The sequence below is a fragment of the Paenibacillus sp. Mc5Re-14 genome, from assembly GCF_001049835.1.
Lineage (GTDB): Bacteria > Bacillota > Bacilli > Paenibacillales > Paenibacillaceae > Paenibacillus > Paenibacillus polymyxa_C.
Map to the genome: position 1 here is coordinate 4,264,236 of NZ_CVPD01000001.1, position 57,374 is coordinate 4,321,609.

Consider the following 57,374-nt stretch of genomic DNA (forward strand, 5'->3'; position numbering starts at 1 on the left):
ACTAGTCCTGACGGTAAGTACGTAGCCATATCCAATCGTTTTGGTCGGCATGCGGCAGTGTATGATTTAGTCCATGCACTAGAAAAAATGCAATTATCTCGGGACGAATATCACTCCGATAAAAGTATGTTCCCCCTGGCTTTTGTATATCAAGACGGTGCGTGTATTCTTGTTCATGGAACGGAATGGAACCGCCTGGATTTGACAGATGTAGAAACCGGGAGGCTTTTGACAGCAAGACCTACCCCGGTATATAACAGCGAAAGCAAAGATGAGCATTATCTAGATTATTTTCATGGGAAGCTGCTGGCTTCTCCAGAGGGAAAGTGGATTGCGGATACGGGATGGGCATGGGCTCCCTTAGGAGTGGTCCGAATCTGGTCCTTATCTAATTGGCTGCTGAACCCATGGGAATCGGAGAATGGTCCGTCAGTTCGCCATCTTTGGCAAATCATAGATTGGGATGGGCCAGTATGCTGGACAGGACCCGATACATTGGCGGTATGGGGACAGATGGATGCCGATTTACTGGAGGAGGAAGATTGGGGAGAGGAGGGCGTGGAACCGGCGGTTGTCCTATTCGATATGACTCAGCCTGGGTACCGACGCGTGCTTCCTGCGATCCCGCCTCTAAATTGTAAGCCTGATGAATATGGGATTTACCCATATCCCCAAGCGGATATGGCCGTTTCCGGCGACCGATTATTCTTGTGGGGAAAAGGAGTCCCGCTTCAGGTATGGCGGCTTTCAAGCGGTGTGCGTGAATATGTAGATACGGAGCGATTTCCACTCATTTACCATCATGAGGCAGGAATTTTCGTTGAATTAAATCCAGATAGCGGTTGTACAGCCTTAAGCTACGAATAAATGGCGTTACCAGATTTTCTTCCTTCCAGTGATATGGAAATATATGCATTAGCTATAACAATAATTAAAGGAGTGTGCATCAAAATGGCACTGATCAAGGATCGTTTTTTGGGATGCCTGGTTGGGCTGGCTGTGGGTGATGCTTTGGGAACCACAGTAGAATTTAGCAGTCCAGGTACATTTGAACCTGTAACGGATATCGTGGGCGGCGGTGTCTTTGGGTTAAAGCCGGGGCAGTGGACCGACGATACGTCTATGGCGCTCTGTTTAGCCGAGAGTATGGTGCAAAAAGATAGCTTTGATCCAGCAGACCAAATGCGCCGTTACACGAATTGGTACCACCTGGGATATATGAGCAGCACGGGAACGTGCTTTGATATCGGTGGTGCGACGAGAGCAGCACTGCATCGCTTCGAGGCCACTGGAGAGCCGTATAGTGGGTCCGTTGACCCCATGACTGCCGGTAATGGCTCGATTATGAGGCTTGCACCTGTTGCCATGGCCTATGCGAACCGTCCGGAAGAGGCAGTGATGTACGCCGAGCTGAGCTCGCGAACCACCCATGGAGCAGTCGAAAGTGTGGAGGCCTGTGCTGTGCTTGCTTCAATCCTTGTGGCAGGTCTGCGGGGAGCGGACAAAGAATCCATGTTATCAGCCGACATCTGCTATAAGTGGCGGCGGCAGGAACAGCCAGCTTATTTGGCAGCCATTGAAGAAATCATTCAGGGATCTTACAAGGATAAGGAACCGCCCGAAATACAGGGAACCGGCTATGTCATTCGTTCCCTTGAGGCTGCGCTGTGGGCATTTCACCATTCGACTTCGTTTGAAGAGGGGGCACTGCTGGCCGTAAATCTGGGGGATGACGCCGATACGACCGGGGCGGTGTATGGGCAAATTGCAGGAGCTTATTACGGGCAAAGCGGTATCCCGAGTCATTGGCGCGAGAAGCTGGCGATGAAGGAGACGATCGATGAGCTGACGGAGGCTTTATGGCAGAAGGCCGACAAGGGCCAGACACTTTAAGAGGGACATCTATAAAGATCAAGCTGGGTTGCTTTTATTATGAGCAGAACCCGGCTTTTTTTGTTCCCAATATTTTTGCCGATGACTCATTCTTGGGATAACTATCCATATCGCCATACTTCCGCCCTCCTCAGTTACATGTCGTTATGACAAAATGAAATCCAGTACAAATCATACTTCACTTTACTAATCTTTTAGAGGAGGAACTACGTTGTCACATCAATATAGACAGATTCATTCATTTGCTGATATTTCCAACTATACTAAAGGGTTTGAGATCGTTTCGACCCAATTTGGCCCTGATGGACGCGTGTATATTTTGCTAATTGATAAAATCCCGGAACGAGTACGAGGGATGTTCCCGCCTGCCTCTCTTAAAGAGAGACGTACTTACAAGATACTCATTATAGACGATTACATTGAAGAAGTGTATGTGGAGGGGCAGCAGTTCAACTATCATTATGTACAGCCTCTACATCATCATCTACTGCTCGTCGGAGCGCGATGTCATTATTATGGATCCGGCCAATATGATTTAAATGGTAAAATTATTGATTATGAAGGCCGTACTGTGAATGAACTGCTGCTTGGAGACGGTATCCAGAGTGTTCAGGTTACAGGGGAAGGTACGATCTGGACCAGCTATTTTGATGAAGGTATATTTGGGAATTATGGTTGGAATGAGCCTGTGGGGTCCTCCGGCCTTGTCGCCTGGAATAAAGAGGGACACAAAATATATGAAAACCAAGCGGCAGATATTCATGATTGCTATGCTTTAAACGTAGTCAGCGAACAGGAAATCTGGTTTTATTACTATTCAGATTTTTCATTAGGGTGCATTTCCGGTAGCGATCGTACGAAGATTACGTTTATGAATCCGAGCATTTCCGGCTGCTCTGGGGTGGCTACAGATGGGTATCACTTTTTGTTCGACGGCGGGTATGGAAAGAACGGACAATATGTCTTGAAAAAGAATGTGAAGCCAGGCAGCTTGAGCAAAGGACAACACATTCGTTTTTTAAATGACGAGCAAGAGTTCCTTCAGCCGCACGAACAGGATTTCCGAAAAGACCGCCTGCTGCTCCGAGAAGGTTCTCTGCTGTATCAGGTGACTATAGGAGAGTTAGCGTAAAAACCCACGTCAGACGTGGGTTTTTCTTTAACACCAAAGGATGAAATGCTTATTCATACGTTTTGACAAGATCATTCAGGGAGGTAATGGTGCTTCCTTCTCCAATAGTACCGAATTTCCACTCCCCTCCATAGCGGTATACTTCACCTACACGGATACTACACATCCCTTTAGAGTCCTCTGTCAAGTTGTATCGGAGAATCTCTTCATCTTGGGACGCATCCAATACTCGAATATAAGCATTGTTCACCATACTGAAATCCTTACGTCTACCAAAGCTGAAAAAGCGGAATATATTCACAATAAATACGACTCTATGCACTTCAGGTGGTAGTTGTTGAAGGGATACAGTAATGACTTCATCATCACCGTCACCATGTCCTGTCAAGTTGTCACCACTATGTACGACGGCCCTGCAAGGGCTATTTTTGTTTCCGAAATATACTAGATTTTTCGTCTGAGTTAGCTTGCCGTTCTCATTAAGAAGTAGCGCTGACGCATCAATATCCATGTTTCTACCCTTCATAGGGTCCCATCCAAGCCCTACTTTCAGCACGGATAAGTGTGGATTATTTTTGGTTAGGTCTACCTTCTGCCCTTTAACTAGACTAATACTCAACGTTATGCCTCCTTATCATTATTTTCGTTCTACTCTGAAATTGTAGCATATATATAGAAGGATATAATCTATTCGTAACTTCACAGACTTTATTCCGTATAAAGATAAAAACATGATCCAAATTCGTTCCCTCAGGGAGAAATGCAACCATGTTTAACAAAATGAGAAGTTGAGGTAATGCATCATATGAATGAAAAATTTCAAGCCGATACAGGATATCAGCTGGCTGAGCAGAAGGCGCTTCAGTATTTTGCATCACTCTATAATCAGGTCAAGGATAAAACTTATGCAACCTCTCTTACAAAGGATATCCATATATGGAAAAGTAATCATATCCATTCTTCTTCATGGTTATCCTTCTTTTCGCGGAATAAGAGAAAGCCGGATACCCGGGATTACTACAGATATATTCAATGGCTGAGTTACACGGGGAAGTTAGATGAATATCTGAAGCGGAGTGTCTCTTATATTTACATGAGGGATCTAGGCAAGGCTCTAGATTCTGCCGACACACAGACCCGGATTCAGCGCGTCATTGCTGACGTAAAAAGATATTTGCTTCAACCCACCCATGCTAACAGGAGAGATCAACCGGAGTTTATGAATTTAGCGGGGGTGTATCGGTGGTCTCAAAAGGAAGGGATCGAAACCACTGTAATCTGGCTAATCAACAAGCTTAACGCTGTATCTTCTCATATTCCTGAGGAAATGGATGCAGAGCATGCCCAGCGGAAACTGATTAAAATCATCATTGGGGTTATTCTGCATGTGATGGAAGAAATGGACGAAGCCGTGTCACCTGTTGAACGTTCGCGCAGGCTGGATGAAGCCATCAGGCTTGGGTATTCCTATGGGCTGACCTATCCTTTTATTGATGATCTGCTCGATTCTCAGCTGTTGACCGTTCAAGAGAAAGAACAATATTCCCATATGATACGTACCGCGCTTCTTACCGGATCTGTGCTAGAACTAGGCGACTGGTCCGGCGATCATATGAAGTTCATTCGCTATATCCATTCGGAGCTCTCGGATGCTTTTGAGTATATTAAGGCACATCAGCGGCCAGACACACAGCAAACCTTTTTCGAGCAGTCCTATGTTTTCATTCATTCTCAAGATATCGACCGGGATAAGGATCTAACACGAGCTAATTACACCAATGAAGAGCTTTATATACCCGTTATTTTAAAATCTGCTTCTTCCCGTTTGATTGTCCGTTCCGTGATTAGTGCTCCTGAGGATGAAGGGTTTGAGCAACGAACATTCTATTATGGTATCTATAACCAGCTTGCTGATGATTTTGCAGATATGGCCGACGATATGAGGGATGGTGCGGTTACACCCTATACCTATTATTTAAAATATCATCGTCAGAGATCGGATTTGATCAATCCCTTCGAACTATACTGGGCGGTCATTTCCAATTTGATCCATAACGTGTATGACACGGATGCTATGGCTCGCGAGGTGATACTGGATCGTGCAATAAATGGACTCAAACGTTATAAAGAACGGGTAGGTGCAGAAAAGTACAATGAAATTATGGGGATTTTTGCATTCGGAAATCCTGAATTCAATCGTCTCATCCAGAAGATGGTGGGCAAAGCGGAGGATGTAGATTTCTTGGATAAGCTGCTTCGGGATCAGATGATTACTCAACTGAAAAATGATTCGAGGGAAAAAGAAGACTTTATGAATACGGTCAAAACAGTCCGTGACCAGATTAACAACCAATTGAAAATTACCAAGCCTTCTGGGATCGAGGCCATGAAAGAACAGCTTATTGATGCCGCCAATTATAGTCTTGAGGGGGATGGGAAAAGGATACGTCCTATATTGACCTGGGTCATGGGTGTGAATGAATATGGTTTAGACGCTTCGGCAATCGTGCCTCTTCTAAGATCATTGGAATATATGCATACAGCCTCCCTGATTTTTGATGATTTGCCTTCCCAAGATAACGCGTCTACCCGTAGAGGACGTCAGACATTACATCAGGTGCACAATAGCGCTACTGCGGAATTAACTGGTCTGTATCTGATCCAGAAGGCCATCGGGGAGCAATCGTCACTGAAGCAGTTCAATGCTGAGACTGTGCTTGCCTTGATCCAATACTCGGCCCATAAGGCAGAGGATATGTGTATGGGGCAGGCGATGGATCTGGATTCCAAAGGAAAGGCTTTGACATTGGAACAGCTGAATATGATGTGCTTTTACAAAACAGGAGTGGCGTTCGAGGCTTGTCTCGTTATGCCAGCCATGCTCGCACAGGCCGAGGAGTCGGAGATTGCTGCTTTGCAGAAATTCGCCTATCATATGGGGATTGCGTTTCAGATTAAAGATGATTTGCTTGATGTGGAAGGAGATACGCTGTTACTTGGAAAACCTGTGGGCCAGGATTCGGATAACAATAATTCGAATTTTGTGTCTATCCTTGGTTACGAAGGTGCCAGTCAAGAGATGTGGGAGCACTACTGTCTTGCCATGGAAGCATTAAAAGAGGTGCCCCGCAATATCGCTTTTCTGAAGCACTTAATGAATTATATTGTGAACCGGGATCGTTAAAAAGAATCGTGCCCCATAGCTCCATAGGAGTGGTGGGGTGTTTGTTCGTTGAGACAGTAGAGTTGCTCATATTCCCTTGCCCCTCTTTGGTGATCACCTAATGTAACGCAGATACGTCTGAATAAACAAGCAAAGATATGAATATCTGGTGACTTCAGTGCCGTATTTTGTCCGTTACGGTGCATTCTCCCTTATAATGATTTAAAACGGACAAGGAGATGAACTCCAGATGAAAAAAGGAATCTTGGTCGCTTCAGGGTTGGTTGTTGCGGCATTGGGCACGTACCTGATTGCAGGAAATATGCAGAAAGAAGGATCGGACAAGCTTGGGACAACAGATATCAAGCAATTGGTGCATGATTTCAGTGCAGGCAAGGCAACAGGTCAATCCGCTTCCATTAATTCCAGTCAGTTAATTGTTAATGGAGACAACACCCAACCCATAACTTATGATTTGCCTGACAACGAGTTTTTTGTTTCGATTGCGCCATATGTAGAAGAGACCCACCCTTGTGCAACTCATAGTCTAACCGGCTGCCAAGGCGAAATAAAAAGTGGAGAGTTTAATGTGACCGTTCACGACACCGAAGGGAATGTCATTATGGAGAATGCTGCCATGAAATCACAACCCAATGGTTTTATTGATCTATGGCTACCAAGGGATAAAACATACCGCATTAGCGTCAATCATGAAGGTAAAACGGCTGAAACGGAATTCTCTACATATGAGAAAGACGATACATGTATTACAACGATGCAGCTAGGCTAACGACAGAGAATAAAGGGTTTGAGCTTACTTGATCGCTCGTACACTTTAACTCTACAAAACCCTGTGTGTTCATAGTTTTTTAGAAAAGAGCCTGCGTCTGACGGAGGCTCTTTATGCTGCCCTAATCTTTTGCTGGAGTTACTGAACAGGTTGGGAGGAAATCTATGAGGAATCAGATAGCAAAACTTTAAATTGTGTATACTAAAAACCTATTAAAACAGCTGCAAACTTCCGACATATTATCTAAGAGCTTTTCGCTCAATATTCCTCGGGGAGATGGCAGCATGTCACAAAATATGAAGAAGCGCGTATTCAGATCATCCAGCATAGCCAACACATTGGCCATGGTCTTGTTAGTTATTATCGTTGTCGTCTTTGCAACCTTGGGGACGTTCATGTATGCTAGCACGCAAAGCATGCTTGTCAAGCAGCAAGAGGCCATGCTCCAGACCAAGACGCAGGCTACCGTCAGTCAATTTGATGCGTTATTTAAGGAAAAGGGCTCACTTGTCAAACAAATGGCAACAAATAATCTTTTTCGGCAGTATATAGAGACCACCGAATCAGTTGAAACGGTAAAAACTTCCCTACACGCTGCGGAAACCGAAGCGACTCTGGCAGCAATTGTAAAAGCAGAGCCATCATTTGCTGATGCTTGGATTGCGGGAATAGCTGGTAAAGGCTTCTTTCTACAAAATGATGGTGCTGTTTCCAAGCCGGATTTCGATATCAATACACGCCCATACTTCAAGCCAGCTGTTGAAGCAGACGGTTTATACTACTCAGAACCCTATAAGGACGTCAATACGGGGAATGTGGTCATGGGCATTTTCTATCCGATCAAGGATAGCGGTAACCAATTAATCGGATTTGCTGCTGTCGATATTGCTTTCAAAGACATCCCTGCTGTTATGCAAAGCTATTCGCTTGGAAGCACAGGCTATTCAATTCTTGCGTCCAAAACAGGTGATATTTTGTATCACCCTGATCAAAATAAAGTGCTGAAAGAAAAGATTAACGAAAGCACAGGTGATCTTGGCGAGATCGGTAAGAAAATGATTGCTGGTGAGTCTGGAGTGCAGCTAATTAATGATAACGGCGAACGTCGTTACATCGGGTATGCAACCAGTAAAGATACGGGGTGGTCCGTAGGCTTAACCATTTCTGAACAAGAGGCGCTCTCAGAATTAAGAAGCTTTACCTGGATTACGATTGGCGGTTTTGCTGCAGCCACCATCCTGCTGGTTGTGATTTGTTATATAACGCTCCGTTACTTGTTGAGATCCATTCCGAAATTGCTCGCCAAAATCAAGCTGATTGAAAATGGAGATTTGACCGTTCAGTTTGATACGAATTCCCATAACGAAATCGGGCAAATTTCTCAAGGAGTTTACAATATGGTTCAAAAAATTCAAAGCATGCTCCAAATGGTGGGCGGCTCAGCCCAAGTGTTAAATCAGTCTTCTCATGATTTGCAATCCATTTCTTCCAGAACCGCAATTACGATGAACGATACTGCGACGGCAATTAATGAAATTGCCAATGCAACGAATTATCAATCCATCGAAACGGATAACATTTTACAAAAAACCGGAGCCTTATCCGGCCAAATTGACGAAATTGCCAATGATACGAAAGCCATTGAATCGATGGTGCAAACCTCTGCCGAACAAAGCGGACAAGGGCTTGCAGTAGTAGATCAGCTTTCCAAATGGGCGGAAGAAAATCATAACTCCACACAAGCGATGTCGGCTATTATTCAGGATATCGATCTGAGCCGTCATGAGATTTCGGGGATCGTGGATACAGTCAACCAAATTGCAACACAGACGAATCTGCTGGCGCTTAATGCTTCTATAGAAGCTGCGCGTGCAGGAGAACAGGGCAAAGGGTTTGCTGTGGTTGCTGGAGAGGTTCGCAAGCTGGCTGAGCAGACAGCGCTGGCAACACAGGAAATCTACAAGAAGGTCCGTGTCATCGAAGAAAAAACCAGCGTATCGGTTGAGCATACCGTTCATGGTCTGAAAATCGCAGAAGAAAATGCGAGATCGGTGGAGGACACGAAGCAAGTGTTCTTTAGTATTAACAAGGATTTGGAAGATTTAAAATTGCGAATGATCCAGATCAGTACGAACACCTCCAAAGTCCACAAGCACAAAGATGAGATTTTGCAGGCGCTGGAGATCATCTCTTCCACCACCGAGGAAAATTCCGCTTCAACCGAAGAGGTCAGCGCCAGCACGCAGGAACAATTGGAGAGCTTCGAACAGGTTGCTGAACTATCCAAACAATTAAACCAATTGTCCACTAAGCTTCAAGACGAATTAAAACAGTTTAAGGTTGAGTAGCAAATCGAGGCATGATTTTGACTAAATATACAGCAAAGCCCGCGTCCAGCGCGGGCTTTTTAGCGGCTTATCCTTGTTTTCTTAATAAAATAATCAGGCTATTCTTTTGTTTCTGCGGTGAGGTGACGGAAGAACTGGACAAGTAAAGGCAAGACACTTTATGATGATGAAAATTAGACTTAATGGATCAATAATTCAATCTGAAAGAATCAGGGACTTAAGATGAATATCCATCTTAAGTCCCTTTTTTTGTGTAAAATTAGATTTCCAATTTTTTGAACGGCTGATATACTAAGGAGGCAAGTGAGATGAAGATAAACCTACTTTATCGGGATGAAAAAACGATTGGCGTACGGTTGGAGCGATACGGAGTCAAGGAAAGAGAAGGGATTCGATCCATACCGGGCAGGAAATGGGTTCCAGACGAATAAATCTGGGCGATTCCGTACAGTATCTCGGCTGTAGAAAGCCTGTTGGAAGCGTATCGGAGTTGTAAGTTCGAGTGCGACGAGCGATTGAATAAAGAGCTGCCGTACATCCTGGAGTGGCTGGATCGTCGGGACGCGCAGGCTAATGTGGTTCCCTCATCTTCGGAACGAGGTGAATGGAATTCGGATCAGCGGCAAGAAATGCGCGATGCATTGGTAGCAAGGAGCTACAGCAGCAAGACGATAAAAGCATACATATCGCAAACGGAACGCTTTTTTGTCGGATTGCAAGGGACCGAAGCAAGCATAAATGATGCGGTGGTGCAAAAATGTGCGCTGGTGCTGCTCGAAAAAGGTCTTTCGCACGCTTATGTTAACCAAGCGATCAGTGCGTTGGAATTTTATTTTCGCCATGTGCTAAAGCAGCCCAAATCCTCCGCCTATGTTCGTCCGAAAAAGGAGAGTAAACTACCTGATGTGCTGTCCCTGAATGAGGTCATGCGTCTGTTGAAAGTAGTGAAAAATCCAAAGCATAAGGCTATTCTGTACCTGACGTATACATCCGGGCTGCGGGTAAGCGAAGTGGTGAGGTTGCGTCTTGAAGACTCGACCGTGAACGGAAAGTACTGAAAGTTTGTCAGGGAAAGGGCAGGAAGGATCGACAAACGCTGCTATCCGAAGCGGCTTTTGCGGTGGTCGAGCAGTATATAGGGGGGAGCAGCCAGCAGACTGGCTGTTTCCAGGGCAGAGGGAAGGCCGCCACCTGACGGAACGTTCAGCGCAGAAAGTGTTTGAAAAAGCGCTGGCTGAAGCGGGCATTCGCAAACAGGTGAGTATCCCATTCGCTAAGGCATTCCTTTGCGACCCACTTGCTGGAGAATGGGATTGATCTTCGCTATATTCAGGAACTGCTAGGGCATCAGAGTGTGCGAACGACGGAGCGGTATACACATGTGAGCAGACGGGACATTGGGCGGATTCAAAGTCCGTTGGATCGGATGAGCGGGCTGGAGGATTGAAACGCAGAAAGTGCCGGAATAAGGAGAAAAGTGCAGGATTCACGAAGTTCGTGAATATGACAAAGAGAGAATTCTTTCGGAAGTTCGTAAATAAGACGTTATACGACAGAATCTCATAGAAAAGCATTTTACAAAAGGGAGATCAAAAATGAATTCTGAAAATTTTTCATGGACAGAAGTCTACTCGTCTTGGAAATATTTTGTTGAAAATTATAGCTATAAATCTATTAAAGATCCGATCTTCAAACAAGTTCAAATACAATCACAATCGAATCCTAATCTTAACATTGGAACTGGAATAATAGATTGGTGGCCGACTAATGAAATTGAATATAGAACAAAAAAGTTAAATGATAGAGGTATCCTAGGGGCTGATTGGGATACGGTAGTAGGTTTTAACCGAACTGCTGAAATGTTATGGGAAAACAAAGAAAATAATGAAAAACAAGCTCTGATTTGGATTGCTGCTGGATTGAATGAAATATTAACTCATCTCCCAGAAGAATGGAGAGGAAACTCGTATAGATTTATCTTCGAAACTAAATTGAATATTATGAAAGAATTTAAAGATAGAAATATGTGGTCATGGCACGCCTCGACCAAGAATTTCTTGCCTGTCAAAGTTAATAAATTCATGGAATTATATTCTGCCCCGATGGAGATATATAACTTAATAAATATCATAGCTATCGATAATGCTTTTTCAAGAAATGCATGGACATTAGTGCATGTTTCTCGAGAAGAAGATGACTCCGTATAACATAATATTCTCGCTGAGGGCATACGCCCTTGGTCCGACATTCAGCCGGACACTCAGCATGGGCTGAGTCGTAAATACAGGAACGTTATATGACAGTGCGATGATAGAATTTAAAGGAGGGAACTCGTGATGACAAATAAAGAATACAAAGAGCTAGTAGAAGCTAAGTATGGTAAGTCCTTAAAAGAAGTAATGTATGAATTGTGTGTGGCTAGAAGATTAGATAAATGGGACGGAGCTAAAATATTAGACGTGCCTGAAAAAACATTTGTCGCTTGGAGAACCCAATTTCGTTTTGGTCCTGATCAATTAAGATATGATCATGCTGTAAAGATGAGGATTGAAAGAATCAGTGAGTATAAAGAGCAATTGGAAAACATAAATCTACGAAGAAAATTTACACATAATAAAGATAAATCCTTAAAAGGATTTCGAGAGCTAATTGAAAGGGAAATGGAACTGGAGAAGCTAAGAAGAACTTTATTAGAAGAAGAGGATTCGTTTGGTGATATGTCTGTTCTAATGAGAATTGGAATGCTTGAAGGTGTGCTAGACTATCTAAATGAGTATGAAAAGCATGAGGAGAATATAGAAGCTCGTTTTCTTAAAGAAGTAGAGATGATGGAGTTAATTTTAAACAGAGAAGTCTAATACAAGTAACTCAAGGCACCGGCATATAACAGTACATTCACACTTCCGATAAGTCTCGGTCCGGCAGATGAGTTTCTAGGAAGTAGGTACAGCCGGACACACCCGGGCGTCGCGAATACAGGAACGTTACACGATAGAATCAAAAACAATAGAAAAGAGGATCATATGATCCTCTAAATGCTAGAGTTTTGCAATTCACTAAAGAGTTGTAGAGCGTCTTTGAAACCTTGTATGTAGATACTTCTTTCTAAGATGGATTGAAGAGAAATTTGAGCGTCTTCGTAAAGAAAAACCGTATGTTGAAGTTGATCGGGCAAAGCATCACGAAGTGTTTTAAAGTATTGATCTGTCTCCATAGAAAGCTGAGTGTATTCCGCATGACATCCCAGAAGCTCAGTATAGAGTAATTCTAGACGCATTCTTATAAGTGGTTCTGTTAGCGATTCTAATGTATTAACCATATAATTTCCTTCTTTAGTTAACTCTATAGAGTTATTATATAACCTTTTAAGGTTAATTACAAGGTGGATATTTGACTTTATAGAGTTAAAACTTCGCTTTTCTTTGATGATTACTAATGTGGAAGATAAGATAGAGCTATGGAGGGGAAAAGATGAACGTTATCAAGTGCAATATACGAGAACTCATGGCAGAACATCGAATAGATGATATAACAGAATTGATGGCGAGATCAGGTTTAAGTCGGAACTCAATCAACAAGTTATATAGAGAGACGAATATAGAAACAACAAAATTAGAAACACTATTCAAGTTGTGTGATACGTTTAATTGTAAGTTGTCTGATTTGATCGAATATGTGCCAGAAGAAAATAAATAGTAAGAGCCGTTTCGAGGAGCGATTCCGTCGTATAACATAGTATTCAAGCAGCGGCTCTTAACAGAGCCTTGGTCTGCTGGATGAATTTTGTGGAAGTGTTTCAGCAGACACATCCGACTTCGTCAAACGTCATGAATACAGAAACTTATTTGACAGAATCAAAATGCTGTTGTTGAAGAATCAACTTTACAAAAGGAGAAATTATGGATAACTTAAATGTCGATAAAATTCTTGGAGTAATGTTAAGAGAAATACAAAATGAAACAAGGAAATGGCTAGCTGGCAGACCATGTAGTGAGGAAGCATTTTTAAACAGACTTACTGAAGTTTTAGCAAAGACGAGAAGGAATTGCGATGTAGGAAATACTGAAGCTTATAAAGTAGAGGTTAAACAGTATATTTTACATAGAAAAGGTAAAAATCAAACGGATAAATATGGTTCAGATCTAGCAGTTACAATTTCTATCCCAGACCTCAAATTCTCAAAAACATCGTTGCTCCAACTAAAAAAAAGTGAAAATTATAAGGCACAACTTTTGCGAGATCAAATACAACAAGCATCACAATTCGAACCAATTAAGCAAAGAAGTTTTGTAATGACAGTAGATGAATCACGAGGCGGCATTAAAGTCAATTCTATTACTAATATTGAGAAGGATATACCTATTGGACAAACTAGTAAGACTTTTGAATGTGAAGAGTGGGATACACTTTCAGAATGGATTATTAAATGGATGAGTTGTAAAGTAGGAGCTGGAAATACTGCTAAAGATCCAATGCCTATTGAAAAATTATTAACAAAGCAAATAATAAATGATGGCGAGATTGACCAACTAGAATTTGATGATATTTATGATTCAAATGAACTTAAATTACCCGAAGATTTCTTTTTAACTAAGAGCTGGATAAAGTATACTTTTAGAAAAGAATGACTTCATAAATAGAGTTTGAAAAAATGCGTCAGTAAATCAGAGAAGGGATTCCGTCGTATAACAAAATATTCAAGCTGCGGCTCTCGTTGGAGCCTTGGTCTGCTGGAAGGATTCCGATGAGGCATTTCGGCAGACAACCCCGTTGGGGTTCATGAATACACCAACGTTAGATGAAACCCACTATATTAAAAAAAGTGTAAAACACGCTTGGAGGCTAAGGAGGTTAGCAGGTGAGAGGAAAATCAATCAAGCTTTATATTATGGGAGAGAAATATAAGAATTTAAAAACCGCTGAGCTTAGTAATTGGACAGGTAAAGCATATATTGGCCTAAGAAAACATGTTCAAATGCTTCAAAGTATTGAAGAGTTGTCTTCTCCCGGTATTTACATATTGATTTCTGAAGTAGAAGATTCCTATCAAAAGAAGATATATGTCGGAGAAGCAGATGAAGTGAATACACGAATAGCAGAGCAGTTCAAGAAGAAGGATTGGTGGAGCGATTTTGTAATATTTATTAGTAAAGATACTAACTTAACAAAGTCGCACGTCAGGTATCTTGAAAGAGAACTTTATGAAATTGCACTCAAAAATAAGACTACTATTGAGACCACTAATGGAAATACACCACCAGGTTCAAAGCTGCCTATCTCTGAATGTGATGACATGAGTGGTTTTAATGAGAATATTATCTTTGTACTTAACAATCTAGGCATTATAGATTTTACGAAGACTCAGACAAACAATCAAAATAATGATAGCAGTAGCAGAAGAGAAAGCGACACTTTTTATATGAATGTTCCTGGAGCTAAAGGTGAGATTGCTAAAGAAGCGAAGCTTATGATTATAGAAGGAACATACAGATTGTTAACAGGTTCCTACATTCGAAAGGATCACGTAAATAGCTTTGCTAGTCATAATTATGCAAAACTAAGAAGGCAACTCGAAGAAGAAGGTTTTTTCGAACCTTCAGAAAGTGAAAGTTATTTTAAATTATGTAGGGATGTTGACTTTAAATCTCCATCTGCAGCAGCGGCTATTGTAAGAAATAGTTCCATGAATGGAAGAAAAGAATGGAAACTAAAAAGCGGATTAAGCTTAGATGAATTTGAAAATAGACTATAAGGTTTTAACTTTGCGTAATCTTCGGCTCAAGACGGGGCCTTGGTCTGCTGGATGGAAGTCAGAGATAAATTTCAGCAAAGAACCCCTTTGGGGTTCATGAATACAGGAACGTTAGGCGAAATATCACAAAGATAAATAGATAGGAGAATTTTATGGCTGAATTGTGGAGTAGGATAACGAAAGAGAATCATTTTTTTGAAATTTTATTGATTATTCTAATACCGTTATATTCTTACAAGTTCTTTTATGAAGATAGATTTAATGATTTAATACAACTAATAAAATCGAAATTTAAAGAAATTGAAGTAATTATCGAGTTTGTTTTTTACATGTTTTTCTTCTATTCATTTGTCATTTTAGCAGTGTGTCTGTTTTTAGCATTAATATATAAACCAGTAGGTTTGATTTACTCATACAAATTTAAGAGCAACGAAAAAAGTGGAGAATATTTTATAGAAAATTATTTTAGTTTGTTTTATGGATCACAAAACAGAGCAAGCTTTGTATTTAGATGGTTATTGCTTATTATGGGATATCTGTACATTATTAATCCCAAATCTATTATTGAATTATGGAACTCAATTTTAATTAAGTATGAGTCACTAAACTGGATCGTGGAAATTATTATATTTATACCAATAATGTTTTATGGATTACTTATTTTCATTGCATTATTAGGTTCTTATCAAATGTTAGCGAATAAATTTTTGAAAACTCAAAAAGAACAAAGTCATACTCAAGCTAATCAATGAAGTGTGGTACTTCACCTAACATAATATCCACGCTTCGGAATCTTACGATTCCTCGGTCCGCCTGAAGAGAATAGCAAAGAAGCGGAATGAGGCGGACACATCCGCACTGACTAACCGCATCGCGGCCGCTCCTGTTGGTCGCTTAAGTCGGTGGGACGTTGTGGATACGGGAACGTTAGGCGAAATTATTTTTGCATCAAATATCAGGAAGGAAGTTTATGAATAATTATATTGGAATAATCACAACAATTATCGCTTTGACAGGTGCATTTATAGCTTATCAACAATGGCAAGTAAATAAACATAAGTTAAGGCTAGATTTATATGAGAGAAGACTGAATATATATCGCTCAACCATAAATTTCATTGCAATAGCTTCAAGAGATGCAAACGTAGACATATAAAGCATAATTGAGTTTAGAACATCAACTAGTGAAGCTGAATTTCTATTTGATAAGGAAGTTAAAGAAAGAGTAGATCATATTTATGATAATGCATTAAATCTAAGAAAGAAAAACGCTAAACAAGAAGATGATACGGCTTTATTATATTGGTTTTCTAGTCAATATGATGAAGTAACTAATATTTTTAGAAAGTATTTATCCTTTAAAGAAATAAAGAGTTAGTGTAGGGATGTTCAAAGAAGCCAATAACTTCACCTAACATAATATTCACGCTGCAGGCATACGCTCTTGATCCGGCATTCGCCGGATACCCAGCATGCGCTGGGTCATGAATACAGTAACGTTATATGAAAGATCGGTAGACCTTTAAAAAGAGAAGAATTAGAAAAGGGGATAATAAAAATGGATGAAATTTACTTTTTAAGACATTACCTCTCGTCTCTCAGGTATCGATGTTCAAAAGCAATTCTAAATGCTCCAAGTAATTACCCGAATTATGAGCTCGGTAACGGTGTAAGAACTCCAATTGAAATTTTGGCACACATGTCTGATGTCATAAGATATGCCCAATCCGTTTTTGATAACCAAGTACAACTTAAGAAAGAATCAGGAAACTGGAATGACGAAGTACAGACATTTTTTAATGAGCTGCATAACTTAGACAATTTAATGAAATCAAATGGAATACCAAACAAAGATAGAATTATCGAAAAACTGATTCAAGGACCATTATCAGATGCAATGACACATGTTGGTCAATTGTCAATGATAAGAAGAATGGCTGGAGATTCAATACCTGGAGAGAATTTCTTTATTGCTGAAGTAAAGGTTGAATAGTTATTGATAGTAGTTCAAGCAGACCGATCCTTCAGATAACAAAATATTCACGCTTCGGGCCCTTCGGCCCTCGGTTCGCCCGATGAGGCAAAGCTGAAAGTGGATTCAGGCGAACACACCCCCCCCACCCAACCGCGCTGCGGCCAGTCACTTCGTTCCTTTAAGTTGGTGGGGCGTCGTGAATACAACAACGTTATACGACAGAATCAAAATGAAAAAGAGCCAGAAGGCTCTCAATCTAAAGATATATGTAATTCGTTATGCAGGTGAAGAGCGTCCTTAAAACCTTGCAAATAAATTTCACGTTCTAAAATAGCTTGAACAGAAAGCTCAGCATCATCATAAAGGAATAGGGTCTTCTGTATATTCTCCGGTACTCCTTCATATAACTGCTTGAAGTAGAGATTCCGTTCGGATGAGAACTGGTTGTAGCTGGAGTTGTTTTTGATAAGCTCGCCATATAAAGATTCAATTCGAGTATGAATCAGTGAATCAAGTAAGACTTATAAAGAATTATGCATTTTGAACACCATCCAATGTATTTGATTTTGTGAATAAAAATTCAACTTATTAAACATAATTTTATCATACCAAATAATTAAGTTAATACATATTGAAGATGTTTTTGATAAAGAAAATATACTTTCATATAATTAAAGAAAAATTCACTTGATGTGTGAAAGGAATATCAGATGATTAGTTATAAACCTTTTCAAAAATTATTGATCGACAGGGAGATTAAGAAGCAGAATTTATTGAAAATGACGGGTATTTCGTCTGCTACAATGGCGAAACTCAATACAAACGAATATGTGTCATTAGAAGTGATTGATAAATTATGTGCGGCTTTAGGTTGTCAGCCAGGAGATTTATTGGAACATATAGCAGAACAATGACAGATTAGAATCAAGAATGAATGTTGGTTAACCGAAGAAGTGATTCCATCGTATAACATAATATTCAAGCAGCAGCTCCTTTGGAGCCTAGGTCTGCGGGAAGGATATCGAAGAGGGAATTCAGCAGACAACCCCTGACGGGGTTCATGAATACAGAAACGTTATCAGAAATTAATGCAAATCTGAAATGCTCAAATATAAATATCTACTAAGAGAAGGTGCCTTCATGGACAAGAATTCATTAAATAGAAGAAGCATTATTGTTGACAGGGAAAATGGTGTCGGCAGCTCGGAAGACTTAAAAAAGAATGTTGTTCATAAAACAAACAGCCTATATTGGGATACCAAAGGCAATGACTTCTTAAAAGCAATCGTGCTCCCTTATTATGGAGCATTTATCTCAGAAGAAAAGTGCCAGCTCTTTGGTGATATCTCAGAAAAAAAACTGCTGGAGATCGGCTGCGGAAATGGTCAATCCTTGCAATATCAAGGGGAACGAAACGCATCTGAACTATGGGCTGTGGATATTTCAGAAAGACAAATTGAAAAGGCAGCGCAACATTTGAAGTCATGTGGAATAGCAGCAAAATTGATATGTTCTCCCATGGAAGAAGAATGCGGCATCCCGACGGATTATTTTGACTATGTTTATTCAATTTATGCCATAGGTTGGACCACCGATCTTGAGGGTACCTTTCGACGAATATCTTCTTACCTTAAAAAAGACGGGCTATTTATTTTCAGTTGGTCTCACCCTATACACAGATGGGTTACTACAGAAAATGATAGGTTTGTAATTAATAAGAGTTACTTTAATGAAGGTTGGTATCCGGTAGCAGTTGATGAAGGTGAGCTATTGTTAGCGGACCGTATGCTGTCAACTTATGTAAACGCGCTTGCAAAAGCTGGGTTTGTAATTGAGCTAATGATTGAGGAATCTGATTATGAGCTTATGCAATTGCGGGATGATAACAGCGATATGGCAAAGAGAGCAAAAATGCTTCCAGTAACTTTTGTGATAAAGGCAAGAAAACTATAAGATATAAAAACAAAAGCGAAACTGACTCCAAGATTTTTAGAGGTTCGAGGAAGGTATTGACATCCGATAACAAAACATTCACGCTGCGGGTCGCTGTCGCGCCCCTTGGTCCGCCCGAGGATTTTCAGGGAAGATTAACAGGCGGACAACCCTACACTGCCTAACCGCATCGCGGCCGCTCCCGTTGGTCGCTTAAGGCAGTGAGGGTTCGTGAATGCCTGAACGTTATCTGAAACCAATGCTCAATGCAAATAAAAGACAAAAATTAAGGCCAATAATGCAATTATCTCAGAATAGTATGAGTGGAATTAAAGGCTGGCTGCTTTTCTTTGTGATCTATTCTTTTTATCTACTTATAAGTAATTTAATAGGTCTTTATTTCGAATTTTATATTTATATGTTAGTTGGAACAATTGGTTGGAATCTTGCTAGAACTATTTCTGTCGGAATATATTTATTTTCTGAAGTCTTAATTATTGTTTCTCTAGTGCTTATATTGAAGAAGAAAAGGAAAGGACCAAATATAATAATTCAAATTGAAATAATCACTATAATATTTGGATTTTTAAACTTCATTCTCACAATTAACAAAATAGATGAACTCCCAAGTTTAATCTCTACAATTATTTTTGGATCAATATGGATTTTGTATTTTAAAAACTCAAAACGAGTCAAAGCAACATTTGAAAGTTAATCAAGAAGGCATTGGCATCAGATAACAAAATATTCACGCATCGGGCCATTCGGCCCTCGGTCCGGCAGAGACATTTTGGGGGAGTGGAAGCAGCCGGACAACCCCTGCACTGGCTAAGTCCGTCGGACCCAGCGCGTTCGCTCCTTAAGCCAGTGAGGGTTCGTGAATACAAGAACGTTAGCAGAAATCCACGAAACAATAAAACTATAAAACCAAAAGACGAAGGAGACGATTGTTGTGGAGCTTTTCAGACAAGTACCACTGTATAGATTTTTAGCTTTATGTAATGAAAGCGGTATGGAAAGAACGGTATTGGACTGTGGGGCGGGAGGAGATTCCCCTCCATTAAGTCTATTTGCACATTATGGATACAAAACTATTGGAATAGAAATGAATATTGAACAGTTTCAAAAAGCGAATCGATTTGCAGAAATGAGAGGACAGAATTTAAATATACAACATGGTGATATGAGATCTTTATCATTTAGTGACGAGTCGATTAGTTTTGTATATTCATATAACTCGGTGTTTCATATGAGAAAAGAAGATGTGAAACAATCAATCAATGAAATGAAACGGGTATTGAAACCCAATGGAGTATTATTTGTGAATTTCCTAACCGTTAAGGATTTTCGGGTTGGAGAAGGTGTTGATTTAGGAGATAACCAATATGAACAGATTGAAGATAATGAGCCAGTTATCCATTCGTATTATGATTACAATGAAGCTGATGCGATGTTTGATGATATGAAATTAATCTATAAAGAAGATCGAGTTTTGGAAAGAATCTATGAGGGCAAAAAAATACGACAAGGATTTATTGATTACATATTAAAGAAATGAATATATAAAGATTTATCGTATGTAATTCGAAGAGGTCGTGGACATCTGTTAACATCGCATTCAACGCTGCGTGGCGGGTCAAGTCCGCCACTTGGTCCGGAAGAGGCATTTCGGGGGAGTGAATTCACCGGACACATCCCACCGCCTAACTGCCGCAAGCGGCAGCCGGCCCTATACGGGCCTTAAGGCGCTGAGACGTCGTGAATGCGGGAACGTTATATGAAAGATATGCAGATCTAATCAGAAGGGAAGTCAAACATAATGATCAGAGTCGATGTAGCTTACTCCTTAATTACTGATCCAACCAATTCCAAAGTGTTAATGGTCAGGAATATTGATGATTCTAGTGACCGATGGTCTCTTCCAGGCGGTGCTGTTGAAAGAGACGAATCATTAGACCAAGCAGCAATAAGGGAATCTAAAGAAGAAACTGGACTAGATATTAAAGTTCATGGAATAGTGTCAGTGAATGAATGTATATTTGTAAAAAAAGAAGAACATGTATTATTTATTACATTTAAAGGTGAGGTAATTGGTGGGAATGAAGAATTAGTTAGACCTAACGAAATTTCTGAAATAGCTTGGATTGATATAGAGAAGGCTGAACAATTAATGCCTTACTATAAAGATGGATTAAGAAGACTAATAGATGGAAATGAAATAACATATTTTAATGAAGGCAATAAGTAATTTAGTGAGCTGTTAGAGACGGCATATCCTTCATATAACATTATATTCACGCTTTGGGCATGACGGCCCTCGGTCCTTAAGCCTCTCGGCGTCGTGAATACGGGAACGTTAGCTGAAATTACCTGAACAGTGAGAAGGGAAATTACATGATAAATTTCACTATGATTAAAGATGAAGAATTTTTCGATGAGCCTTTTCTTTTAGAATACAGAGATGAAATTAAATTCTTTTATTCCGAACTTGTCCATCTTAATGTGCAGTTGTCCATTATAGATAAAATCAGAAGGTTTAGATTTGACTTATTCGTTAGTCCAGATTAAACAACTTTCTTTAGCTGTCTTAAGGAGTTTTTTTGAATCAAGCATCTTGCGTGTTGCTCGCCTAGTTACAGATAATGATGGAGATTTCCGGACGATTACAAGATTCAAGAATAAAATATTTCGAAACATGAAAGAGACCTACAAAAGGGATTTTCAGGAGAGACTAAGAGAAAGTAAATTTGATAAAAGTACTGATGAACTCTTAGAAAGAATTAGAATTAGGAGAAATCAACGTATAGCTCATACTATCCATAATGCTAGTGAGGAAGAACTTCATAAATCAACAATCTATTTAAAAGACTTATTTAGTTTACGAGATCAACTGAATTCACTACTTTCTACATTGTCATTCGGCACTACGCGAATGATGCTACCATTAGAGTACGATGAATCTGTTAAACATCCGGTTGGTGTTGATAGCAGAACAGACATTGAGAGAATACTAGACCATATAGCATTTGATAGCTATATTGTATCTCTGCCGGAAACGAGCCCAATCTTGTGGGAAGCTAGAATAAGATCCTTGAAAGAGCACGACATAGAGGAGATAAATTCATATAGAAGTAAACTAGGACTAGATAATATTTAGGCAACCCGAAGATGCCAGGTAACTCCAGCTAACAATCTATTCACGCATCGGGCATACGCCCTAGGTCCGGCAGAGGAATTTCAGAAAGCAGAAGCAGCCGGACACACCTGGCATGCGCCAGGCGTCGAGAATACGAAAACGTTATCAGAAATTGATTTAGAAAGGATTTGTTATGAGAGATATGCGAGGAAGGTTCATGAAAAAAACTGATTTACAAGAATACCAAGAAGAATTGAAATTGAAACTTAACCAAGTATTCTCAAGAGAAGTTGCTCAAACTGAGTGGTCATCAATGATTAACGAAAGAGATCTATTTATTTATTCACCACGGATTGATGTGGCAGTCGGACCATTTGCTACAGAAAACACATATGCATATGAGTATGATGAATTTTTTAATAATGCTGATATTCAAGATTTTTTAAGAGATTTATATGAGGCAAATCGAGTAAATCTAGGAATGATTAATGATGATTTTGTCCAAGTACCTAGTTTTGAAGTTATGATTTATATGAATCATAATGCAAGATGTTTTATGGCTATAGAGATCGAAAATTTTGTGAGTCATAAACACATAATGGGAGGAGCAATAAATGCATCAGCACTAGGCAGGATAGGTGTAGTTATGCCATGGTCTCAAGAGAAACTAAGATCATTTGTACGTTTTGTTAGATATCTTCATTATTTACGCTATGCAAGAAAGAATACATTTGATACTTCTAATTTGCTTATAGTGACTAAAGAGCAAATGGAAACAGCAATTCAGAATAGAATAGATAATGTAAGATAACTAGATTGTAATTTGATGAAGAATCAACTCCTGATAACAATATATTCACGCTACGGACATTCGTCCTGGGTCCGGCATTCGCCGGACACTCAGCATACGCTGAGTCGTGAATACGGGAACGTTACGTTATATGACATGCGATAGTTAATACTAAAATAAAAAGAGGTTCAGATGAAGACTAGACATGTGAGATTTAGTTATAGTCAAGCAATTCAATTAGCGAATTGGTCAATAGAGATTTTTTACAATGAAGAAGATGTTTATGGATTTAAATTTAAAGATTTTTGGAATGAACTGAGAGAAGAAATAATATTAAGATTGTTAAAACCTCATAAAAAAACTATCTTACACTACTATTTAGAATACGTTGATGGATTTGTTGAGCATAATGTAAGAAGCACTTTAAGTAATCTTAGTGTTTCTGAATATGAAGCTTATATTTATTACGAAGTTAAGCTAATTGAAGGAGCAGGCATAGACCTACAGGAAGCTGACATAGATTTTGAATCAATTATTAATTGTGAACATTGTAAAAAATGTATTGAATGCATTCGATTTGAGGAATTTGTAGATTTTCTGGTTTCTATGCAAGAAGAAATTAATCCAACAGTAATTAATTCGAGTTTTCACTTATTAATGCTTAATAAATCATTCCTAAGAGATTTTCACGAAGAACTCGCGAATTGCTTAACTTACGAGGAAAATGACTTGAATTTCGAAAATCCTGAAAGTTTTAAGAAGGGGAACAAAGTCAAAAGAATTCGATGGCCTGTCTGGTTAAAGAAAGGATTGTTTTACAGAGATAACGGAGTTTGTGTAGTTTGTAGGAATGACTTGACGGGGGTTATTAATCGAGGAGGAGATTTTGAGATTGACCATATAGTACCTATTTCTAATTACGGGAATAATGATCCTTCGAACTTACAAATTTTATGTAAAGAGTGCAATTTGAAAAAGTTAAATAAAAGTAGCTTGATCTCAGTTTATGCAGTGCCCTTATGGGATATTTAAATATTCTGATGGCATTTCGAAAAAGCATCGCACGTCATATAAAAGACGTTATACAACAGAATCAAAATGAAAAAGAGCCAGAAGGCTCTCAATCTAAAGAAATATGTAATTCGTTATGCAGGTGAAGAGCGTCCTTAAAACCCTGCAAATAAATTTCACGTTCTAAAATAGCTTGAACAGAAAGCTCAGCATCATCGTAAAGAAATAGGGTCTTCTGTATATTCTCCGGTACGCCTTCATGTAACTGCTTGAAGTAGAAATTCCGTTCGGATGAGAACTGGTTGTAGCTGGAGTTGTTTTTGATAAGCTCGCCATATAAAGATTCAATTCGAGTATGAATCAGTGAATCAAGTAAGACTTCTAAAGAATTATGCATTTTAGACACCATTCAATGTATTTGATTTTATGAATAAAAGTTCAACTTATTAAATATAATTTTATCATACCAAATTATTAAGTCAATACATGTTGAAGATGTTTTTGATATAAAAAATATACTTTCATATAATTAAAGAAAAATTCACTTGATGTGTGAAAGGAATCTCAGATGATTAGTTATAAACCTTTTCAAAAATTATTGATCGACAGGGAGATTAAGAAGCAGGATTTATTGAAAATGACAGGTATCTCGTCTGCTACAATGGCGAAACTCAATACGAACGAATATGTGTCATTAGAAGTGATTGATAAATTATGTGCGGCTTTAGGTTGTCAGCCAGGAGATTTATTGGAACATATAGCAGAACAATGACAGATTAGAATCAAGAATGAATGTTGGTTAATCGAAGAAGTGATTCCATCGTATAACATAATATTCGAGCAGCGGCTCCTTTGGAGCCTTGGTCTGCGAGAAGGATTTCAGGGAAGCATTTCATCAGACAACCCCTTTGGGGTTCATGAATACAGAAACGTTACATGAAATCAGCGTGAAGTGGGTGAATAAATGAATAGAGGCATAAGTTTTGAAATTCCAAATTCTTATGGAAACCATCTTGGAGAGATTTTAAAGCCAATAGATATAACTACTTTCAGTTGGTTTATTGGTGGAGAAGAGTCATATTTTATCGTTGATGATACTTTAGGGGGTAGTCTCTTTCAAGACATGGTTACTGGAATGGATGGAGAAGATCTTAAAAAGATTATTGATTACAACAAGTACTACTTAATATTTGCGAATTTAAAGGCGTATCCAAAAGGAGCAAATATAATAGATGTAATGTCATATGAAGAATATATTGCGAGTGAGTGTCAGATTATTCTTCTTGTGATTGATAGTGTGTACATAACAGTTTACTGCAAAGACCTTGAAAAACTTGAGGACTTATATGATCACATAAAGAGAAAGGGATATAAATTTCTGGAATATATAACTGATGAAAATGATACAAGGACAAGACTATCAGTTTGGTGATTAAAAACAAAAAATGATTGTTGTAAGTAGTTCAAGGAAGACGCTGAAATCTGATAACATAATATTCAAGTTGCGGCTCTAATGGAGCCTTGGTCTGCAGAATGAATTTCGGAGAGGCATTTCAGCAGACAACCTCGTTGAGGTTCATGAATATAGAAACGTTATGTGAAATCGACGATATTATTTAAGAGGTAAGCACAATGAAGATAATAATAAATAAAGAAGAACTTGAAGGCACTTGTTATATTGAAATTTTGCCGGGTAGATATCTTGGTCAATGTTGGAATGATACTTCAATCTTTTTGACCGAAGAAGTATTTGGTTTTATAGAGAAATCAATTGAAAGTGAATATACTACTTATGATCACTATGCTTTTAATGAGATTCAAAAGGAAATTTGGTGGAGAATCCTAGGGAGATTAGAAAGAGTAATAAATCTTCTTGAAGGACAACCCGAAATGAATACACTTAAAGAGCATATTGGCTTTTTCTTTGGATGTAGTGAAGATGAATTTATAAAAGACTATGAAAATAACATTGAAAAACTGAGAAAATTAATTAAAGAATTTCAAACATGGATTAAAGAGCAATTGAAATCCCAAGATTACATTTCAGTATTAGGCATATAGTAAATTCGAGGAAGTTGTTGACATCACATAACATAGTATTCAAGCTGCGGCTCCTTACGGAGTCTTGGTCTGCGGGATGGATTGCGAAGAGGCATTACAGCATACAACCCCTTCAGGGTTCATGAATACAGAAACGTTATGTGAAATCGATAAAACGAAAATTAGAGGACAAAAATGATTGAATTACTTGTGAAGTTTTATAAAAAGAAAGTCACATCTTATCGATTGGTATTTCGGTTTATGAGAATGAAATGCACATTATTGAGAATTTCGTTTTTTCTTTTTATGGTATCGGTTTTACCAATGATTTATGGTTTGTTGATAGGCTTGGTATGGACAGAGTTTCGCACAGTAGGCATATGGTTTTTAATCCTTTTTATTTTTACATTATTGATATTGATATTCATGTTTTCACTAGTGAACAAGAAAGCTAAGATAATTGTGAAACAGAAATATGACATCAATCCGAGTGGTTGGCCTTGGCGAACACCGGAATTTGAAACAATGCAGATAGATATTCTAAAAGAACACTTAAATAGAAATCATTTGTACACAGAAAATAAAATTAAATTACTGATAGAAGGACTTGAGAAAGATATTGAGAAAAGTAAATTCCCTTCTCTTATTAATCCAGGAATATTTATTTCACTCTTTGTGCCAATTTGGATACAGTATCTCACCTTTAAGTACAAGATGATTACAACTGAAGAACAAGCTATTTCAATGTTAGTCGTTAGTACCTTTTCTATTTTAATGATAATTGTTTTAGTGAATGTTATTAAGAGATTTTCCAATGAACTAAAAGAATTAATTTTTATCGATGACAATATATATAAGAAAATGTTGTTAGAAAAACTTGAAGATACATTATTACGTTACAGAGAAGATCAAGATTTATAAATAGCGACTTCACATAACATAATATTCAAGCTGCGGCTCCTTTGGAGCCTGGGTCTGTGAGAAGGGTGTCGGAGAGGAATTTCAGCAGACACCCCTAACGGGTTCATAAATACAAGAACGTTATAGGAAATACTTGATAAAAGGAGAAAGCAAAATGTTTTAGAAATATCTGCGGATGAAAGGGTATTAAAGATAGATGTTTCACCGAAAAAGGCTTATGAATCCAAAGGAACATTTTATGAGTTTCCACATTCAGAATTTAATGAAGAGTACCCACAAATTTATCATACAAACCCCTGTTGTAGTTTCAATGGAACAAATGGATATGGAATGTACATTGACGCAAGAGGTAGGAATCAATGGAAAGAAAAAATGGGAGATTCTTGGTTTTATTGGCTTGATACATTAGACGATGATTATGCAGTAATTAGTAAAAGAGCTGATAGAATTGTAAATGAAGATATAGCGGTTTACATGTCGCATTAGTCCGGCTGAAATGTCGCAAAAGTACATGGTAACGCGATGTGGAGATATATTATACTCGCCTTATATTTCGATAATGAAAATCATTATCATACATAAGGAGGATTCACCATGAATAAAGGAACAAAGAGGCAAGCTGCCGGAAACATGGCACATGCTGACCATAAATCACGATTTTTAATGATCTGGATGCTGGCCCTTGTTCTTGTACTGACGGCTTGCGGTGCCGGAGCAGGTACAAATGGCGGCAATGAGTCTGCTACAACTCCAACGGACACGCCTTCGAATGGAGCGTCTCAGACTGCCGGAGCCTTCCCGGTTACGATCTCGCATATGAAGGGTCAGTATACGCTTAACGAGAAACCAAAGAAAATTGCTGTGCTTGATGTCAAATTTCTGGATCAATTGCTAGCCGTTGGCGAGCAGCCGGCAGGCAGTGTTATCGCTGAAGGCAATAGCACATTTCCAGAATATTTAGGCGATAAGCCGGGTGACGTACAGGTTTTAGGTACACGGGACAAGCCCAATCTGGAAGCGATTGTAGCATTGGACCCGGATCTTATTTTAATGACTGATTTTCAAGAGAAAGAGTATGAGAGTGTAAGCAAAATAGCACCCACAATCGTACTTGACTTCTACGAGGATTGGCGAGATACGTTAGCTACGGTGGCTGCGATCACAGGTAAGCAGGCAGAGGCAGAAACTGTGCGTAAGGCTTATGAGGACAAAATTGCAGGACTGAAGGAGAAGCTGTCGGAGAAGTTAGGAGAGGAAACGGTAGCACTTATTCGTCCGAGAAAAGAAGGCATTCGTGTTCATGGTCTTGAGCATCGAACAGGCGGCATTCTGTATGAGGATTTGGGCTTAAAAATGCCTGCATTAGTCCAGAAGATCAAAGATGATACCTCCGTTGAAATCTCGATGGAGAAAGTTCCTGAGATTGGAGCAGATCATTATTTTGTTCTGTCTGATGAGTTGTTTGCGGCAGAGGCAGAGGCTTTGGATAGCAGTTCAGTATGGAAATCCCTTGATGCAGTCAAAAATAACCGTGCATATGATGTTAATTCTACACTTTGGATCGCTTATTATGGCCCACTTGCAATTAATATTATTGTAGATCAGGCATCGGAAGCACTGTTGGGATCGAATTAAAATGGACCATTATCTATCGACTGATTTATGGCAGCAAACAGTGGATGAACACTCGATTCGGCTTGGTGAGCCGTCTAAAGATAATGTCCGTATTATTGCTTTGAGTCAACTACATGAAGAAGCTGCATGCCGAGAGTATTTAAGCTGGCTTCAAGAGTATATTGGTGCGCCTGACATGAGGGTAGCTGCTTCGATGTTAGCTAAGCGAATCGGCTACCTGTGGATTGCTCCGTTGCTGACCGCGATGACCATTCATCATCAGCATGTTTCTTTTCGGCTAGACAACAGCTTTCTCTATCATCCGACGCTCACAGCTAATGAGGGGGGGACGCATTTTCCTTTTCTAGCTATGAACTGGCTTCGGGCAGAAGCACTAACGGGAGACAGGGAAGTGTGGCGGGAAAAGGTGGTAAAGGAGATGTTTGCGTTACACCTTGCACCGCTGTTAAAGACGCTTGCTGCGATTGCTCCTCTTTCGATGAGTATCCTTTGGGAGAATATCATGATACGCATTGTCCCATTATATACTCGTGAAGTAGACAATGCTGAGCAAGAAAGTCAGCACATCCAGGCAGATTTTTCATATCTGACGCAAGGAGCGCCCGGGCATTTGTTCGGTGTAAAAAGAAATCCGTTCACCCGGTTCACAAAAAATAAGGACAGCATTCCAGCCGTGAAAAGCAAGCGTACCACCTGTTGTTTTTATTACCAGATGTCAGGGGAATATTGCAGAAAATGTCCGAAAATCGACAATGAGAATAAATCTCAATTAAAATGACAACAGCAACAATTTTACTTTTGCTAACAGGCCTGGTTGTAGTTAATTGGTTAAGCCTAGTCATGTGAGTCACTCTAGCAAAGGATGCTATTGTCAGGAGATGAGAGAAATGCCGCTACAAGAACAGACAAGTCTATGGAGTGATACAACGATCAAGATGCTTGACGAGTTTAGCGGTACTTTGCAGACAGGCAGTGTTCTTCGCGAAACGGAATTAACTTCGAATGTGTTGTTGCTGGCATATGGAGGGGAAGGGGAGCTTGCAATGAATGGTGAGGTTTGCCACATTGGAGCTTCTTTTGCTGGTCATGTTGTTAAGGGGACATCCTTAACGCTGACGGCCAGATCAGACGACATTTATTATATCGTGATCATGTACAAGGCTTCTTCCATGGAGGGAGCCTCTCTTGTTTTGCCTTCATATCGCAAACACCCGTTGAGCACTTCATTTGTGCAAAATTCGGTAACCCAAGCAGAATGGATCGAGAATGCAGAAAAAATCGTTGCCAAATGGCGTCGTGGCGAAGGGATGGAACGTTTTCAGGCCAATGCGTTGCTTCAGGGTATGATCTACGAACTGATCATGGATTACGAACGTGGTCAGGGAGGAGAAGCGTCTGACATGGTGGATGTTGTCGCTTCATATATAGCGTCGCATTATCGCCAGAATCTGGAGCTTAAAGAGCTGGCAGCCCTTGCTGGATGCAGCTTAAGACAGCTGCAGCGACGATTTAAACAAGAGAAGCAGCTCGGACTGACTGAGTATGTCATTCAGTTGCGCATGGAGAGTGCATCGCGGATGCTGCGTCACACGGATGCTCCCATCGGTGAAATTGCTGACAGAATGGGCTATCGCGACATGTATTATTTCAGTAGGGCGTTTAAGAAATATTATGGCATCCCTCCGCTGCGTTATAGGCTTGATGCCGCTTCGAAAACAGATATAGACTATGCTCATTCCTTGCAGCGGAACCGCACAGCTTCTTCATATGAGTCGGCCCAAGGCTCGGTGATATGCCATATGCGAGGGGAATACTATGTTATCGGATCTCCGAAGCGTATCGCTGTACTCGATGTGCAATATGCCGATCATTTGCTTGCGCTGGGGCTCTCTCCAGCAGGTAGTGTAGGACTAGCCAATGCAGTGTTACATTTCCCTCAAACGATCAGGGCAGGACTTCAGAATACTGAATTACTCGGAACATATGAGTACCCCGACCTGTTTGCAGTGGAACGACTGTCTCCGGATCTAATTATTTGCACCGAGGTACATGAGCCGCACTATGAACAGTTAAGCCGGATCGCTCCAGTTCTCATGTTTAAGCGCAATGAAAACTGGCAGACTATTCTGACTCTGTTCGGTGAACTGACAGGCAAACGAGAAGAGGCAAAGCGTATTATAGCGGATTATCACCGACGAACCACATTGCTGTCCGAAGAACTTGCTCGCGTTCTGGCAGGCAAGAGCGTGGCACTGATCCGTCCGCTGGATTCTCTGGTTCGCGTGCATTCTGCCTCTCATCGTACAGGGGCTGTGCTGTACCATGATCTAGGTCTGCCTGTTCCGTTATTTGTGGCAGATACCTCTGACACGGCCTATCACATCTCAGTTGACAGACTACCGGCTGTACATGCTAGCCATTACTTCTTGCTTAGCCATGAACTCATGCAGGAGGGAATATCCGCAACAGAGCAACGTGTCTGGGGAATGCTTGATACCGTTGAGCGCCAGCACATACACTCGGTCGATGCCGCGACATGGATCGGCTGTTATGGACCCACAGGCATCAATGGCATTGTGGATCAGATCGCTCAGGCTTTGTTGGCTTGATGGGAGAAGAAGTTGCTACTTGTGCTCGTAGAGATTTTAACAGGAACTAAAGACAGTTCATCTTTGCCTTATGTCATAGAGGGAAAGTTGAACTGTTTTTTTATGGCCAATTCATCAGATAACATCATATCCACGCATCGGAGCCTGGCGGTTCCTCGGTCCGGCAAAGAGGATTGCCAGGGAGTGGGGGCAGGCGGACACATACGCACGGCGGCCGCTCATTTCGTTCGCATAAGTCAGAGGGACATCGTGAACACAGGTAAAATATAGATACAATTGACTCTTGGGTGGGTATGGTTTTCCTTCGAAAAGTGAGACCATGGAAGTAAAAGATGCGATGACTCTAATGTTACTATTTTGGACATCTATTCTTGCATTTTTAACATGCATCAATAACAACAAGAGAAGGTAAAAAATCACCTAAAGGTTAAGAGCCGAAGGAGGAGGGGTTATTACCTGAGACTTAGAAGGGAATAGACCCTCCAAGCCAATTGTACTGACTAGATGTTGACCGTACTTGGTCTTTCATTAAGGGTGTACTAACAGATGAAAAAAGATGAATCAAAGAAAAAATTAGATAAGTGAAGTAAAAAGCAAGTTAGTAAGCAAACTCATATGCGAAATACTATGCAGCAATTTTAAAAATCTATTAAAACAAAAACCAGAAAATGAGGGAAATGCCCAATGATATTACAGGACCTATTTAATGAAAAACCAACTCAATTGTGGAATAAAAGAATGGTTGAATACGGGGATGACCTTTTTACGGAAGAGAAATTATTAATGTCTGATAAAGTCCTGGATAACTATCTAAACCAATTAATATTATTACAAGAAACTAAACATCCTGAAAGTATTATGAAGGCTGTAGAAGAAGTTGTAATTTCTTTTAATGAATTGAATGAAAAGAACGACTATTTTATTGAAACGATGGAGCGTGAAGAATTGGCTGAATTTATAGACAAGGCAGCAAGACTAGCTGGGTTAGAAATTGAGGAAGATCAAGATATTACAGAAGAATGGAGAGAATGGTGATGGTGAATTAAACAGGATTTCTAAGTAGATTCAATGAATTCATGGTACCTTTGTATAAGACATCACATCCAAGCATCGTCGCATTCGCTCCTCGGTTCGGCAGAAGTTGAGAAGCCATGAAGTAGAATCAGCCGAACATATCCGGCATACGCCGGACGTCTTGAATTCAGAAACGTTACGTGAAATCAGCTAGGTATAAAAGATTATATTTAGGAGCAAGTACTATGGAGCGAATTTACAAGCATATCAAGGAATACATAGATCAGGAAATAAAAGATATTTTAACTCGTCAAGAAGTAGAAGAACTTATATATTTACCACTTTCAGTTGGAATGTATCATCACAATTGGAAGTTTGCTCAAGATATATGTCTTAAATCAGCGCAACATGATAATCCAAATGTAAGAGCGAATTCTGTATTGGGATTAGCACATATAGCAAGAACTAAAAAACAGTTAGATAAAAGACTAGTAAAACCAATCATTTTGAAAGAATTAAAAAATAATATAGAACATAAAGGAATAATATTAGATGCTATAAGTGATATAAATTTATTCATGAAGTGGGAACTAGCAAGGAAGCATAATTATTAGTTGGCTCGAAGAAGAACTGACCTCATATAACATCGCATCTACGCTGCGGGCGTTGCCCTTGATTCACTAGAAGTGGAAAGCAGAGAAGCCCGGGATCAACTCACAACCCTGCGAAGCTAAGTCCGTTGGAACCGGCACTTTGCGCCTTAAGCCTCTCGGATTCGTAGATACAAGAACGTTATGTGAAAGGGAAGCAAAAATCAGTTTTTAAAAGAGCTAAAAAAATCCAAAAGAGGGGGGGAGTACAATGAAGTTTAGCTATAAGAATTTCTCCTGTGACACTGAGATTTATTACAAAGATAAGGACATAATAGTTAGATTTTTCGATAGCTCCAAAGAACAAGAAGAAGATGACATAATAAATTTAGTTATAGTTGACCCTGGGTATGGCTATCTTTGTTTGAAATATAAAGGAGATGCAGCACTCTTAAGTGGATTTCTAGATGAAGATGTTTTCTCATCAGATGACTATATAGATGCAGCAATTAGTTTTATTGAAGTCTTAAGTAATTCCGTCGTATAACATAATATTCAAGCACGACTCCTTCGGAGCCTTGGTCTGCGAGATGGATTTCAGAGCGCAATTTTTATTAATACTACAGAAATTAAAAAAAGATGGTAAAATGTGGAGTTTATATGGTGATGAAGAAAATTTATAAACTCTGACATAAGGAGAGAAAATACATATGGGTAAGAAGAAAAAAAACCTACCGAAAAATTTTGATGAACTAATTAATGTAGGTGACATATCAGCACTAAAAGAGGTATTTACCCGATGCGAATTGGATGCCCGTGGCGGTTCTAGTAAATCAACAGCCTTGTGCTTTTACCAAGTACCGAATGAATTGGTTCGCTGGCTCGTGGAACAGGGTGCTGATATAAATGCTAGAGACAATTACGGAAAAACGCCTTTGCACAAACATGCAATGAGTTGGTGTGGTAATACTGAGTTGCTGCTTGATTTGGGTGCAGATGTAGAAGCCGTTGATTATCAAAACGAGACTCCTTTATTTGCCGCTGCAGGTTCATTTAAACCAAAGGTGGTTTACACGTTGGTTACTAAAGGCGCAAATATCAGCGCAAAAAATAAGATGGGACAGACTCCATTAGAGAAAGCTTTGGCATTGTGCAAAAACGCGGATATTGTCAATACGGCGGAAGTTGCCGATATTTTGCTTAACGCTGGAACAACTGTAACGCCGGAAATGAAAGATTCTATTAAGCGAATCGGAAATAACTTTGAATTTCACAGAGAAGGCTTTAATAAAGAATATTTGAATCAAACCGATGAGGCACTTTTACGTCTATATGAGCTATTTGATGTTCCCCCAGTAGAGAAGCGAAAGACGCACGACGGCGTCTCTTCAATAATAGTATCAACAAAAGGATGGCAGGCGCAACATAATGAACTCTGGAGTTTACTAATTCCTTCAAAGGGACATGCGAAAACCGTACAAGGTGAGGTTATCCGTATTACTGGTAAAGTGTCATACGAAATTTTAGATAATAGTGGTATTAACTGGGATAACCAATATCGTAAAATGCTCAATAGTTTGATACATTACTTTAGCTTGGGTACACCATTAAATCCCGCTTCACTTAAGGAAGCAGTAACATTAGTGAAAGAACTTCATAACGGAAATGGTAGTGATGAACCTGCGAGACTGTGTGAACTGGCAGTGCATTGGGTACTCAGCAATCCGAATCCTATTACTTTGGAAGAGCCTGAATATAAGCGATAATATAGTTCGAATTATCACCGTATATAATAAGCTTTTTTACGCAAATACATTCCCTTTTTCTAAGCACTTTCTAACTAAGAAAGAGGGATATTATTTTAATTCAATACAATAAGAAATGTAAAGAACCAAGTAAATAAAGTAATTAATGAAGTGCGTTGTAGAGTAACTCGAAGAAGGCAATCATTATCTGATAACAATATGTTCACGCTTCGAGGCTTAGGCCCCTTGGTCTGCTGGAGACATTTCGAAGAAATCGTATCAGGCTGACAACCCTGCACCACTTAGCTGCATCGCAGCCAGTCGCTCTTCTCCTTTAAGGTGTTGAGGATTCGTGAATACAAGATCGTTAGACGAAACCCGTGCAAGAAAAAAATGGAGGTATGTTTGGTGCTGACATTAGAAAAAGCTAGAGAAAACTAGAAAAAATGATGCACAAAAACTTGCTGAAATACAAAAGGCCAGTTTTGAGGATGAATCAAAGCATTTTAATAATAATGAAACCGTTGGGCCAATAGAATATGACTTAAGTTGGCAAGAAGACATGATGCAAAATTGCGAATATTTCAAGGTACTCTTTAATGGAGAAATAATAGGGGGCTATGATATTTGTAGAATGTAATCAAGTGCATAATCTAGAAAGGATCTTTATTGATCCCAATTTTAAAAATCAAGGAATCGGAACAAAGGTGATGGAGAAAATTGAAAGTAAATTTCCAGACAGCACTGAATGGTGGCTGGATACTCCTAGCTGGAGTATGAAGAATCATCACTTCTATTCAAAGTGTGGGTTTACTAAGGTTAGAGAAGAAGGTAACTTATATATTTTTAAAAAGACTCTATAAACTTATTTTTGTGACTTAATCAGAGATTCACAATTATCATATAACGTTAAATTCAAGCAGTGGCTCCTAACGGAGCCTTGGTCTGTTGAAGGATCTCAAAGGGGCGTGAAGATATTGAATTACATAAAAGAATTAAGAGAGTTAGTAGGTACCCGACCTATAATTATGGCAGGAGCATGTGTGATACTCATAGATGATGTGGGACGATTACTATTGCAACAAAGAACTGATAATGGTCTATGGGGATTACCAGGAGGTTCAATGGAGCCTGGTGAGAGTATGAAGGAGGTTGCAAGCCGGGAACTTTTTGAAGAGGTAGGCTTAGAAGCTGAAGAGTTAGAATTACTTGATATATTTTCAGGCCCGGAACTTTACTATCGATATCCTCATGGAGATGAAGTATATAACGTAGTTGCAGCTTATATATGTAAAGAATACAGTGGAATAATTAGAGGCGATGGAAATGAAGTACAAGATGTACAATTTTTTGATTTAAACAAGATACCCAATCAAATAAGTCCTCCTGACCTACCGATAATAACAAGATTTTTAAATGAAGTAAGATCATGAAAATATAAATCGAGGATGTCCCCGACATCACCTAACAAAGGGCTGCTTGAACTTCGGGAATACCCAACATTATGTGAAATCAACAAAATTATTTAAGAGGTAAACATGGGTGTTACTGCTTGGCGTTTTTTCTTACTTCACGAGCAAGTTGCAATAAAAATGAACATGAAGTAGACGGAACTGAGTGTTTACTTCATGTTCGCCTAAATTTTTGAGAATTGAATTACAGATGGATCAATGGATCTTTGGAGGTTCAGAATTCATCGTATCGTTAAGCTGAGTCACAAAAACACCTTCGTTCGGGCCAGGGTTATTTCGAAACATTTTCGCTTCTTCCACCAAAACTTCGTCTGTATCCGTGCCAAGTATCTTTATTGTTGCATCAATGAATGAATCAAGTGGCATCGCACGCGGTTCATCGTTGTTGCTTTGAACCCATGGGGGCACAATTTCTATTACTTTTACCGATGTGTCTTTAAGCATGTACCTTTGGGACAGCGTATAGGTGTGAAGTGCTGCCTTCGTCGCGGAGTATATAGCAGTTGTCGCTAACGGTACAAATCCAAGTATTGAAGTCGTGTTGATGACAACAGCTTCTTCTTTGGCCTTCAAATGCTCGATGAATGCAGAAGTCAACCGAATGGGGCCAAGCAAGTTTGTAGTGACAGTCGAAATCAAAACATCCTCATCGATCACGCCCGCCGCGTCATCGGACTGTATGATGCCGGCGTTGTTAATCAAGACATTAACATCCGGGTATTCTTCGATTAACTGCTTGGCGGTCGCCTTTATGCTGGCAGGATCTTGTACATTCAATTCCACTGCGGACATGCCGGGATTCGCTTTGATCGTCTCCTCCAGACGCTCTTTACGTCGACCGGAGATAATAACTTTATTTCCAAGATTGTGGAGAGCTTCTGCTAACGCACGTCCAATTCCCGAACCGCCGCCTGTAATAAAAATCGTGTTTCCTGTAAGTTTCAATTTTTAAACCTCCTAATTCAATATGATTTAAATCATTCAAAAGATTGTAAAACAATAGATTTCATGATTACAGCTCCTCTAGAATTGAACATATGTTGAATCATCAACATAAATTTTATAAAGTGAATGTATCAGAGCGGTATGTGGGGTTCAATGGTTAAAACAAGCGTGGTTGTTGATTTTTCAACAGAGGACTTCGAAATGTTCATTTTTTCGGATGGTACAAAGGGGAGAAGGATATGGACAGGCGTATTCAAAAATCGAGGCAAGCCATTATTGATGCTTTTATGAGGCTGATGTCAGAAAAGGAATTCGAGAGAATTACGATCAATCAAATTGCGGAGGAAGCGAATGTCAATCGCGGAACGGTTTATTTGCATTTCGCTGATAAGTACGATCTGCGCGATCAATGCATGGAAGCTCAAATTAACGAGTTACTACGTAATTGTATGTCTGAAGATAACTTCTTTCATCTCCCTTCCAAAACCGCACTACTGCGTACGTTTGAATATTTGGAGCAGCATGCTTCATTCTACTCTATAATGCTGACGAACAAGGGAAGTACGGTTTTTCGAAACCAAATAGAGACAATGTTCCGGCAAAGTCTGTGCGAGCATCTGGATTCGATCAACCTCGATCAGGATATGAACAGGGACATTACGGTGCAATTTTTAATTTCAGCGGCAGTGGGGGTATTGGAATGGTGGATTACCCGTTCGATGCCGTATCCGGCATCGGTCATAGTTGAACAATTTTGGAAATTGCTGAATTGTGGTGTCGAGGGAAACGAACCAACATCGTCCATTTGAGTCTCTAAATTTGAGGCTTTTTTGAGGCTGGCACCCATAATGAAGAGAATTCAAGTTGCATCTCTAATGGAGCCTAGGTCTGCGAGTTGGGTTTCGAAGAGGGATTTCAGCAGACAGACCCTTTGGGTTCATGAATACAGAAACGCTATCAGAAATTCTTGAATTACTAAAAACATAATAATTAGATCTCAAAAGTACTAAAAACTATAGTATAAAGAACGCGAAAGATCTGAGGTCATTTTATGGATATACTCTTTGCCAATTATGGGATTAATATCATTCGAAGAGATGCATATGAACTAATAATCAAACTACAAAATGAAAAAAGACTATATAAGAAATTTCGCTAATAAAAAAATTGCAGATTGATTTTGAATGCATAGTGAAGAAGTTCGGTAACTTCTGATAACATAATATTCAAGCATAAGAATCCTCACGGAGCCTTGACCTGCTGGGATGGAGTTCGAGGAGGCGTTTCAACAGACAACCCTGGAAAAAATAAAAAGACAATGGAGGTATGTTGGGTGTTGACATTAGAAAAAGCTAGAAAAAATGATGCTCAAAAACTTGCTGAAATACAAAAGGCCAGTTTTGAGGATGAATCAAAGTATTTTAATATTAACGAAACCGTTGGGCCCATAGGGTATGACTCCATAAGTTGGCAAGAAGAGATGATGCAAAATTGCGAATACTTCAAGGTACTCTTTAATGGAGAAATAATCGGGGGAGCTATGATATTTGTAGAATGTAATCAAGTGCATAATCTAGGAAGGATCTTTATTGATCCAAATTTTAAAAATCAAGGAATCGGAACGAAGATGATGGAGAAAATTGAAAGTGAATTTCCAGATAGCACTGAATGGTGGCTGGATACTCCTAGCTGGAGTGTGAAGAATCATCACTTCTATTCAAAGTGTGGGTTTACTAAAGTTAGAGAAGAAGGCGACTTATACATTTTTAAAAAGACTTTATAAACTTATGTACTGTACAACGTTATGAGACATCAATGCTAAGTGTTACCAAGAAGATATTTAATGAAAAGCGTGAAAGGGAGGATTTACAATGCAGATTGATTTTGCAATTGAATCAGATTGCGAGTATATCTCGTTAAGAGACAAGCACATACATAAAACACTGATAAGACCAAAAATAAAAGAAAATGAAATCCTAATAATCAGAGAATCCAATCAAGAAATAGGTTGGATGAGATACGGTTTTTTTTGGGACAACACACCATTTATGAATATGATATGGATAGATGAGGAGTACAGAGGAACAGGTATTGGTAAAAAAGTTGTCCAGTATTGGGAAGAATTAATGAAACAAAAAGGATTTGAAATGGTTATGACCTCAACACAGTCGAATGAAGGAGCTCAACATTTTTATAGGAAGCTTGGGTATAAAGATGCTGGATGCTTAATGCTTGAGAACGAACCTCTGGAAATAATATTGACAAAGGAGTTGAACAAGAATTGACGTTGAGGAAATCATTGAAGGAAGTGACCTTTAAAATATAATATTCAAGCTGCGTCTCCAATGGGGCCTAGGTCTGTGAGTTGGGTTTCGAAGAGAGATTTCAGCAGACGCCCCCTTTGGGTTCATGGATACAGAAACGTTAGATGAAAATCACCATGTAAACCAAGTTAAAAAGGAGTGGAGGATAGTATGGCGAACACCATTTCATTACCAAAACAATTAAATGATGTAGTTGAACCCATAGGTATGTCAAATGGATTAACATCAGTCTTTATTGAAGTTCTAGTTATTAGCGGATCAGTACTAGCTAAAACGAATCGAGAAAAAGAATTAATTATTTGGCTAGCACAAAGGGATCAGTCTGTAGTTGGAATAGGAACAGTTGGTTTTGATATTGATGAAATGCCTTGGACTATAGACTCTTTTGAAAGTGAGAAAGATTTTATACTAGATACTATTTCAAATGCAGCAGATGGCTTAGGGTGGGAGAAATTAAGCTATAAACTACGACAAGATTGGGTTGTTAATTGTTTGAATCAGGTATTTCATAAAAGATGGTAACAATCATATAACACAATATTCATGCTTCGGGTCATGCAGAGCTCTTGGTCTGCCAGAGAGATTTTAAAGAAGCCAGAGCAGACAGCAACCCCTGAGGGAGTTCATGAATATAAGAAACATTAGGCGAAATATGGTGGTCATACAACAAGTTCAGGGAGAAACCATGAAAATATCCTTAAATAAAGTAGAGAAAAATAGACTTGATGTGCTGTCAGTAGATATGGAAATTGACATAAGAAAAGAATACAAAAATATAACAAGACATTCTGGGCGAATGATCCATGTTATTGATTGGAGGATAGCTTTATATATAAACGGAAATAAGTTGGATGAAGATGAAGTGTTTGTTGAAGAAGAATTTTTAAAATCATTAATTATTCCAGGAAAGTATCCTATGTTCACTTGTACTTGCGGTATATTTGGTTGTGGGGGATACTATGTTGAAGTCAGTCATGAGGATGATAGATTGTTTTGGTTAACTGAGCAATCGCCTTTTAAGGAACAATTCGTTAAGACTTCTAATAAATTTGCTTTCTCTTGGGACCATATAATCGATTTTTTAGAAGAATTAATACATAAATTCGATGATCTAAAGAGCATAATGATTACGCATGGCTTGAATTTTCATTATGATGTAGAAAGATATAGAGAAATAATTAAAGAGATAAAAGAGCGAGCAAGTTAGAATAATGCTTAAAGCGGATTCGAAAAGTTACAATGCTTCGCCTAACAAGGTCGAGGCAAGGCGATCCTTGGTTTTGGGAGCATCAGGCGATGAAGTGAATGTCGGGAAGCCCTGCACTGATTCACCGCATCACGCCAGGCCTTCGGCCTTTAAGCCAGTGAGGTTTGTGTATGGAAACGCTATGTAGTCATTGCCAATAAGGAGTGATAGAAATGAAATACCATTTTTTTGCTACCCTTTCTATAACAGAGCTGATAAATTATCCTGACGATGATAACGACTATTTTGAAGGCCATTTTTTAATTAGAGAAATAGTAAGTATTTTGAGAATTGATTTTCCAATAAAACAAATTTACGAGAGATATTTTAATGATTCAGTTAATACTGGTGATGTGCTTTTATTTAATTCAAAAAAGGATTCAAGCCATTTTATACTGATAGATACATTTAAAGATCCATATGATCAATTAGATTTGATTAGAATTGGAGTTCAAATTACTTCAAATGATATTGATAAAATCAGAGTACTATTCAGACAACTTTATGATAAGTCTAGTATTTTTATTAATTACCATGAAGGACAGGGAATTTTGAATAACCTTTGTGCACCGACAATGTATCCAAAGCAAATTTCAATTAATAATTATAAGTATGAGCAACAATTGAAGGTTTATTAGTTTAATTGTAGATGGTAATGAAAGCACAGAACATAATATGCACGCTGCGGTGAGGCTCAGACGAACAACCTTGTCCTAACTTGCCACATCGCGCCGACTACTCCAGTGGTGCGGGTTCGTGAATATAAGAAGGCTAAGTGAAATCTATGTAAGATAATTAACAAGGAGAGGAACCAATGACAACGATAAATACTCTACAAACTAAACTTTCCAGCCGATATGATGAATTTGACCCAGAACAAGATGGAAATAAAAATACAAAGTTTGCAGATTTAATTATTGATGGAAGATCACTTTACCAAATGCTCAAGAAACACGATCTGGTTCCATCCTTAGGATGGGGAAGCGAAGATCAACAAAAAGAAATGATTCAATACTTTTTACTAAAGAAACCACATGAGCATATGTACTATAGATATCCAATACTTGTATGTCCTTGGTGTGGAGATGAAGAGTGTGGTTATATCTCAGTGAAAATTGACAGGGAAGAAGAAATTGTAATATGGAAGGATTTCAAATTGGAGCATGAGAACAAACCAATAAATATAGGTCCCTTTTATTTTGAATGGGCAAACTATGAAAGAGTCATTCATGATACTTTTGGAATAATAGATACACAATAATGTACATTGATTCGAAGAATCAAAGACATCACTTAACATCATATTCAAGCAGCATCTCCTATGATACCTTGGTCTGCGAGATGGATTTTGAGAAGGCATTTCAGTAGACAACCCCTTATCCGCTAGTTGTTGAAAAAGTAGAGGAACGTTATGCGAAACCTCATTAAATTAAATATGGTATGGAAGTGAATTGATGGAGGGACCAACCATAACTTGTAAAAGTATAGGCGTATATGCTCATGCACTTACAAGGGGCAATAAATACATCGTAAAAAAAGAAGATGGGGACAAGTATAAAATTATTGGAAACCATGGAAAAGCAGTTTGGATATCAAAAACTCATTTTATTGAAGGAAATATAGAAGTGCCTTATTTAGAAAGATGGAAGTTTGATGATGATCCAAAGGAGTGTGATTTGGTAGAGGTGACCCTTACTTTTTCGGATGGAAGTGAACGATGGAGTTTGGTGACAACCCCTCAAAAATTAGTAAATTACTTTGAAAAAGAAATGGAAATACCAGGACATAATATTAAACATCTAATTATAGCGAGACAATGGACCACGATGATATTGAAAAAATATTAAAATATTTAGAGGCCAATGATGAATTAACAGAAGCAAGCAAGGCGTTTGAATGTTAATTTGGAGAGAGCAAACGCAACGTCTTGTTGCTTGAAGAAAGGGACAAATTATGATAGGTGAATTACTTGGTATTGGTAATACTGCAAGTGTCTATGAATGGGGGAAAACCGAAGTAATAAAGATTTTTCATGATCAAAGCCGCTCAATGCACGAGGCAAAAAAGGAAGCAAAAAATGCTGAGATTATAAATAACTTAAATCTTAGAGCACCTAATTATTCTGGCCTTTTGGAGTATGAGGGCACGTCGTGTCTTATTTATGAAAAAATTTATGGGCCAACAATGCTAAAACAAATAGAACCAACGAAATTAAGTGTTTCTCATTATGCTAAGCTAATGGCGCAACTTCATTTTGAATTACATAATATTGAGATCAAATTTAATTCAAATCTAAAAACTGAATTAACCAACAAAATTAATACTGCTGAAGTGATTAAAGAATATGAGAAGCAAATTGCTGTAGATGTTCTTAATGTATTGCCTGAAGGTAATGCACTTTGTCATTATGATTTTCACCCCGGCAACATTATCCTTTCATCCAATGGGCCTATAATTATTGATTGGATGAATGTTTTGGTTGGTAATCAAGCGGCAGATGTTACTAGAACTTCGATGATGATATAATCACACGCACTACCGTCTAATGCTCCCAGTTGGATAATTAAGAGCGAATATCGTGAATTTTTTAATAGAGAGTATCTAAGAGAGTATTTAATGCTATCTGGAATGAACCCAAAAGTCCTTGAGGAATGGATGGCACCAACTTTAGCGGCTCGAGTATGTGAAGTAAACGGTGAAGATCGGAATGAAGTTATAGATAAATTACAAACCATTATAAAAAATTAATGTGGGCCAACGTCCTGTTTGTATTTGAGCAGTCAGCCCTATTGCAACTTAAGCCTCTCGCGTTCGTAGGTACAAAAACGTTATCAGAAAATCTCTAGTCCTCAAAAAACAATAGAAAGAGGGATAGAAATTACAAAACTAATTGCAATAATACGAAGAAACCTTTTCACCATTAACATATTGCCAATAGTTATATTTCATCTAACTTTGTTACCTATTTGGATGTTGATAAATGTTTTTGAAGAATTGTGGATTGTTACTTTCTTTTCTGCAATGGGAACAACCATAATTATTCCTTTTTGTTTAGTAGTTATTAATGGTTGGTTCAATAAAGATCATAACAATTATTACTTTATAGAGAACTGGATATTAATATCAATTTCAACATTACTATCACATGCCCTAAACTACATGAATTGGGGACTATCCTCTCAAAGTATATTGTATCCTGATTCAGAAACATTATTAATATTGAAATGGGAAGTTATAATTTCTTTATTGATAGTTTTAATAATGAGTTGCATGCAACAGATCGAATTGAATAATACGAAAAAAAGTATAATGAAGAAATAAAGAATATATAGAATCAACATCTTGGGAGTATTTCGGAAGAAATGAACTTCTGATAACATGAATTCACGCTTCGGTCTGTAATCAGGTCTGAGGGCTTTTGTTTACAAGAGGCATTCCGAGGAGGTTTGATCAGGTAAGACAATCCCTGGCAAGCTTCATGAACATAGTAACGTTATAGCAAAGGGATGCAAACTATAAAAAGAAGGTGTTCAAGCTGTTTGGTTTATTTAAGAAAAAGAAAGCAATATTTGAAGATCAACTAAACCAACTTTCTGAATTGGGCATCTTTATGAGGGTAGGTTTAAAGAAAGAATTACTTTTAGAAGAAACTTCAAGAAGTGAATATGAAGAAGATCCCTACAACTTGCTACTACTTACTTTAGGTAGAGAAGTTGAAGTCAATGGTGAATTTATAAATGTATCTGATGAAATTTGGTATTTGGATGCTGAATGTATTGAGGACCATGGAGACTATGCAAGAGTAATAATGCGGTTAAAAAATATGACAAAACTTAATTTAAATAAGATAACGGATTACGTAGATATTCAGAATAGTACTGCATGGGCCTCCTTTGAATATAAGAATGAACTTACAAGATGGGAAATGAAAGTAGATGATGATTGGTTGGATATGGAGATATTCAACAAATTTAATGAGTTAACACAGACTGAACAATCCATGAAATTGTATATTTCAATTTTAGATCAAGGCTGCCTAGTGGGCTATTTTAATCAAGAACAAGTGATCGAATTAAATAAATTAACAAAATATAAATTTGAAGAGTATTAGTGAGATGTGACTAAAAAGGAGCCAAAACAATGAGTGAATTGACTTCAGGAAGTTTATCACTATTGAAATATAAAGAGGCAATTCTTGAGCATGATCCTGTATACGCGGAGGATTTAAATGACAAATGGTTTGTTTTTATAACCAAAGATACAGAAGAAAGTGAAGAAATTCCGGAAAGCCTATTTCAAATTTCAGGAAAAATCCCAGTGTTATATTTTTATAATTTTGAAGATCACTGTTGGGGATACCGTGTAGTTTACAATTCACAAGAGATAGCAAGTCTTCATATATCATATGTTTTATTAGATACTTCAATTATTAAGCTTGCAGAAGAAAAATATCCAGAGGAAGATCACATTGAATTTTTATATGTAGACCCTAGAGGGGACAAAATCAGAATTGAATTAATTGAAGAAGTTCTGAGATCTAATGAATACAATGAGAAAATAGCAAAACAGTTTACAAATTGCAATCTAAAAACATTTAGATTTTTTGAACTGGATAATGAACAAATAAAACAATTAGACGATATTTTGAATAATAATTATTATACACAATTAGAATCTGAGCATCAATTAGTAGAAGAGTTTAAAGAATTATTAAACATTGAGGAAATGAGTTGGATACGAGCAGATAGAATGAACGAAGATTAGAAGCAAATAGATAGTGAGGACTCGTGAAATACAAGAACGTTAGGTGAAACGCGGAGTGTTAGGAGGTTTGCATGAATTACGATGAAGTAGCGAATGAAGTATTCTTTAAAGATGGAAGTCTAAGGGACATTTATATATTGGATACAGACATCCAAATATGGGCTATAATTTTTGAGTATTTGGAAAGCAATGAAATTAATTATCGAGTGACTATAGATGGGTTAATAACTAAAATTAGAGATATTGCTGAATTGTTAAGAATTAAAAGAGAAGCAAGTATTGGGGTAACTATTGAATATAATGAAATTGATATTTGTGGGTATTTGTATGAAGGAAGTGTTATTGAATTTGATATTTCACCAATACAGATAGACTCAGAGAAAAAAATAGATGTACTCATGAATCTTCTAAAAGACCTAAGTCGAAAACTAAACAAAACGATAATTATAACTCCAGAAATGACTATGGAAGAGGTATTAGTTCGAGTAGAGCCCTAAAGGGAAATTGAATTAAGTAATTCACACTGTTGTCGCTTTCGCTTCCTTGGTCTACGAAGGCGTCGGGCGTTATGGCCACAGAAACATTATCAGAAATACGACAAAATACTTTATGGGGTGATGGATCTTATGGATGTAAAAAAACTAAGAGATTGGGTAGACAAACACAATATAAGAAACCGGGCATTAGAAGCTTTTTGGCTTAATTTAAATACCTACAAGCTCGAGGAGCCTGAGCAATTTGATGAGTTGTTTTGGGACTATGATAAAGATTATTTAAAGATTTTAATAGAGGATTTTTCCTTACATATCAAGAGTTTGGAATATTTAGACCCAAGCAATAGAGATCTTGAGTATGTTGAAGTGAAAATTAGAATCGAATATAGAACAAGTCATATAGGTTATTATAGGATGATTTTCAATCTAGATGGTACGGTAGAGGATGATTTTTTTATTTCTGAATGGACTGGATTGAGGTTATATCAGACAAGAGCCTTATTAGAGGATATTAAAGAAGAAATAGAAGCTGAAAGAAAAAATGGAGAAATAACAGAAAAAGAGGCTATTAAGTTAAAGGAAATAATAGATGAGAAGAAGGACATGATTAGAAAGGAATTTAGTCATTAGAGCAAGTTGTCGGAGAAGCGACGTAATAAAATAACTAGGGGGATTTTTATGTCTGAATATTATTGGGACAATAAAATTGATTACCTACGAAATACCCGCTGGTTGTACTATAACGATGATTATTTGGAATTTCTTATACAAAAGGTGTGGAAGATAAATAAACCTGTAGAGATCGTAGATTATGGATGCCGATTTGGATATTTGGGACTAAAGCTTCTTCCATTGCTACCAAATGGATCAACATATACTGGCATTGACAAAGGCATGGAATTAATAAAGCAAGCCAATGAAATATTTTCGAAACTCTCTTATAATGCTGAATTTATAGAGTGTGATATTGAAAAAGTGGAATTAGAAAAGAAGTATGACATAGCAGTCAGTCATGCTTTTTTATTACATATGCCTAATCCAAAGAGCATTCTACAGAAGATGGTTAATTGTGTTCAGGATAATGGGATGGTTATCTGTTTTGAACCACACTGGATTGGTAATATGGCGAATTATTATTTAGATGGAATTGAACAAAGCAATGTCATTCGGTTAGGTATTCTACAGGAGTTATATGAGAGAGATCATAAGCGTACAGATAAAGACGGAAATATAGGCATCCAAATACCGATCATGCTAAGCCAGCTAGGCTTAAGAAATATAGGGTGTAGGGTTAGCGATAAGGTGAACTTTCTTGATTAGAATATGGACTCGGAAAGTAAAAACATGCTTTATAGTTCTTTGAAAGAAGAAGGCTTGGGACAAGAACCTAATGATATTTCAGAGGTACTCAAAAATTTATTGGCCAGAGTATTAAACGAAATGGAAGCTCAAAAACAATATGAAGCAGAAGCAACTTTTTCTGAAGAGTTCAGTGATAAATCTTGGTTAGTATATGCACCTAATATGAAGATTTCTATTGGTACAGTACAGAGACTTTAAAAGTAGGATGTATTCAAAAAACATAATTGGGAGGTTATATGGGCACAGATATTTGGTTTTTTGTAGAGAAAAGGCACTTCAGAGACGAATATGAACAGATTGATGGTACTTGGAGAAAAATTAAAAAGAGTAAGGCAGAATTAAATGATACTGCTATTTGGGTAAGTGCAGATAAGTGGAATGTTAACCCAGATTACTATCTATATCCTGAAGACAAGACTGCTAAATTGAAACCAAGTGATCCTTATGAATTTTATAGTGGCGATAGGAACTATGATTTATTCAGTATTCTATCGAATACTAGGAATGATCATAATCTAAAGTTTCTATCTTTGCCAAGAGGTCTTCCGGTGGATATCTCCCCTGAATTGAGTGAAGTTGCATTCGAGGATAAAGATGATTTTTATGACCACAGTTGGCTATTATTGAAGGATTTAATTAATTTTAAATGGGATGAAAATTATTATTGTGATCAATTTATGGAATATAGAAATATTATGGATACATGTTCGGGTTTCATCAATGAAACAATTCCAAAATTATCGAAATTAGGGAATGCTGAAGATGTAAGAGTGATTTTCTGGTTTGGTTAGTACAGAATATTCATTTTATTTAGATGGTTAATTATGGGCATTAGAATGTTAGACTCAAAAATCTTATATCATAATATTTGGTCTGCGGCTCCTTATGGAGCTAGGTCTCCAAGATGGATTTCGGCGAGAGATTTTCAGCAGACAACCCTTGAGTTCGTGTGAATACAGAGACGTTAAAGATAAAACATGCAGAAAGCTCGTGGTGAGAACTTGGATAAGGTAGAGAATATAAGATTAGAAGAGAAGAAGTATCATGATTTCTGTTATGACAATTACAATTTGTTTGAGTCCGGTTCTTGGTTACATAGACCGGTACAAACGGTATTGGACCTTCTAGCTGAATATAAAGATTACGATAATCTATCGGTGCTTGATTTAGGAGCTGGAATTGGTAGAAATAGTATTCCTATAGCTGAATCCATGAAGATTAGAAAAGGAAAAGTAGTTTGCGTGGATTTATTAAAGTCTGCTATTGATAAGTTGGAAAATTATAGTAGAGAGTATGGTGTCGAACAATTTATTGAAACAAAATTATCTGATATTGAAAACTTCAATATTAAACAAGATGAGTATGACATTATAATAGCTGTATCTGCTTTGGAGCATGTAAGATCGGAAAGGGAAATGGAATTAAAAATTGAAGAAATGACTACAGGAACAAAAATAAATGGAACCAATTGCATTGTTGTTGGAACGAATATAAAAGAGATGAGAATGAAGGATGCACAACAATTAGAGCCAATGTTTGAAGTAAATATCTCGACTGAAAGTATGATGGAATTATTAAGACATCACTACATTGGATGGGAAGTTAAAAAACGATTAGTAAAGCAACTGGAATATGAAATTGAAAGAAATAAACAACTCGTGAAACTATCAATGGATTGTATAACCTTTGTAGCTAAGAAATTAGTGTAAGTCAGTACAATGAAGTCTGGAAGGAGTCATCTAATAAAAGTTTCACACATCAGGCTAACGCCCTCAGTCTGACAGAGGAATTTTGGGGAATGGATTTAGCCAGACACATCCGATTAGCGGCAGATCTCGCGAACACAGAAACATTATAGGAAAGCAGTGCGAATCCATTGTAGTACCAATACAATCAAAGGAGAGTCAACATGCACTCTGAGGAGGATTCCACGTATAGCCTGTCTATAGAATGTAAAGACATTATCCTTCGGGAATATCTTTTAGAAGATTTAGATAAAATACATGAACTCACATGGCGACCGGAGATTTGTGAATTTTCACCAGGCAGGAATGTTGAAAAAGAAGTTAGACTCGACTGGTTGAAAAATTATGAGATACCTGAAAATAATCAATTTTTGAGACGTGTCGAGGAGGGAGTGAGGGTTGAGGATCTTAGATTGAAGCTAGGAATTGTGCTTAAAGAAACGGGAAAATTCATAAAAAAGATTTTCAGCAGACAACCCCTTTGGGGTTCATGAGTACAGAAACGTTATTCTAAATAGCTCAAATTTGAAAAGAGGGGTCTGAAACCATGAATGAGAAGTCGCGGTTACTAGAGGAGTTCAAGGAATGGATACGTTTTGTTTCTGAGATTCGTGAAATGGATTGGCAAATAAAGATTGCCGAAGATAAATGGTCAGTTCAGGATATCGTAAGTCATATACTGCTGTGGGATAAATACTTTTATGAAGCAGCCATAAATCCGATATTAAACAATATGCCTTTGACATTAACACACATTGATTTTGACAAATTTAATCAGGATGCTGTTGAATATGGAAAAACAAAAACCAAGGAAGAATTAATTGAAATGACTATTCAGTACCGTAACATGATATTGCAGAGTATAGAGAGTTTGGAAGACGACAAGTTTACTAAAGAATATGCTGACGGGGAGTTTACTGTAATATCATATTTAAAAGATTTTATCTGGCATGATCAACATCATATAAGACAGATTGATGACCTTAAAAGAAGAGCTATGTGAGTATATAGGCAGGTGAATAATATGAGAGATTATTGGAACAAAAGGTTTGCTGAAGAAGGAATGATTTGGGGTTGTGAACCAAGTCAAACTGTAACGCAGGCTATAGATTTGTTCAAAAAGAATAATGCACATCATATTTTGGTTCCTGGTGCTGGGTATGGGAGAAATACCAAGATGTTCTCTTCTTATTTTGAGGTTGATGGAATTGAGATATCTAGTTCAGCTATAAATCTAGCAAAAGAATGGGATTTAAAAACGAATTTTATTCAAGAATCGGTGTTAGAGTTTCGTACAAGCAAAAGGTATGACGGCATATATTGTTATGATTTATTACATTTATTTTTGTTAGAAGACCGAAAAAAACTGATACAGAATTGTGTGATGCATTTGAAGGAACAGGGAGTGATGTATTTTACGTGTTTTTCTGATCGCGATTTTAATAATGGTGTGGGTAGGAACGTTGAGGAAGGAACATATGAATACAAGAAAGGGAAATATGCTCACTTCTTTACTGAAGAAAATTTAATAGAACATTTTAATGATTTGAATATATTAGAAATGGGTTCCATAAGAGAATGTCTGACACATACAGAAAAACAACAAGAATATGAATTAAGATATGTAGTTGTTCAAAATATTGGAGAGCTATTGCGGGGAAGCAATTCAACAGATACATCAACCCGCTTAACTGCCGCAAGTAACAGACGGACTATTAGTCCTAAAGCGCTGGGACATCGTGAATACAGATCGTTATATGTAATTGGAAGCGAAGGGAATAAAAAAATGAGAATGCAAGACAAACCGATAGTAAGTGTTATAGGCTTGGGATTATTTAGTCTGTCACTAGTGGTGCACATTTGTTTTAAATCAATAAGGACAATGGATGATGTAGGGATGGGTATATTATTGTCTCTAGTAAATGCCATATTTCTAGTCTTTCCATTGCTATGAGGAGTATTGGGTGCAGTAGAATTCTCAAGAATAATGAGTTGGAGTGAGAAAATAAAAGAAAGAGAAGTGAACGAAGAAGTAGATTTAGATAAATACAAGAAAAAAATTAAAATATATCTATGCATAAACGTAGTTTATTTATTGCTAGTTATATGTCAATTGGATTATGTAATTTATAGATGGGATGAGGTGAACATATAATAAATATAGCAATGTGATGGCTATTCTATAGATTTTCTGTAAATATATATACATAAACATTATGAGCAAAAACATTAAGGGGGGAGCAAACATGACAAATAGAGAGGAAATGAATCCTAAGGTTGATGTGTATTTAGATAAAGTGAAAAAATGGAAGGCAGAAATGGAGAAGTTGAGAGCGATCATGCTTGACTGCCAGCTCACTGAAGAATTGAAGTGGGGTAAACCATGTTACATGTTTCAGAATAGTAACATAGCTATAATACAAGGATTTAAAGAACACTGTGCGCTTATGTTTTTCAAAGGTGCTTTGTTAAAAGACCCCAATGGTATTCTAATCAAACCTGGGGAGGATACGCAGGCGGGGCGCCAGATACGGTTCACTTATGTTGAAGGAATTGTTGAGATGGAAGCCATCTTAAAGGACTATATTAATGAAGCCATTGAAGTGGAAAAAGCCGGGTTGAAAGTGGATTTCAAAAAGAATACAGAACTCATATTTCCTGAGGAATTTCAGGCTAAATTAGATGAAGATCCTGCCTTGAAAACTGCTTTTGCTGCATTGACGCCGGGACGACAAAGAGCATACGTTATGCATTTTTCTGCGCCCAAGCAATCTAAAACTCGTGAATCAAGGATTGAAAAATGTATGCGGGACATTCTCAATGGAAAGGGATTAAACGATCGATAGAGTCAGTTGATACCGGATCATATGCAGCTGGGTACATCGAATGAATAATGTTGAAGGGAGATATTCATTTGGATATTTTTCCGTTGGAGATATCTGTACTATCTGCAGATGCACTCCGTGAGTACATTTCAAGAGAATATTTTTCTTATGCCTTACTTAAATGCCGGTTATTTTATAGAGGCATACATGACATATATAGAGTTAATGCAGACGAAAAAGAGTATTTCTTTAAGGTATACCGTAAAGGAATAAGAAGCATGGAAGAAATACAAACAGAGGTAGATTTGCTCAATCACCTAAAATTATCAGACATTGAAATTACTACACCAGTTACAAGACATGATGGAAAATTTATTTCACAGTTTAACACTGCAAATGGGATAAGGTATGGAGTACTATATACGTCTGTTGGAAAACATGAGTTTAACCAAATTGAGGAAACAGCTGAATTAAACGAGAGACTAGGTAGTTATATTGCTACAATTCATAATGCTTGGGACAAATGTGAGCTTGGAAAAAAACGATGGAATCTAGATGCTGACTCATTTATAGATAATTCTATGGATGCTATAAGGCAGTTCTCAACCATTCATGATTTTGACCTGCATTTTTTAGAGGAAGTTGCAAAGAATGTGAGCGATAAACTAGAGTGTTTGACTGTTGAAAGACCGCAATATGGTATATGTCACGGCGACATATATAGTGGGAATATCCGAGTTGACGCTAACAGTAATCCTATCCTTTTTGATTTTGATTTCTGTGGAAATGGATGGAGAGCATATGACATATCTTTGTATGCTTTCCCATTTGGCATGGGATGTGACGAAACAAAACTACAAAAGAGAGAGGAACGAAAATATCAATTCTTAAATGGATATAACAAGGTTAGAGCAATGAGTCAAAGTGAAGTAGATTCTATTGCCCTCTTTATTCCCTTCAGAAGAATTTTTAATATTGGTACTCTATACATTTCTTATCTTCCAAATACTTGGGGAGACTCTGCTGTCATCAAAAATGTCGATGAAGATATTAAACTGCTTCAAAAGTGGTTGGAATTAAACCCTATATTTTAATTAGTACGATAAGTTAATGGTAACCATATTCGGAAATCAACCCAGAGACCTATTGCAAAATTAAGTAAACACACTGCCGTAAGCGCCTATTCGCTTAAGGCAGTGTGTTTGTCTTTAGAACCTGTATATCTGTTTAAAATGGATTATTCCTGTCCGGTCGCCACCGGATTTTCCTCATAGCTGATCCAATCGCTCCAGCTTCCCGGATAGAGTCTCACATTACTAAATCCTGCCTCATTCAAAGCCAGAACATTCGGACAGGCAGATACGCCTGATCCGCAATATACGATGAACTCAGCGTTCTGATCAAGGTCTGAGAAATGCTGTTTTAACTGCTCTGCGTTTTTAAATGCCCCCTTTTCATCCAAGACCTCTTTCCAGAAGAAATTCACTGCACCGGGGATATGCCCCGCTGCTTGATCTATGGGCTCTTCCAGCCCCAGGTAGCGCGGACGCTCTCTGGAGTCGATCAATATAGGTGAAAAACCGATATAGGAGCCAACAGGAACAGAAGTTTCGGATATACGTTGTACTTCTTTCATACTTGTAAGCATTTGTGGCTGAACATTTGCCACAAAGGTTGAGGGAATGCGAATCGGCTGGTCTGCCGTAACGGGGAATTTTGCTTCCTTCCAAGCGCTGTAGCTTTCTTCCAGTACGTATACCTGCTCATGCCCGAGGTAGCGCAGCAGCCACCAGAAGCGGGAGGCCATCATACCTCCTTGGTCATCATAAGCGACGATGCGTGAACCTGCATTGATCCCGGCACGGCTCAAACGTGCGGCAAGTGTATCCACATCAGGTAGCGGATGGCGGCCACCATGCTCGCCTAGAGGAGCGGTAAGGTCTTCCTCCAAATCGAAGTGAACCGCCCCTGGGATATGGTCTTCATTAAATTCGTTCCGTCCAGCCCCGGCTTGTCCGAGCAGGGAACGGCAGTCGGCAATGATTATGTCTGGTTCGTACAATCGGGCCAGCAACCAGCGTTTGGATACGATGGATTTCATAGAGGATTCCGCCTTCCTTTTTTTAATAGTAAATTTAATCCATTGAGTATGGTTTATGAAAAAGGGGTAATAAGCTAAGAGTTAGCCTTCAGGGGGGCTCAGTGCCGGGCAACTCACTTTGGTGGACAACTTGCTTTTTAAAATCCGCTCCGTATCGGATAAAAACCCATACCCCGAACAGGATAAAAAAGCCTGCACCAAATTGCAAAGTAGACAACCTCTCCCCGAGCAGCACCCAAGCCAGCAGGGAAGAAATAACGGGCTCACCGAGTACCGCCATCGACACCGCGGTGGCGTTAATGTATTTGAGTAGCCAGTTAAACAGATAGTGTCCGAACAGTGTAGGCACAATGGCAAGCAGCAGGAACAGTCCCCATTCGCGTGGGGCATATCCAGTAAAAGGTATGGCATTGACCACATTATACAGCGCAAGCGATGTGGCTGCGATGATAAAAACCCAAAAATTATAGACAAAAGCGCTCAAATGCTCGCGTAGATGCTTGCCCATCAGCATATGGATGGACACGGCTACCATACCCAAGAAGGACAGCGCATCTCCGAGCAGAGCTTGTCCTGAGACATGAAAATCCCCTGCGCCAATGGCCAGTGAGCCGACAAAGGCCATGCCCATTCCAAAGAGCATAGCGCGATTTGTGCCTGTCCGGAAAAACAAAAAAGAACCGAGCATGACAAGGATCGGTTCCAATGTCATAATGACAGTAGAGCTTGCAACGGTGGTCAGTCGCAGCGAGCCCATCCACAGCAAGAAATGCAGCCCTAGCGCGATACCGGACCAGAGGATCATCATCCACTGCTTGCGAGTGAGGCTGAATAGCTCGGTGCGGTATTTCCAGACCAATGGCAGCATCAGAAGATTGGTCAGGTACAAACGGTACATAGCGATGACGGACACCTCGGCTTCAGACCATCTGACGAAGATCGAGGAGAACGAAATAGCGATAATACCTATGATGTATAATAATTCAAAGGAAAACGACGGTTTGTGTGCTTGATTCATGTGGCAGCTCCATCCGTATGGAAGAAAATAAATACGTTAATATTCCTTCTAACGGTATCTCGAAAATGAGGTTTAATATAGCCCATTATACCGTACCTGGCATCCCCATGGTATTAGGATTTTGCAAAATCCTGAGAATATAATAAACGGGAGCGAGAGGAAAGGATTTTAAGTGAGATGCTGTATAGAACTTTTACTGCACAAGCTCGTCTATCAAAGTGGAGGTGGATTTTATGAAGAAACATAACACATTTTCAATCATACTACTGACTATCGTGGCAGTGCTGGCTCTATCAGCCTGTGGTACGAAACCGCAAACCAATAACAATGCACCTCAAGGGGCAGACCAACCGCAAACGCAACAGCCGCAAGCCACTCCGGAGCCGGTCGCTGAGCCGCAGGTTAAAAAAGGCACAGGTGTATACAACGGAGCTGCTGACCCGCATACGGTAGAGATTGAAACCAATGGCGAAGCCCAATCCTTCCAGCTAGGAGAAGGACTAGACACGGTAATAGCTGGGCTTAAAGAAGGTGATCCAGTAGCGTTTGAATATACCGAAAAAGCAGTAGAGGGCGACGCGACAGCGAAGCAACTGACTTTAACGAAAATACAAAAGACAGAGGCTGCAACAAATAGCAATCAAAACGGAAGCTCTGGTCAACAAGTAGGCGGGGAACGCGCGAAAACTCAAACTTTTGAGCTTACCCTTGAAGGGAAAAGGGAAAAGCAGACAGCAACTTTGGCAAAGGGAGAGGGCTATTCGTTGTATGTGTTTGATCCGATGTCCCTGTTTCCCGATCAAAACCGTGTCGCTTTGGCGGTAGATGATAACTACTACGCCGAAATTACGAAGCTGCCCTCCAACTTTAATTTAGATGAGCTTCAAAAAGATGGCGAGAAGGACCTGGCTTCCATAGGCAAGGTACAAAAGCTGGACAAAGCAGTCGTGCCTCAAGCGCTGACCAGCAGCCGTCTGTTCTTGCAAGCGAACGGTTCGAAGATCACCCAGCAATATATTGTTGTGGAAAATACTACGGGCGCTTTCAGCGTGAAAGTGAACATTCCACATGGTGAACCTGCTGAAGGATTCGAATCCTTCATTTATACATCGCTGGAGAGCCTGCAAGCTAATAAATAATCCTGTTTAAAATTAAGGTGGTCCCTGGCTTATAATCATGAATTTAAGGCAGTCAAACTGCTGAAATTTGTTGTTTTACGTACTGGATTAGCGATTCGAAGGTCTAATCTGTAATTGCGAGACCTGCACTTTTGTGCTATAAAGGATGAGAGAATAAGATCATTCCGGCTTGCGAAGTCGTATGAAGCGATGAAGGAGTTGTTAGATTTAATATGTCCATCGAAATGAATACACAAGAAGTCATCAACGTGATTAAAAACAGCAAGAAAAAGACGCCTGTTAAAGTATATGTAAAAGGGGCTTTGGCTTCCGCATCTTTTGGCGAGAATGTTCAAGCTTTTATTTCTGGAGACAGCGGTGTGGTATTTGGTGATTGGGCCGATATCAAGCCTGTACTGGATAGCGCAAACGCGAAAGAAGAAGATTATGTGGTGGAAAATGACCGCCGTAACTCTGCTGTTCCAATGCTGGATCTGAAAGGCATCAATGCACGCATTGAGCCAGGCGCCTATATCCGCGATATGGTGGGCATTGGTAACAACGCAGTCATTATGATGGGCGCAGTGATTAACATTGGCGTTACGATTGGTGAAGGCACCATGATTGATATGAATGCTGTGCTGGGCGGTCGTGTTAAAGTCGGCAACATGTGCCACATCGGTGCAGGCGTCGTCCTTGCAGGTGTCATTGAGCCACCATCCGCACAGCCTGTTATCGTAGAAGACGAAGTATTGATCGGTGCGAACTCGGTTGTACTGGAAGGCGTACGCATTGGTAAAGGTGCAGTTGTTGCAGCCGGAGCGGTTGTAACTGAAGATGTGCCTCCATACTCCGTAGTAGCTGGTACACCTGCACGTGTAATCAAACAGGTCGATGACAAGACCAAATCCAAAACTGAGATTTTGAAAGAACTGCGCGTTCTGTAAGAAGGCAACGTTTTTTAGGTACCAAAGGTGAACGATTCCTTGTCAGGAGCATAATACACTGACAGCATAACATAGGGACGAAGCACAACGGACAAGGCTCGGCGGCTGCGCCGGGCTTTTGTCCTTTTATTCTTTTGCCCGATAAGAGCTGATGAGCTATAAAAAGGAGGCGTAGCAGCAAAATGAGCACAGCCGATGATCGTTCTTTTGTTCAAATACGAAGGGATCTGCATCAAATTCCCGAGCCAGGGTTTGAGGAATATAAAACACAACGATATTTGCTGAACTACTTGGAAACGCTCCCTCAGGAGCGGCTGGACATTCGTACATGGCGTACGGGCGTGTTAGTACTTATTCATGGAACGGCTCCTGAGCGCCGCTATGGATATCGTTGTGATATGGATGGTTTACCGATTGAGGAAGAGACGGGTTACGATTTCCGTTCGACTCATCCCGGCTACATGCATGCTTGTGGTCACGACTTACATATGACGATTGGATTAGGAATTGTAACACACTTTGCGAGTCATCCGATTA

General features: G+C 38.8%; 67 protein-coding genes and 3 pseudogenes (2 of these 70 cut by a window edge). 63 read left to right on the forward strand and 7 right to left on the reverse strand.

The window, feature by feature from the left end; all coding sequences use genetic code 11:
* The 3 genes from BN1546_RS19500 to BN1546_RS19510 all read left to right on the forward strand — a co-directional run.
* Positions 1–867 carry the 3' portion of a hypothetical protein gene (locus BN1546_RS19500; RefSeq protein WP_090738634.1) on the forward strand. Its footprint begins 219 nt before the window's first position, so only the last 867 of its 1,086 coding nucleotides appear in the window; its start codon lies off the left edge, out of view; the stop codon is at positions 865–867.
* A gap of 84 nt (positions 868–951) precedes the next feature.
* A complete protein-coding gene (locus BN1546_RS19505; protein WP_090738635.1) occupies positions 952–1,893 on the forward strand; it encodes an ADP-ribosylglycohydrolase family protein in 942 nt (313 codons plus the stop codon).
* A gap of 211 nt (positions 1,894–2,104) precedes the next feature.
* Positions 2,105–3,025, forward strand: a complete 921-nt coding sequence (locus BN1546_RS19510; RefSeq protein ID WP_090738636.1) for a hypothetical protein — start codon at positions 2,105–2,107, stop codon at positions 3,023–3,025.
* 49 nt (positions 3,026–3,074) lie between these two features.
* Here the strand turns inward: BN1546_RS19510 and BN1546_RS19515 are convergent, their stop codons facing one another.
* Positions 3,075–3,644, reverse strand: coding sequence for a TerD family protein (locus tag BN1546_RS19515; protein ID WP_090738637.1), 570 nt, complete (start codon positions 3,642–3,644; stop codon positions 3,075–3,077).
* A 177-nt stretch (positions 3,645–3,821) separates the two neighbouring features.
* Here BN1546_RS19515 and BN1546_RS19520 point away from each other — a divergent pair, with 177 nt between their 5' ends.
* The 9 genes from BN1546_RS19520 (at position 3,822) to BN1546_RS19550 (ending at position 12,184) form a co-directional block, all read left to right on the forward strand.
* Positions 3,822–6,209, forward strand: coding sequence for a polyprenyl synthetase family protein (locus tag BN1546_RS19520; RefSeq protein ID WP_090738638.1), 2,388 nt, complete (start codon positions 3,822–3,824; stop codon positions 6,207–6,209).
* Positions 6,210–6,438: 229 nt separating this feature from the next.
* Positions 6,439–6,978, forward strand: a complete 540-nt coding sequence (locus BN1546_RS19525) for a CueP family metal-binding protein (RefSeq protein ID WP_090738639.1) — start codon at positions 6,439–6,441, stop codon at positions 6,976–6,978.
* Positions 6,979–7,262: 284 nt separating this feature from the next.
* Positions 7,263–9,326 carry a methyl-accepting chemotaxis protein gene (locus BN1546_RS19530; protein ID WP_090738640.1) on the forward strand — a complete coding sequence of 688 codons (2,064 nt, stop codon included), beginning with the start codon at positions 7,263–7,265 and terminating at the stop codon, positions 9,324–9,326.
* Between the two features lie 308 nt (positions 9,327–9,634).
* Positions 9,635–9,757, forward strand: coding sequence for a hypothetical protein (locus BN1546_RS27945; protein WP_255305445.1), 123 nt, complete (start codon positions 9,635–9,637; stop codon positions 9,755–9,757).
* 84 nt (positions 9,758–9,841) lie between these two features.
* On the forward strand, positions 9,842–10,384 hold the full coding sequence (locus tag BN1546_RS27405; RefSeq protein WP_090738641.1) for a tyrosine-type recombinase/integrase: 543 nt from the start codon (positions 9,842–9,844) through the stop codon (positions 10,382–10,384).
* 4 nt (positions 10,385–10,388) lie between these two features.
* Positions 10,389–10,643 carry a hypothetical protein gene (locus BN1546_RS28405; protein ID WP_176702312.1) on the forward strand — a complete coding sequence of 85 codons (255 nt, stop codon included), beginning with the start codon at positions 10,389–10,391 and terminating at the stop codon, positions 10,641–10,643.
* Positions 10,624–10,773, forward strand: a complete 150-nt coding sequence (locus BN1546_RS27415; protein WP_302057352.1) for a tyrosine-type recombinase/integrase — start codon at positions 10,624–10,626, stop codon at positions 10,771–10,773. Before BN1546_RS28405 ends, BN1546_RS27415 begins: the two co-directional genes overlap by 20 nt.
* Positions 10,774–10,921: 148 nt before the next feature.
* Entirely contained in the window at positions 10,922–11,533 is a 612-nt protein-coding gene (locus tag BN1546_RS19545) for a hypothetical protein (RefSeq protein ID WP_090738642.1), read from the forward strand.
* Between the two features lie 129 nt (positions 11,534–11,662).
* Positions 11,663–12,184 carry a hypothetical protein gene (locus BN1546_RS19550; RefSeq protein WP_090738643.1) on the forward strand — a complete coding sequence of 174 codons (522 nt, stop codon included), beginning with the start codon at positions 11,663–11,665 and terminating at the stop codon, positions 12,182–12,184.
* 173 nt (positions 12,185–12,357) lie between these two features.
* Here BN1546_RS19550 and BN1546_RS19555 read toward each other — a convergent pair whose 3' ends face one another.
* Positions 12,358–12,645: a hypothetical protein gene (locus BN1546_RS19555; protein WP_090738644.1), complete on the reverse strand. Its 288-nt coding sequence runs from the start codon at positions 12,643–12,645 to the stop codon at positions 12,358–12,360.
* A gap of 152 nt (positions 12,646–12,797) precedes the next feature.
* Here BN1546_RS19555 and BN1546_RS19560 point away from each other — a divergent pair, with 152 nt between their 5' ends.
* From BN1546_RS19560 to BN1546_RS19585, 6 genes are all read left to right on the forward strand, one after another.
* Positions 12,798–13,022 carry a helix-turn-helix domain-containing protein gene (locus BN1546_RS19560; RefSeq protein ID WP_053492203.1) on the forward strand — a complete coding sequence of 75 codons (225 nt, stop codon included), beginning with the start codon at positions 12,798–12,800 and terminating at the stop codon, positions 13,020–13,022.
* Positions 13,023–13,225: 203 nt separating this feature from the next.
* On the forward strand, positions 13,226–13,954 hold the full coding sequence (locus tag BN1546_RS19565; protein WP_090738645.1) for a hypothetical protein: 729 nt from the start codon (positions 13,226–13,228) through the stop codon (positions 13,952–13,954).
* A 230-nt stretch (positions 13,955–14,184) separates the two neighbouring features.
* Positions 14,185–15,078, forward strand: coding sequence for a GIY-YIG nuclease family protein (locus BN1546_RS19570; RefSeq protein ID WP_218055206.1), 894 nt, complete (start codon positions 14,185–14,187; stop codon positions 15,076–15,078).
* Positions 15,079–15,230: 152 nt separating this feature from the next.
* On the forward strand, positions 15,231–15,830 hold the full coding sequence (locus tag BN1546_RS19575) for a hypothetical protein (protein ID WP_090738646.1): 600 nt from the start codon (positions 15,231–15,233) through the stop codon (positions 15,828–15,830).
* 218 nt (positions 15,831–16,048) lie between these two features.
* Complete coding sequence (locus BN1546_RS19580; RefSeq protein ID WP_090738647.1) at positions 16,049–16,234, forward strand: hypothetical protein; 186 nt, start codon at positions 16,049–16,051, stop codon at positions 16,232–16,234.
* Positions 16,235–16,636: 402 nt separating this feature from the next.
* Positions 16,637–17,071, forward strand: coding sequence for a hypothetical protein (locus BN1546_RS19585; RefSeq protein WP_016324600.1), 435 nt, complete (start codon positions 16,637–16,639; stop codon positions 17,069–17,071).
* 233 nt (positions 17,072–17,304) lie between these two features.
* Here the strand turns inward: BN1546_RS19585 and BN1546_RS27950 are convergent, their stop codons facing one another.
* Positions 17,305–17,559, reverse strand: a complete 255-nt coding sequence (locus BN1546_RS27950; RefSeq protein WP_255305581.1) for a hypothetical protein — start codon at positions 17,557–17,559, stop codon at positions 17,305–17,307.
* 204 nt (positions 17,560–17,763) lie between these two features.
* Here BN1546_RS27950 and BN1546_RS19595 point away from each other — a divergent pair, with 204 nt between their 5' ends.
* From BN1546_RS19595 to BN1546_RS19630, 8 genes are all read left to right on the forward strand, one after another.
* Positions 17,764–17,967 carry a helix-turn-helix domain-containing protein gene (locus tag BN1546_RS19595; RefSeq protein WP_090738648.1) on the forward strand — a complete coding sequence of 68 codons (204 nt, stop codon included), beginning with the start codon at positions 17,764–17,766 and terminating at the stop codon, positions 17,965–17,967.
* A 226-nt stretch (positions 17,968–18,193) separates the two neighbouring features.
* Positions 18,194–19,006, forward strand: coding sequence for a class I SAM-dependent methyltransferase (locus BN1546_RS19600; protein WP_090738649.1), 813 nt, complete (start codon positions 18,194–18,196; stop codon positions 19,004–19,006).
* Positions 19,007–19,220: 214 nt separating this feature from the next.
* Positions 19,221–19,700 (forward strand): DUF2569 family protein, encoded by a 480-nt coding sequence (locus BN1546_RS19605; RefSeq protein WP_090738650.1) that lies wholly within the window; start codon positions 19,221–19,223, stop codon positions 19,698–19,700.
* Positions 19,701–19,937: 237 nt separating this feature from the next.
* The gene (locus BN1546_RS19610; RefSeq protein ID WP_090738651.1) at positions 19,938–20,543 is read left to right on the forward strand and encodes a class I SAM-dependent methyltransferase; all 606 of its coding nucleotides are present in this window, start codon (positions 19,938–19,940) and stop codon (positions 20,541–20,543) included.
* 261 nt (positions 20,544–20,804) lie between these two features.
* Positions 20,805–21,233, forward strand: coding sequence for an NUDIX hydrolase (locus BN1546_RS19615; protein WP_090738652.1), 429 nt, complete (start codon positions 20,805–20,807; stop codon positions 21,231–21,233).
* 294 nt (positions 21,234–21,527) lie between these two features.
* The gene (locus tag BN1546_RS19620) at positions 21,528–22,142 is read left to right on the forward strand and encodes an AbiU2 domain-containing protein (protein ID WP_090738653.1); all 615 of its coding nucleotides are present in this window, start codon (positions 21,528–21,530) and stop codon (positions 22,140–22,142) included.
* A gap of 196 nt (positions 22,143–22,338) precedes the next feature.
* Positions 22,339–22,932 (forward strand): hypothetical protein, encoded by a 594-nt coding sequence (locus tag BN1546_RS19625; protein WP_090738654.1) that lies wholly within the window; start codon positions 22,339–22,341, stop codon positions 22,930–22,932.
* Positions 22,933–23,103: 171 nt separating this feature from the next.
* Positions 23,104–23,943 (forward strand): HNH endonuclease, encoded by an 840-nt coding sequence (locus BN1546_RS19630; RefSeq protein WP_090738655.1) that lies wholly within the window; start codon positions 23,104–23,106, stop codon positions 23,941–23,943.
* 88 nt (positions 23,944–24,031) lie between these two features.
* On the opposite strand, the gene BN1546_RS19635 is transcribed toward BN1546_RS19630, so the two are convergent.
* A complete protein-coding gene (locus BN1546_RS19635) occupies positions 24,032–24,319 on the reverse strand; it encodes a hypothetical protein (RefSeq protein WP_090738656.1) in 288 nt (95 codons plus the stop codon).
* Positions 24,320–24,490: 171 nt separating this feature from the next.
* Between BN1546_RS19635 and BN1546_RS19640 the strand changes: the two genes are divergently transcribed.
* The 13 genes and pseudogenes from BN1546_RS19640 to BN1546_RS19705 all read left to right on the forward strand — a co-directional run bounded on the left by BN1546_RS19640 (position 24,491) and on the right by BN1546_RS19705 (position 35,909).
* Positions 24,491–24,694: a helix-turn-helix domain-containing protein gene (locus BN1546_RS19640; protein ID WP_010345194.1), complete on the forward strand. Its 204-nt coding sequence runs from the start codon at positions 24,491–24,493 to the stop codon at positions 24,692–24,694.
* A 192-nt stretch (positions 24,695–24,886) separates the two neighbouring features.
* Positions 24,887–25,354, forward strand: coding sequence for a DUF2691 family protein (locus BN1546_RS19645; RefSeq protein ID WP_090738657.1), 468 nt, complete (start codon positions 24,887–24,889; stop codon positions 25,352–25,354).
* A 200-nt stretch (positions 25,355–25,554) separates the two neighbouring features.
* A complete protein-coding gene (locus BN1546_RS19650) occupies positions 25,555–25,983 on the forward strand; it encodes a hypothetical protein (RefSeq protein WP_090738658.1) in 429 nt (142 codons plus the stop codon).
* Between the two features lie 441 nt (positions 25,984–26,424).
* Positions 26,425–26,883: a hypothetical protein gene (locus tag BN1546_RS27955; protein WP_231124943.1), complete on the forward strand. Its 459-nt coding sequence runs from the start codon at positions 26,425–26,427 to the stop codon at positions 26,881–26,883.
* 594 nt (positions 26,884–27,477) lie between these two features.
* Positions 27,478–28,518, forward strand: a complete 1,041-nt coding sequence (locus BN1546_RS19660; protein ID WP_090738660.1) for an ABC transporter substrate-binding protein — start codon at positions 27,478–27,480, stop codon at positions 28,516–28,518.
* A 1-nt stretch (position 28,519) separates the two neighbouring features.
* Positions 28,520–29,296, forward strand: coding sequence for a (2Fe-2S)-binding protein (locus tag BN1546_RS19665; protein ID WP_090738661.1), 777 nt, complete (start codon positions 28,520–28,522; stop codon positions 29,294–29,296).
* Positions 29,297–29,405: 109 nt separating this feature from the next.
* Positions 29,406–31,127, forward strand: coding sequence for a helix-turn-helix domain-containing protein (locus BN1546_RS19670; RefSeq protein ID WP_090738662.1), 1,722 nt, complete (start codon positions 29,406–29,408; stop codon positions 31,125–31,127).
* Positions 31,128–31,865: 738 nt separating this feature from the next.
* Positions 31,866–32,162 (forward strand): hypothetical protein, encoded by a 297-nt coding sequence (locus tag BN1546_RS19680; RefSeq protein WP_249930918.1) that lies wholly within the window; start codon positions 31,866–31,868, stop codon positions 32,160–32,162.
* Positions 32,163–32,386: 224 nt separating this feature from the next.
* Positions 32,387–32,755 (forward strand): hypothetical protein, encoded by a 369-nt coding sequence (locus BN1546_RS19685; protein ID WP_090738665.1) that lies wholly within the window; start codon positions 32,387–32,389, stop codon positions 32,753–32,755.
* Positions 32,756–33,002: 247 nt separating this feature from the next.
* Positions 33,003–33,278 (forward strand): hypothetical protein, encoded by a 276-nt coding sequence (locus BN1546_RS19690; protein WP_058829965.1) that lies wholly within the window; start codon positions 33,003–33,005, stop codon positions 33,276–33,278.
* Between the two features lie 163 nt (positions 33,279–33,441).
* Positions 33,442–34,497: an ankyrin repeat domain-containing protein gene (locus BN1546_RS19695; RefSeq protein WP_090738666.1), complete on the forward strand. Its 1,056-nt coding sequence runs from the start codon at positions 33,442–33,444 to the stop codon at positions 34,495–34,497.
* 448 nt (positions 34,498–34,945) lie between these two features.
* Positions 34,946–35,339: pseudogene (locus BN1546_RS28530) on the forward strand (GNAT family N-acetyltransferase).
* A 114-nt stretch (positions 35,340–35,453) separates the two neighbouring features.
* Entirely contained in the window at positions 35,454–35,909 is a 456-nt protein-coding gene (locus BN1546_RS19705) for an NUDIX hydrolase (protein WP_064962034.1), read from the forward strand.
* Positions 35,910–36,143: 234 nt separating this feature from the next.
* Here BN1546_RS19705 and BN1546_RS19710 read toward each other — a convergent pair whose 3' ends face one another.
* Positions 36,144–36,893 carry an SDR family oxidoreductase gene (locus tag BN1546_RS19710; RefSeq protein WP_090738667.1) on the reverse strand — a complete coding sequence of 250 codons (750 nt, stop codon included), beginning with the start codon at positions 36,891–36,893 and terminating at the stop codon, positions 36,144–36,146.
* Positions 36,894–37,132: 239 nt separating this feature from the next.
* Between BN1546_RS19710 and BN1546_RS19715 the strand changes: the two genes are divergently transcribed.
* The 21 genes and pseudogenes from BN1546_RS19715 (at position 37,133) to BN1546_RS19815 (ending at position 52,747) form a co-directional block, all read left to right on the forward strand.
* Entirely contained in the window at positions 37,133–37,702 is a 570-nt protein-coding gene (locus BN1546_RS19715; RefSeq protein WP_090738668.1) for a TetR/AcrR family transcriptional regulator, read from the forward strand.
* A 524-nt stretch (positions 37,703–38,226) separates the two neighbouring features.
* Positions 38,227–38,676, forward strand: coding sequence for a GNAT family N-acetyltransferase (locus BN1546_RS19720; RefSeq protein ID WP_013372301.1), 450 nt, complete (start codon positions 38,227–38,229; stop codon positions 38,674–38,676).
* A gap of 88 nt (positions 38,677–38,764) precedes the next feature.
* Positions 38,765–39,178, forward strand: a complete 414-nt coding sequence (locus tag BN1546_RS19725) for a GNAT family N-acetyltransferase (protein ID WP_090738669.1) — start codon at positions 38,765–38,767, stop codon at positions 39,176–39,178.
* A 189-nt stretch (positions 39,179–39,367) separates the two neighbouring features.
* Positions 39,368–39,718 (forward strand): annotated as a pseudogene (locus BN1546_RS19730) (hypothetical protein); the annotation flags it as partial.
* Between the two features lie 124 nt (positions 39,719–39,842).
* Positions 39,843–40,424 carry a hypothetical protein gene (locus BN1546_RS19735; RefSeq protein ID WP_090738670.1) on the forward strand — a complete coding sequence of 194 codons (582 nt, stop codon included), beginning with the start codon at positions 39,843–39,845 and terminating at the stop codon, positions 40,422–40,424.
* Between the two features lie 212 nt (positions 40,425–40,636).
* On the forward strand, positions 40,637–41,101 hold the full coding sequence (locus tag BN1546_RS19740) for a hypothetical protein (protein WP_090738671.1): 465 nt from the start codon (positions 40,637–40,639) through the stop codon (positions 41,099–41,101).
* Between the two features lie 176 nt (positions 41,102–41,277).
* A complete protein-coding gene (locus tag BN1546_RS19745) occupies positions 41,278–41,724 on the forward strand; it encodes a hypothetical protein (RefSeq protein ID WP_016821705.1) in 447 nt (148 codons plus the stop codon).
* A 193-nt stretch (positions 41,725–41,917) separates the two neighbouring features.
* On the forward strand, positions 41,918–42,310 hold the full coding sequence (locus BN1546_RS19750; RefSeq protein WP_255305449.1) for a hypothetical protein: 393 nt from the start codon (positions 41,918–41,920) through the stop codon (positions 42,308–42,310).
* Between the two features lie 106 nt (positions 42,311–42,416).
* A complete protein-coding gene (locus BN1546_RS19755) occupies positions 42,417–42,989 on the forward strand; it encodes a phosphotransferase (RefSeq protein ID WP_255305451.1) in 573 nt (190 codons plus the stop codon).
* A 1,000-nt stretch (positions 42,990–43,989) separates the two neighbouring features.
* Complete coding sequence (locus tag BN1546_RS19760) at positions 43,990–44,574, forward strand: hypothetical protein (protein ID WP_255305452.1); 585 nt, start codon at positions 43,990–43,992, stop codon at positions 44,572–44,574.
* A gap of 29 nt (positions 44,575–44,603) precedes the next feature.
* On the forward strand, positions 44,604–45,227 hold the full coding sequence (locus tag BN1546_RS19765; protein ID WP_090738672.1) for a hypothetical protein: 624 nt from the start codon (positions 44,604–44,606) through the stop codon (positions 45,225–45,227).
* Positions 45,228–45,298: 71 nt separating this feature from the next.
* Positions 45,299–45,724, forward strand: coding sequence for a hypothetical protein (locus BN1546_RS19770; protein WP_013372289.1), 426 nt, complete (start codon positions 45,299–45,301; stop codon positions 45,722–45,724).
* Between the two features lie 129 nt (positions 45,725–45,853).
* Complete coding sequence (locus tag BN1546_RS19775) at positions 45,854–46,351, forward strand: hypothetical protein (protein WP_090738673.1); 498 nt, start codon at positions 45,854–45,856, stop codon at positions 46,349–46,351.
* Positions 46,352–46,399: 48 nt separating this feature from the next.
* A pseudogene (locus BN1546_RS19780) lies at positions 46,400–47,281 on the forward strand (class I SAM-dependent methyltransferase).
* A gap of 38 nt (positions 47,282–47,319) precedes the next feature.
* Positions 47,320–47,874, forward strand: coding sequence for a hypothetical protein (locus tag BN1546_RS19785; RefSeq protein ID WP_090738674.1), 555 nt, complete (start codon positions 47,320–47,322; stop codon positions 47,872–47,874).
* Positions 47,875–48,060: 186 nt separating this feature from the next.
* A complete protein-coding gene (locus BN1546_RS19790; RefSeq protein ID WP_090738675.1) occupies positions 48,061–48,792 on the forward strand; it encodes a class I SAM-dependent methyltransferase in 732 nt (243 codons plus the stop codon).
* A gap of 200 nt (positions 48,793–48,992) precedes the next feature.
* A complete protein-coding gene (locus BN1546_RS19795; protein WP_090738676.1) occupies positions 48,993–49,322 on the forward strand; it encodes a GNAT family N-acetyltransferase in 330 nt (109 codons plus the stop codon).
* 53 nt (positions 49,323–49,375) lie between these two features.
* Positions 49,376–49,831 carry a DinB family protein gene (locus BN1546_RS19800; RefSeq protein WP_090738677.1) on the forward strand — a complete coding sequence of 152 codons (456 nt, stop codon included), beginning with the start codon at positions 49,376–49,378 and terminating at the stop codon, positions 49,829–49,831.
* 21 nt (positions 49,832–49,852) lie between these two features.
* The gene (locus tag BN1546_RS19805; RefSeq protein ID WP_255305454.1) at positions 49,853–50,782 is read left to right on the forward strand and encodes a class I SAM-dependent methyltransferase; all 930 of its coding nucleotides are present in this window, start codon (positions 49,853–49,855) and stop codon (positions 50,780–50,782) included.
* A 292-nt stretch (positions 50,783–51,074) separates the two neighbouring features.
* Positions 51,075–51,674 carry a YdeI/OmpD-associated family protein gene (locus BN1546_RS19810; RefSeq protein WP_090738678.1) on the forward strand — a complete coding sequence of 200 codons (600 nt, stop codon included), beginning with the start codon at positions 51,075–51,077 and terminating at the stop codon, positions 51,672–51,674.
* A gap of 68 nt (positions 51,675–51,742) precedes the next feature.
* Positions 51,743–52,747, forward strand: coding sequence for a phosphotransferase enzyme family protein (locus tag BN1546_RS19815; protein ID WP_090738679.1), 1,005 nt, complete (start codon positions 51,743–51,745; stop codon positions 52,745–52,747).
* Positions 52,748–52,890: 143 nt separating this feature from the next.
* On the opposite strand, the gene BN1546_RS19820 is transcribed toward BN1546_RS19815, so the two are convergent.
* Entirely contained in the window at positions 52,891–53,754 is an 864-nt protein-coding gene (locus BN1546_RS19820) for a sulfurtransferase (RefSeq protein ID WP_090738680.1), read from the reverse strand.
* An 88-nt stretch (positions 53,755–53,842) separates the two neighbouring features.
* Complete coding sequence (locus BN1546_RS19825; RefSeq protein WP_064962049.1) at positions 53,843–54,772, reverse strand: DMT family transporter; 930 nt, start codon at positions 54,770–54,772, stop codon at positions 53,843–53,845.
* Between the two features lie 233 nt (positions 54,773–55,005).
* Between BN1546_RS19825 and BN1546_RS19830 the strand changes: the two genes are divergently transcribed.
* From BN1546_RS19830 to BN1546_RS19840, 3 genes are all read left to right on the forward strand, one after another.
* Positions 55,006–55,911, forward strand: coding sequence for a hypothetical protein (locus BN1546_RS19830; RefSeq protein WP_090738681.1), 906 nt, complete (start codon positions 55,006–55,008; stop codon positions 55,909–55,911).
* A gap of 212 nt (positions 55,912–56,123) precedes the next feature.
* Positions 56,124–56,837 carry a 2,3,4,5-tetrahydropyridine-2,6-dicarboxylate N-acetyltransferase gene (dapD, locus tag BN1546_RS19835; protein ID WP_013372273.1) on the forward strand — a complete coding sequence of 238 codons (714 nt, stop codon included), beginning with the start codon at positions 56,124–56,126 and terminating at the stop codon, positions 56,835–56,837.
* 182 nt (positions 56,838–57,019) lie between these two features.
* Positions 57,020–57,374, forward strand: the beginning of a protein-coding gene (locus BN1546_RS19840; RefSeq protein ID WP_090738682.1) for an N-acetyldiaminopimelate deacetylase. Its footprint extends 782 nt past the window's final position; only the first 355 of its 1,137 coding nucleotides appear in the window; the start codon lies at positions 57,020–57,022; its stop codon lies off the right edge, out of view.

What these genes read in the sequence shown, in the direction of transcription:
- BN1546_RS19505 (WP_090738635.1), top strand. Translation starts at nt 952, where the DNA reads ATGGCACTGATCAAGGATCGTTTTTTGGGATGCCTGGTTGGGCTGGCT.
- BN1546_RS19520 (WP_090738638.1), top strand. Translation starts at nt 3,822, where the DNA reads ATGCATCATATGAATGAAAAATTTCAAGCCGATACAGGATATCAGCTG.
- BN1546_RS19525 (WP_090738639.1), top strand. Translation starts at nt 6,439, where the DNA reads ATGAAAAAAGGAATCTTGGTCGCTTCAGGGTTGGTTGTTGCGGCATTG.
- BN1546_RS19530 (WP_090738640.1), top strand. Translation starts at nt 7,263, where the DNA reads ATGTCACAAAATATGAAGAAGCGCGTATTCAGATCATCCAGCATAGCC.
- BN1546_RS27945 (WP_255305445.1), top strand. Translation starts at nt 9,635, where the DNA reads ATGAAGATAAACCTACTTTATCGGGATGAAAAAACGATTGGCGTACGG.
- BN1546_RS19545 (WP_090738642.1), top strand. Translation starts at nt 10,922, where the DNA reads ATGAATTCTGAAAATTTTTCATGGACAGAAGTCTACTCGTCTTGGAAA.
- BN1546_RS19550 (WP_090738643.1), top strand. Translation starts at nt 11,663, where the DNA reads ATGACAAATAAAGAATACAAAGAGCTAGTAGAAGCTAAGTATGGTAAG.
- BN1546_RS19555 (WP_090738644.1), bottom strand. Translation starts at nt 12,645, where the DNA reads ATGGTTAATACATTAGAATCGCTAACAGAACCACTTATAAGAATGCGT.
- BN1546_RS19560 (WP_053492203.1), top strand. Translation starts at nt 12,798, where the DNA reads ATGAACGTTATCAAGTGCAATATACGAGAACTCATGGCAGAACATCGA.
- BN1546_RS19565 (WP_090738645.1), top strand. Translation starts at nt 13,226, where the DNA reads ATGGATAACTTAAATGTCGATAAAATTCTTGGAGTAATGTTAAGAGAA.
- BN1546_RS19575 (WP_090738646.1), top strand. Translation starts at nt 15,231, where the DNA reads ATGGCTGAATTGTGGAGTAGGATAACGAAAGAGAATCATTTTTTTGAA.
- BN1546_RS19580 (WP_090738647.1), top strand. Translation starts at nt 16,049, where the DNA reads ATGAATAATTATATTGGAATAATCACAACAATTATCGCTTTGACAGGT.
- BN1546_RS19585 (WP_016324600.1), top strand. Translation starts at nt 16,637, where the DNA reads ATGGATGAAATTTACTTTTTAAGACATTACCTCTCGTCTCTCAGGTAT.
- BN1546_RS19595 (WP_090738648.1), top strand. Translation starts at nt 17,764, where the DNA reads ATGATTAGTTATAAACCTTTTCAAAAATTATTGATCGACAGGGAGATT.
- BN1546_RS19600 (WP_090738649.1), top strand. Translation starts at nt 18,194, where the DNA reads ATGGACAAGAATTCATTAAATAGAAGAAGCATTATTGTTGACAGGGAA.
- BN1546_RS19605 (WP_090738650.1), top strand. Translation starts at nt 19,221, where the DNA reads ATGCCTGAACGTTATCTGAAACCAATGCTCAATGCAAATAAAAGACAA.
- BN1546_RS19615 (WP_090738652.1), top strand. Translation starts at nt 20,805, where the DNA reads ATGATCAGAGTCGATGTAGCTTACTCCTTAATTACTGATCCAACCAAT.
- BN1546_RS19625 (WP_090738654.1), top strand. Translation starts at nt 22,339, where the DNA reads ATGAAAAAAACTGATTTACAAGAATACCAAGAAGAATTGAAATTGAAA.
- BN1546_RS19630 (WP_090738655.1), top strand. Translation starts at nt 23,104, where the DNA reads ATGAAGACTAGACATGTGAGATTTAGTTATAGTCAAGCAATTCAATTA.
- BN1546_RS19635 (WP_090738656.1), bottom strand. Translation starts at nt 24,319, where the DNA reads ATGCATAATTCTTTAGAAGTCTTACTTGATTCACTGATTCATACTCGA.
- BN1546_RS19640 (WP_010345194.1), top strand. Translation starts at nt 24,491, where the DNA reads ATGATTAGTTATAAACCTTTTCAAAAATTATTGATCGACAGGGAGATT.
- BN1546_RS19645 (WP_090738657.1), top strand. Translation starts at nt 24,887, where the DNA reads ATGAATAGAGGCATAAGTTTTGAAATTCCAAATTCTTATGGAAACCAT.
- BN1546_RS19650 (WP_090738658.1), top strand. Translation starts at nt 25,555, where the DNA reads ATGAAGATAATAATAAATAAAGAAGAACTTGAAGGCACTTGTTATATT.
- BN1546_RS19660 (WP_090738660.1), top strand. Translation starts at nt 27,478, where the DNA reads ATGAATAAAGGAACAAAGAGGCAAGCTGCCGGAAACATGGCACATGCT.
- BN1546_RS19665 (WP_090738661.1), top strand. Translation starts at nt 28,520, where the DNA reads ATGGACCATTATCTATCGACTGATTTATGGCAGCAAACAGTGGATGAA.
- BN1546_RS19670 (WP_090738662.1), top strand. Translation starts at nt 29,406, where the DNA reads ATGCCGCTACAAGAACAGACAAGTCTATGGAGTGATACAACGATCAAG.
- BN1546_RS19680 (WP_249930918.1), top strand. Translation starts at nt 31,866, where the DNA reads ATGGTTGAATACGGGGATGACCTTTTTACGGAAGAGAAATTATTAATG.
- BN1546_RS19685 (WP_090738665.1), top strand. Translation starts at nt 32,387, where the DNA reads ATGGAGCGAATTTACAAGCATATCAAGGAATACATAGATCAGGAAATA.
- BN1546_RS19690 (WP_058829965.1), top strand. Translation starts at nt 33,003, where the DNA reads ATGAAGTTTAGCTATAAGAATTTCTCCTGTGACACTGAGATTTATTAC.
- BN1546_RS19695 (WP_090738666.1), top strand. Translation starts at nt 33,442, where the DNA reads ATGGGTAAGAAGAAAAAAAACCTACCGAAAAATTTTGATGAACTAATT.
- BN1546_RS19715 (WP_090738668.1), top strand. Translation starts at nt 37,133, where the DNA reads ATGGACAGGCGTATTCAAAAATCGAGGCAAGCCATTATTGATGCTTTT.
- BN1546_RS19725 (WP_090738669.1), top strand. Translation starts at nt 38,765, where the DNA reads ATGCAGATTGATTTTGCAATTGAATCAGATTGCGAGTATATCTCGTTA.
- BN1546_RS19735 (WP_090738670.1), top strand. Translation starts at nt 39,843, where the DNA reads ATGAATATAAGAAACATTAGGCGAAATATGGTGGTCATACAACAAGTT.
- BN1546_RS19740 (WP_090738671.1), top strand. Translation starts at nt 40,637, where the DNA reads ATGAAATACCATTTTTTTGCTACCCTTTCTATAACAGAGCTGATAAAT.
- BN1546_RS19745 (WP_016821705.1), top strand. Translation starts at nt 41,278, where the DNA reads ATGACAACGATAAATACTCTACAAACTAAACTTTCCAGCCGATATGAT.
- BN1546_RS19750 (WP_255305449.1), top strand. Translation starts at nt 41,918, where the DNA reads ATGGAGGGACCAACCATAACTTGTAAAAGTATAGGCGTATATGCTCAT.
- BN1546_RS19755 (WP_255305451.1), top strand. Translation starts at nt 42,417, where the DNA reads ATGATAGGTGAATTACTTGGTATTGGTAATACTGCAAGTGTCTATGAA.
- BN1546_RS19765 (WP_090738672.1), top strand. Translation starts at nt 44,604, where the DNA reads ATGAGTGAATTGACTTCAGGAAGTTTATCACTATTGAAATATAAAGAG.
- BN1546_RS19770 (WP_013372289.1), top strand. Translation starts at nt 45,299, where the DNA reads ATGAATTACGATGAAGTAGCGAATGAAGTATTCTTTAAAGATGGAAGT.
- BN1546_RS19775 (WP_090738673.1), top strand. Translation starts at nt 45,854, where the DNA reads ATGGATGTAAAAAAACTAAGAGATTGGGTAGACAAACACAATATAAGA.
- BN1546_RS19785 (WP_090738674.1), top strand. Translation starts at nt 47,320, where the DNA reads ATGGGCACAGATATTTGGTTTTTTGTAGAGAAAAGGCACTTCAGAGAC.
- BN1546_RS19790 (WP_090738675.1), top strand. Translation starts at nt 48,061, where the DNA reads ATGCAGAAAGCTCGTGGTGAGAACTTGGATAAGGTAGAGAATATAAGA.
- BN1546_RS19795 (WP_090738676.1), top strand. Translation starts at nt 48,993, where the DNA reads ATGCACTCTGAGGAGGATTCCACGTATAGCCTGTCTATAGAATGTAAA.
- BN1546_RS19800 (WP_090738677.1), top strand. Translation starts at nt 49,376, where the DNA reads ATGAATGAGAAGTCGCGGTTACTAGAGGAGTTCAAGGAATGGATACGT.
- BN1546_RS19805 (WP_255305454.1), top strand. Translation starts at nt 49,853, where the DNA reads ATGAGAGATTATTGGAACAAAAGGTTTGCTGAAGAAGGAATGATTTGG.
- BN1546_RS19810 (WP_090738678.1), top strand. Translation starts at nt 51,075, where the DNA reads ATGACAAATAGAGAGGAAATGAATCCTAAGGTTGATGTGTATTTAGAT.
- BN1546_RS19820 (WP_090738680.1), bottom strand. Translation starts at nt 53,754, where the DNA reads ATGAAATCCATCGTATCCAAACGCTGGTTGCTGGCCCGATTGTACGAA.
- BN1546_RS19825 (WP_064962049.1), bottom strand. Translation starts at nt 54,772, where the DNA reads ATGAATCAAGCACACAAACCGTCGTTTTCCTTTGAATTATTATACATC.
- BN1546_RS19830 (WP_090738681.1), top strand. Translation starts at nt 55,006, where the DNA reads ATGAAGAAACATAACACATTTTCAATCATACTACTGACTATCGTGGCA.
- dapD (WP_013372273.1), top strand. Translation starts at nt 56,124, where the DNA reads ATGTCCATCGAAATGAATACACAAGAAGTCATCAACGTGATTAAAAAC.